Origin of the sequence: Streptomyces longispororuber, assembly GCF_024448165.1 — a bacterium.
Classification (GTDB): Bacteria; Actinomycetota; Actinomycetes; order Streptomycetales; family Streptomycetaceae; genus Streptomyces; species Streptomyces longispororuber_A.
In genome coordinates, this window is record NZ_JAMOLN010000033.1 from 1 (window position 1) to 53,221 (window position 53,221).

Annotated in this window: 57 protein-coding genes and 1 riboswitch; of the genes, 20 read left to right on the forward strand and 37 right to left on the reverse strand. The window is 72.2% G+C overall.

Annotated features, from left to right (window positions below; translation table 11 throughout):
• Positions 1-48 precede the first annotated feature (48 nt).
• Entirely contained in the window at positions 49-846 is a 798-nt protein-coding gene (locus M4J07_RS12195) for an SGNH/GDSL hydrolase family protein (protein ID WP_255970911.1), read from the reverse strand.
• A gap of 132 nt (positions 847-978) precedes the next feature.
• Here M4J07_RS12195 and M4J07_RS12200 point away from each other — a divergent pair, with 132 nt between their 5' ends.
• Entirely contained in the window at positions 979-1,242 is a 264-nt protein-coding gene (locus M4J07_RS12200; RefSeq protein WP_255970913.1) for a holin, read from the forward strand.
• A 2-nt stretch (positions 1,243-1,244) separates the two neighbouring features.
• Here the strand turns inward: M4J07_RS12200 and abc-f are convergent, their stop codons facing one another.
• The 7 genes from abc-f to M4J07_RS12235 form a co-directional block, all read right to left on the reverse strand.
• Entirely contained in the window at positions 1,245-2,873 is a 1,629-nt protein-coding gene (gene abc-f, locus M4J07_RS12205; RefSeq protein WP_255970915.1) for a ribosomal protection-like ABC-F family protein, read from the reverse strand.
• Positions 2,874-2,916: 43 nt separating this feature from the next.
• The gene (locus M4J07_RS12210) at positions 2,917-3,930 is read right to left on the reverse strand and encodes a hemolysin family protein (RefSeq protein ID WP_255970917.1); all 1,014 of its coding nucleotides are present in this window, start codon (positions 3,928-3,930) and stop codon (positions 2,917-2,919) included.
• Complete coding sequence (locus M4J07_RS12215; protein ID WP_255970919.1) at positions 3,927-5,261, reverse strand: hemolysin family protein; 1,335 nt, start codon at positions 5,259-5,261, stop codon at positions 3,927-3,929. The genes M4J07_RS12210 and M4J07_RS12215 overlap by 4 nt, the downstream gene beginning before the upstream one ends.
• 222 nt (positions 5,262-5,483) lie before the next feature.
• On the reverse strand, positions 5,484-5,912 hold the full coding sequence (locus M4J07_RS12220; RefSeq protein WP_255970921.1) for a GNAT family N-acetyltransferase: 429 nt from the start codon (positions 5,910-5,912) through the stop codon (positions 5,484-5,486).
• Between the two features lie 58 nt (positions 5,913-5,970).
• Positions 5,971-6,840: a TIGR03621 family F420-dependent LLM class oxidoreductase gene (locus M4J07_RS12225; RefSeq protein WP_255970923.1), complete on the reverse strand. Its 870-nt coding sequence runs from the start codon at positions 6,838-6,840 to the stop codon at positions 5,971-5,973.
• Positions 6,841-6,907: 67 nt separating this feature from the next.
• Complete coding sequence (locus M4J07_RS12230; protein ID WP_255970925.1) at positions 6,908-9,472, reverse strand: ABC transporter permease; 2,565 nt, start codon at positions 9,470-9,472, stop codon at positions 6,908-6,910.
• Positions 9,473-9,474: 2 nt separating this feature from the next.
• The gene (locus tag M4J07_RS12235; RefSeq protein ID WP_255970927.1) at positions 9,475-10,263 is read right to left on the reverse strand and encodes an ABC transporter ATP-binding protein; all 789 of its coding nucleotides are present in this window, start codon (positions 10,261-10,263) and stop codon (positions 9,475-9,477) included.
• 106 nt (positions 10,264-10,369) lie between these two features.
• Between M4J07_RS12235 and M4J07_RS12240 the strand changes: the two genes are divergently transcribed.
• The gene (locus tag M4J07_RS12240; RefSeq protein WP_255970929.1) at positions 10,370-10,609 is read left to right on the forward strand and encodes a toxin-antitoxin system HicB family antitoxin; all 240 of its coding nucleotides are present in this window, start codon (positions 10,370-10,372) and stop codon (positions 10,607-10,609) included.
• 34 nt (positions 10,610-10,643) lie between these two features.
• Entirely contained in the window at positions 10,644-10,982 is a 339-nt protein-coding gene (locus tag M4J07_RS12245) for a fic family toxin-antitoxin system, toxin component (RefSeq protein WP_255971045.1), read from the forward strand.
• 3 nt (positions 10,983-10,985) lie between these two features.
• Here the strand turns inward: M4J07_RS12245 and M4J07_RS12250 are convergent, their stop codons facing one another.
• The 4 genes from M4J07_RS12250 to bioB form a co-directional block, all read right to left on the reverse strand.
• On the reverse strand, positions 10,986-11,693 hold the full coding sequence (locus tag M4J07_RS12250) for a class I SAM-dependent methyltransferase (RefSeq protein WP_255970931.1): 708 nt from the start codon (positions 11,691-11,693) through the stop codon (positions 10,986-10,988).
• Positions 11,694-11,793: 100 nt separating this feature from the next.
• A complete protein-coding gene (gene bioD / locus M4J07_RS12255) occupies positions 11,794-12,528 on the reverse strand; it encodes a dethiobiotin synthase (protein ID WP_255970933.1) in 735 nt (244 codons plus the stop codon).
• A gap of 6 nt (positions 12,529-12,534) precedes the next feature.
• Complete coding sequence (locus M4J07_RS12260) at positions 12,535-13,812, reverse strand: adenosylmethionine--8-amino-7-oxononanoate transaminase (RefSeq protein ID WP_255970935.1); 1,278 nt, start codon at positions 13,810-13,812, stop codon at positions 12,535-12,537.
• Entirely contained in the window at positions 13,805-14,971 is a 1,167-nt protein-coding gene (bioB, locus tag M4J07_RS12265) for a biotin synthase BioB (protein ID WP_255970937.1), read from the reverse strand. Before bioB ends, M4J07_RS12260 begins: the two co-directional genes overlap by 8 nt.
• 143 nt (positions 14,972-15,114) lie before the next feature.
• Here bioB and M4J07_RS12270 point away from each other — a divergent pair, with 143 nt between their 5' ends.
• Positions 15,115-16,284 carry an 8-amino-7-oxononanoate synthase gene (locus tag M4J07_RS12270; RefSeq protein ID WP_255970939.1) on the forward strand — a complete coding sequence of 390 codons (1,170 nt, stop codon included), beginning with the start codon at positions 15,115-15,117 and terminating at the stop codon, positions 16,282-16,284.
• On the opposite strand, the gene M4J07_RS12275 is transcribed toward M4J07_RS12270, so the two are convergent.
• Together M4J07_RS12275 and M4J07_RS12280 are read right to left on the reverse strand one after the other, a co-directional pair.
• On the reverse strand, positions 16,268-16,501 hold the full coding sequence (locus tag M4J07_RS12275; protein ID WP_255970941.1) for a DUF397 domain-containing protein: 234 nt from the start codon (positions 16,499-16,501) through the stop codon (positions 16,268-16,270). The genes M4J07_RS12270 and M4J07_RS12275 overlap by 17 nt on opposite strands.
• The gene (locus M4J07_RS12280; protein ID WP_255970943.1) at positions 16,498-17,403 is read right to left on the reverse strand and encodes a helix-turn-helix domain-containing protein; all 906 of its coding nucleotides are present in this window, start codon (positions 17,401-17,403) and stop codon (positions 16,498-16,500) included. Before M4J07_RS12280 ends, M4J07_RS12275 begins: the two co-directional genes overlap by 4 nt.
• A 285-nt stretch (positions 17,404-17,688) precedes the next feature.
• Between M4J07_RS12280 and M4J07_RS12285 the strand changes: the two genes are divergently transcribed.
• Complete coding sequence (locus M4J07_RS12285) at positions 17,689-18,147, forward strand: ATP-binding protein (protein WP_255970945.1); 459 nt, start codon at positions 17,689-17,691, stop codon at positions 18,145-18,147.
• A 7-nt stretch (positions 18,148-18,154) separates the two neighbouring features.
• Here the strand turns inward: M4J07_RS12285 and M4J07_RS12290 are convergent, their stop codons facing one another.
• Positions 18,155-19,075, reverse strand: coding sequence for a LysR family transcriptional regulator (locus tag M4J07_RS12290; RefSeq protein WP_255970947.1), 921 nt, complete (start codon positions 19,073-19,075; stop codon positions 18,155-18,157).
• 115 nt (positions 19,076-19,190) lie between these two features.
• Here M4J07_RS12290 and M4J07_RS12295 point away from each other — a divergent pair, with 115 nt between their 5' ends.
• Positions 19,191-19,820 (forward strand): LysE family translocator, encoded by a 630-nt coding sequence (locus M4J07_RS12295; RefSeq protein WP_255970949.1) that lies wholly within the window; start codon positions 19,191-19,193, stop codon positions 19,818-19,820.
• Here M4J07_RS12295 and M4J07_RS12300 read toward each other — a convergent pair.
• From M4J07_RS12300 to M4J07_RS12315, 4 genes are all read right to left on the reverse strand, one after another.
• Positions 19,762-20,277, reverse strand: a complete 516-nt coding sequence (locus M4J07_RS12300) for a DUF6328 family protein (RefSeq protein ID WP_255970951.1) — start codon at positions 20,275-20,277, stop codon at positions 19,762-19,764. The genes M4J07_RS12295 and M4J07_RS12300 overlap by 59 nt on opposite strands.
• Before the next feature lie 126 nt (positions 20,278-20,403).
• Positions 20,404-20,877 (reverse strand): C40 family peptidase, encoded by a 474-nt coding sequence (locus M4J07_RS12305; RefSeq protein ID WP_255970953.1) that lies wholly within the window; start codon positions 20,875-20,877, stop codon positions 20,404-20,406.
• A gap of 3 nt (positions 20,878-20,880) precedes the next feature.
• Positions 20,881-21,058, reverse strand: a riboswitch (cyclic di-AMP (ydaO/yuaA leader).
• 359 nt (positions 21,059-21,417) lie between these two features.
• Positions 21,418-21,726, reverse strand: a complete 309-nt coding sequence (locus tag M4J07_RS12310; protein ID WP_255970955.1) for a hypothetical protein — start codon at positions 21,724-21,726, stop codon at positions 21,418-21,420.
• A 7-nt stretch (positions 21,727-21,733) separates the two neighbouring features.
• Positions 21,734-22,369 carry an ATP-dependent Clp protease proteolytic subunit gene (locus M4J07_RS12315; RefSeq protein ID WP_255970957.1) on the reverse strand — a complete coding sequence of 212 codons (636 nt, stop codon included), beginning with the start codon at positions 22,367-22,369 and terminating at the stop codon, positions 21,734-21,736.
• A gap of 98 nt (positions 22,370-22,467) precedes the next feature.
• Here M4J07_RS12315 and M4J07_RS12320 point away from each other — a divergent pair, with 98 nt between their 5' ends.
• Positions 22,468-22,758, forward strand: a complete 291-nt coding sequence (locus M4J07_RS12320; protein WP_255970959.1) for a type II toxin-antitoxin system Phd/YefM family antitoxin — start codon at positions 22,468-22,470, stop codon at positions 22,756-22,758.
• 98 nt (positions 22,759-22,856) lie between these two features.
• Here M4J07_RS12320 and M4J07_RS12325 read toward each other — a convergent pair whose 3' ends face one another.
• Complete coding sequence (locus M4J07_RS12325) at positions 22,857-23,882, reverse strand: ABC transporter permease (protein ID WP_255970961.1); 1,026 nt, start codon at positions 23,880-23,882, stop codon at positions 22,857-22,859.
• Positions 23,883-23,993: 111 nt separating this feature from the next.
• Between M4J07_RS12325 and M4J07_RS12330 the strand changes: the two genes are divergently transcribed.
• The 8 genes from M4J07_RS12330 to M4J07_RS12365 all read left to right on the forward strand — a co-directional run bounded on the left by M4J07_RS12330 (position 23,994) and on the right by M4J07_RS12365 (position 31,146).
• Positions 23,994-24,620, forward strand: coding sequence for a TetR/AcrR family transcriptional regulator (locus M4J07_RS12330; protein WP_255970963.1), 627 nt, complete (start codon positions 23,994-23,996; stop codon positions 24,618-24,620).
• A 211-nt stretch (positions 24,621-24,831) separates the two neighbouring features.
• Positions 24,832-25,134, forward strand: a complete 303-nt coding sequence (locus tag M4J07_RS12335) for an urease subunit gamma (protein ID WP_255970965.1) — start codon at positions 24,832-24,834, stop codon at positions 25,132-25,134.
• A gap of 15 nt (positions 25,135-25,149) precedes the next feature.
• On the forward strand, positions 25,150-25,461 hold the full coding sequence (locus M4J07_RS12340) for an urease subunit beta (protein WP_255970967.1): 312 nt from the start codon (positions 25,150-25,152) through the stop codon (positions 25,459-25,461).
• On the forward strand, positions 25,454-27,175 hold the full coding sequence (locus tag M4J07_RS12345) for an urease subunit alpha (RefSeq protein WP_255970968.1): 1,722 nt from the start codon (positions 25,454-25,456) through the stop codon (positions 27,173-27,175). The genes M4J07_RS12340 and M4J07_RS12345 overlap by 8 nt, the downstream gene beginning before the upstream one ends.
• Before the next feature lie 16 nt (positions 27,176-27,191).
• A complete protein-coding gene (locus M4J07_RS12350) occupies positions 27,192-27,866 on the forward strand; it encodes an urease accessory protein UreF (protein ID WP_255970970.1) in 675 nt (224 codons plus the stop codon).
• Between the two features lie 60 nt (positions 27,867-27,926).
• Positions 27,927-28,604, forward strand: coding sequence for an urease accessory protein UreG (gene ureG / locus M4J07_RS12355; RefSeq protein ID WP_255970972.1), 678 nt, complete (start codon positions 27,927-27,929; stop codon positions 28,602-28,604).
• Positions 28,568-29,380 carry an urease accessory protein UreD gene (locus M4J07_RS12360; protein WP_255970974.1) on the forward strand — a complete coding sequence of 271 codons (813 nt, stop codon included), beginning with the start codon at positions 28,568-28,570 and terminating at the stop codon, positions 29,378-29,380. The genes ureG and M4J07_RS12360 overlap by 37 nt, the downstream gene beginning before the upstream one ends.
• A 188-nt stretch (positions 29,381-29,568) precedes the next feature.
• Positions 29,569-31,146, forward strand: a complete 1,578-nt coding sequence (locus tag M4J07_RS12365; RefSeq protein ID WP_255970976.1) for an alpha/beta hydrolase — start codon at positions 29,569-29,571, stop codon at positions 31,144-31,146.
• A 43-nt stretch (positions 31,147-31,189) separates the two neighbouring features.
• Here M4J07_RS12365 and M4J07_RS12370 read toward each other — a convergent pair whose 3' ends face one another.
• Positions 31,190-32,224 (reverse strand): NAD-dependent epimerase/dehydratase family protein, encoded by a 1,035-nt coding sequence (locus tag M4J07_RS12370; protein WP_255970978.1) that lies wholly within the window; start codon positions 32,222-32,224, stop codon positions 31,190-31,192.
• Positions 32,225-32,311: 87 nt separating this feature from the next.
• Positions 32,312-33,028, reverse strand: coding sequence for a lysophospholipid acyltransferase family protein (locus M4J07_RS12375; RefSeq protein ID WP_255970979.1), 717 nt, complete (start codon positions 33,026-33,028; stop codon positions 32,312-32,314).
• A gap of 219 nt (positions 33,029-33,247) precedes the next feature.
• On the opposite strand from M4J07_RS12375, the gene M4J07_RS12380 reads away from it, so the two are divergent.
• Positions 33,248-33,634, forward strand: coding sequence for an SSI family serine proteinase inhibitor (locus M4J07_RS12380; protein ID WP_255970981.1), 387 nt, complete (start codon positions 33,248-33,250; stop codon positions 33,632-33,634).
• A gap of 12 nt (positions 33,635-33,646) precedes the next feature.
• On the opposite strand, the gene M4J07_RS12385 is transcribed toward M4J07_RS12380, so the two are convergent.
• The 5 genes from M4J07_RS12385 to M4J07_RS12405 all read right to left on the reverse strand — a co-directional run bounded on the left by M4J07_RS12385 (position 33,647) and on the right by M4J07_RS12405 (position 38,217).
• Positions 33,647-33,805: a hypothetical protein gene (locus M4J07_RS12385; protein WP_188340237.1), complete on the reverse strand. Its 159-nt coding sequence runs from the start codon at positions 33,803-33,805 to the stop codon at positions 33,647-33,649.
• Positions 33,806-33,899: 94 nt separating this feature from the next.
• Positions 33,900-34,853: a cytochrome c oxidase assembly protein gene (locus M4J07_RS12390; RefSeq protein ID WP_255970987.1), complete on the reverse strand. Its 954-nt coding sequence runs from the start codon at positions 34,851-34,853 to the stop codon at positions 33,900-33,902.
• A gap of 172 nt (positions 34,854-35,025) precedes the next feature.
• On the reverse strand, positions 35,026-36,051 hold the full coding sequence (locus tag M4J07_RS12395; RefSeq protein ID WP_255970989.1) for a 6-phosphofructokinase: 1,026 nt from the start codon (positions 36,049-36,051) through the stop codon (positions 35,026-35,028).
• A gap of 159 nt (positions 36,052-36,210) precedes the next feature.
• Positions 36,211-36,942 (reverse strand): type 1 glutamine amidotransferase, encoded by a 732-nt coding sequence (locus M4J07_RS12400; RefSeq protein WP_255970991.1) that lies wholly within the window; start codon positions 36,940-36,942, stop codon positions 36,211-36,213.
• A gap of 36 nt (positions 36,943-36,978) precedes the next feature.
• Complete coding sequence (locus tag M4J07_RS12405; RefSeq protein ID WP_255970993.1) at positions 36,979-38,217, reverse strand: MurT ligase domain-containing protein; 1,239 nt, start codon at positions 38,215-38,217, stop codon at positions 36,979-36,981.
• Between the two features lie 142 nt (positions 38,218-38,359).
• Between M4J07_RS12405 and def the strand changes: the two genes are divergently transcribed.
• Positions 38,360-38,899: a peptide deformylase gene (gene def / locus M4J07_RS12410; RefSeq protein ID WP_255970995.1), complete on the forward strand. Its 540-nt coding sequence runs from the start codon at positions 38,360-38,362 to the stop codon at positions 38,897-38,899.
• A 19-nt stretch (positions 38,900-38,918) separates the two neighbouring features.
• Here def and M4J07_RS12415 read toward each other — a convergent pair whose 3' ends face one another.
• Positions 38,919-39,572: a TetR family transcriptional regulator gene (locus M4J07_RS12415; protein ID WP_255970997.1), complete on the reverse strand. Its 654-nt coding sequence runs from the start codon at positions 39,570-39,572 to the stop codon at positions 38,919-38,921.
• A 163-nt stretch (positions 39,573-39,735) separates the two neighbouring features.
• Between M4J07_RS12415 and M4J07_RS12420 the strand changes: the two genes are divergently transcribed.
• Complete coding sequence (locus tag M4J07_RS12420; protein WP_255970999.1) at positions 39,736-40,962, forward strand: acyl-CoA dehydrogenase family protein; 1,227 nt, start codon at positions 39,736-39,738, stop codon at positions 40,960-40,962.
• A gap of 9 nt (positions 40,963-40,971) precedes the next feature.
• On the opposite strand, the gene M4J07_RS12425 is transcribed toward M4J07_RS12420, so the two are convergent.
• The 6 genes from M4J07_RS12425 to M4J07_RS12450 all read right to left on the reverse strand — a co-directional run bounded on the left by M4J07_RS12425 (position 40,972) and on the right by M4J07_RS12450 (position 48,299).
• Positions 40,972-41,115, reverse strand: coding sequence for a hypothetical protein (locus M4J07_RS12425; protein ID WP_255971001.1), 144 nt, complete (start codon positions 41,113-41,115; stop codon positions 40,972-40,974).
• A 107-nt stretch (positions 41,116-41,222) separates the two neighbouring features.
• Positions 41,223-41,759, reverse strand: coding sequence for a cupin domain-containing protein (locus M4J07_RS12430; RefSeq protein ID WP_255971003.1), 537 nt, complete (start codon positions 41,757-41,759; stop codon positions 41,223-41,225).
• A complete protein-coding gene (locus M4J07_RS12435) occupies positions 41,756-42,976 on the reverse strand; it encodes a cytochrome P450 (RefSeq protein ID WP_255971005.1) in 1,221 nt (406 codons plus the stop codon). The genes M4J07_RS12430 and M4J07_RS12435 overlap by 4 nt, the downstream gene beginning before the upstream one ends.
• Complete coding sequence (locus M4J07_RS12440) at positions 42,973-44,055, reverse strand: type III polyketide synthase (RefSeq protein WP_255971007.1); 1,083 nt, start codon at positions 44,053-44,055, stop codon at positions 42,973-42,975. Before M4J07_RS12440 ends, M4J07_RS12435 begins: the two co-directional genes overlap by 4 nt.
• 138 nt (positions 44,056-44,193) lie before the next feature.
• Positions 44,194-45,492, reverse strand: coding sequence for an SWIM zinc finger family protein (locus tag M4J07_RS12445; protein WP_255971009.1), 1,299 nt, complete (start codon positions 45,490-45,492; stop codon positions 44,194-44,196).
• The gene (locus tag M4J07_RS12450) at positions 45,489-48,299 is read right to left on the reverse strand and encodes a DEAD/DEAH box helicase (RefSeq protein ID WP_255971011.1); all 2,811 of its coding nucleotides are present in this window, start codon (positions 48,297-48,299) and stop codon (positions 45,489-45,491) included. Before M4J07_RS12450 ends, M4J07_RS12445 begins: the two co-directional genes overlap by 4 nt.
• 340 nt (positions 48,300-48,639) lie before the next feature.
• Between M4J07_RS12450 and M4J07_RS12455 the strand changes: the two genes are divergently transcribed.
• Both M4J07_RS12455 and M4J07_RS12460 read left to right on the forward strand, forming a co-directional pair.
• Positions 48,640-49,707 (forward strand): fatty acid desaturase family protein, encoded by a 1,068-nt coding sequence (locus tag M4J07_RS12455; RefSeq protein WP_255971013.1) that lies wholly within the window; start codon positions 48,640-48,642, stop codon positions 49,705-49,707.
• 190 nt (positions 49,708-49,897) lie between these two features.
• On the forward strand, positions 49,898-50,080 hold the full coding sequence (locus tag M4J07_RS12460; RefSeq protein ID WP_255971015.1) for a hypothetical protein: 183 nt from the start codon (positions 49,898-49,900) through the stop codon (positions 50,078-50,080).
• An 84-nt stretch (positions 50,081-50,164) separates the two neighbouring features.
• Here the strand turns inward: M4J07_RS12460 and M4J07_RS12465 are convergent, their stop codons facing one another.
• From M4J07_RS12465 to M4J07_RS12475, 3 genes are all read right to left on the reverse strand, one after another.
• Positions 50,165-51,541 (reverse strand): tannase/feruloyl esterase family alpha/beta hydrolase, encoded by a 1,377-nt coding sequence (locus M4J07_RS12465; protein WP_255971017.1) that lies wholly within the window; start codon positions 51,539-51,541, stop codon positions 50,165-50,167.
• 112 nt (positions 51,542-51,653) lie between these two features.
• Positions 51,654-52,553: a hypothetical protein gene (locus tag M4J07_RS12470; RefSeq protein ID WP_255971019.1), complete on the reverse strand. Its 900-nt coding sequence runs from the start codon at positions 52,551-52,553 to the stop codon at positions 51,654-51,656.
• A gap of 233 nt (positions 52,554-52,786) precedes the next feature.
• Positions 52,787-53,110 carry a hypothetical protein gene (locus M4J07_RS12475; protein ID WP_255971021.1) on the reverse strand — a complete coding sequence of 108 codons (324 nt, stop codon included), beginning with the start codon at positions 53,108-53,110 and terminating at the stop codon, positions 52,787-52,789.
• Between the last annotated feature and the right edge of the window lie 111 nt (positions 53,111-53,221).

Consider the following 53,221-nt stretch of genomic DNA (forward strand, 5'->3'; position numbering starts at 1 on the left):
ACCCTCGCCGCCACACTGCTCTGGCTCCAACCACTTTGAAGACACGACCTAGGGCCTGTCGTCGGTGGGATCGGCGAGGTCGGTGCAGGGCGTCAGCTCGGCCCGCTTCGGCGGCCGCCCGTCACCCGAGGAACGGCCGGTCAGCCGCCGACCGATCCACGGCACGAGATGCTGCTTCGCGAAGCGCGCGTCGGCCACCCGGCGGGTCACCCAGTTCGGCGGGACCGCGGTCGGCAGCGCGGCCCGCCAGTCGGACTCGGCGTCGTACCCGAGCGTCTGCCACACCGCCTCGGCGACCCGGCGATGGCCCTCCGTCGTCAGGTGCAGCCGGTCCACGTCCCACATGCGCTGGTCGCCCAGGGCCGCGGCCCCGTACAGGTCGACGACCACGGCGTCGTGCCGCGCCGCGAGGTCGTCGATGCAGGTGAACAGTTCCTCCATGCGCGGCCGGAACCGCTCCATCACCGGACCGTTGCGCCCCGGGGAACGCATCAGGACCAGCCGCTCGCACGACGGGGCCAGCTTCTCGACGGCCTCCGTGAGCAGATCGCGGACCCGGACCATGTCGCACTTGGGGCGCAGGGTGTCGTTGAGGCCGCCGACGAGGGTCACCACGTCCGCCTTCATGGCGGCGGCGACATCGATCTGCTCGTCGACGATCTGCCCGATGAGCTTGCCGCGCACGGCGAGGTTCGCGTACCGGAAGCCGGGGCTCTGGGCCGCCATCCGGCCGGCCAGTACGTCGGCCCAGCCGCGGTACGAGCCGTCCGGGAGCCGGTCCGACATGCCCTCGGTGAAGGAGTCGCCGACCGCGACGAGGCTGGTGTATTTGGCATTCATCTGCATGGCGCCAGTGATGGTATCCCGGCCGGTCACAGCTCCGTGCGCCGCAGGTCTGGGCAGCGGCCCGGCCCCGCGGTATTCCAGGAGCAGACAGCACAGCGGCACGGCAGCACGAACGAAACGGGGGAGACGACCATGTGGAGCACCGCCTTCTGGAAAGCCACCGCCGAGCGCGCGATCAGGACCTTCGCCCAGGCCCTCGCCGCCGTCCTCGTGGCCGGCGCCACGAACCTGCTCGACGTCGACTGGGTGGCCGCGCTCGGCACCGCGGGCCTCGCGACCCTGCTCGCCGTCCTCACGGCGGTCGGCACGGCCGGGATCGGACCGCACGGCCCCGGCATCCTGGAAGAACCGACCGGGGAGACGGCCCGGGCAGAGCCGGCCCGGCCCGCCGCCTGACGTCAGCCGCCGGCGAGCACCGTCCCGTCGGCGACCCGCACCCGGTCCCCGGCGAACCGCTCCCGCAGCCTGCGGTCGTGCGAGACCACCACGAGCGTGCCCGCGTACCCGGCGAGCGCCTCGTCCAGGTCCTCGACGAGCGCGGGGGAGACGTGGTTGGTCGGCTCGTCCAGGAGCAGCAGATCGGCGGGGCGGGCGACCAGGCGCGCCAGGTCGAGGCGGCGGCGCTGCCCCACGGAGAGGCCGCGCACCGGCACGGACAGGTCCTCCTCGCGGAACAACCCGAGGGCCAGGAGCGTCTCCGCGTGGTCCTCCGGCAGCCCGCCGAGCCCGGCCGCGAACGCGTCGAGCAGCGGCAGTCCGACGCCGTCGTGCGCCACCTCCTGCGGGAGGTAGCCGATGCGCGGCGGCAGCTGGACGCTGCCGCGATCCGGCACGAGCCGCCCCGCGAGGAGCGCCAGCAGCGTCGACTTGCCCGCGCCGTTCGGCCCCGTCACCAGCGTCCGCGAGCCCGGCTCCAGCACCAGCCGGTCCACCGCGAGCCGCTCGCCCACCACGGCGTCCGTCACCTCGACGGGCCGTACGAACGGATGGCCGCCGCCCTCCAGCGCGCCCTCGCCCGCCGTGAACCGCAGCGGGTCAGGCGGCTTCGGCACCGGCTCGGCGCGCAGCCTGCGCAGCCGCTCGCGCGCGGTGCGGACGACGCCCGAGACCTGGCCCTCCACCGACCGCTGGTGCTTGGAGAACTTGGCGAACGAGCTGCTGTCCCGCATCCGCCAGCCGCTGGAGAGCCGGTCCGCCGTCCCCTCGGCGATCCGCTCCTGCCGCTCCACCTCGTCGCGCCACGCCCGGTGCCGCTCCTCCCAGCGGCGGCGCAGCGCCGTCCGCTGCTCCAGGTAGCCGTGCCAGCCGTTGCCGTACCGCGCCACCGAGCGGCGGTCCCCGTCGACCTCGACGATCGCGCCCGCCACCCGGTCGAGGAACACCCGGTCGTGGGTGACGGCGACGACGGTGCCGCGGTGGGCCCGCAGCCGGTCCTCCAGCCAGCCGAGCGCCTGGTCGTCGAGGTGGTTCGTCGGCTCGTCCAGGAGCAGCAGCTCGGGCTGCGGGGCGAGCACACAGGCGAGCGCGAGCCGCGCCGCCTCACCGCCGGAGAGCGAGCCGAGCGTCCGCGTGCGATCCAGCCGGGGCACGCCGAGCCCGTGCAGGGCGGCTTCGAGGCGGGCGTCGGCCCGGTAGCCGTCGCGCGCCTCGAAGGCCGCCACCAGGTCCGCGTACGCGGCGAGCCCGGCCCGGTCCGCCGAGCCGAGCTCCGCCTCCGCGGCCCTGATCCGGCGCTCCAGATCGCGCAGGTCCGCGAGCGCGTCGTCGACGGCGTCCCGCACGGTCGCCTCGGGCGGCAGCCGGAGCGTCTGGGCGAGGTAGCCGGTGCCGCCGTCGGCGACCACGACCGCGGACCCCTCGGCGGGGAGCAGCTCACCGGCCACGATGCGCAGCAGCGTCGACTTGCCCGAACCGTTCTCGCCGATGATCGCCACGTGCTCGCCGGGCCGCACCGTCAGTGAGACCCGGTCGAGCACCGGCCGGTCCGGATATCCGTACGACACGTCCTTCAGGACGAGCTGACTCACGACTGTGCCCCCTGTCGCCTCGGATGTCGCCTCGGATGTCGCCTCAGACGGGTAGCCCGAACAGCTCCCGCAGCACGTCCTCCATGGTCACCAGACCGGCGAGCCGGCCGTCCGAGCCGAGCACCGCGGCCACGTGCGTACGGCTGCCGCGCATCGCGGTCAGGACGTCGTCCAGCGGCGTCGTCTCCCGCACCCGCGCGATGGACCGCATGTCCGGCACCCGGAACGGCAGATCGCGCGGCATCGCGTCCAGCGCGTCCTTCACGTGCAGATAGCCGACGATGCGCCGGCCCTCGTCCACCACGGGGAAGCGGGAGAAGCCGGACTCGGCGGAGAGCCGCTCCAGCTGCTCGGGCGTCACGCCCACGCGCGCGTAGACGACCTTCTCCAGCGGCAGGACGATCTCCTTCACCGGGCGGCGGCCCAGTTCGAGCGCGTCGTGCAGCCGTTCCTGGGCCCGGTCGTCGATCAGCCCGGCGTCCGAGGAGTCCTTGACCATCCGGGCCAGCTCGTCGTCCGAGAACGTCGCCGCGACCTCGTCCTTGACCTCCACACGGAGCAGCTTGAGCAGCGTGTTCGCGAAGGCGTTGATCGTGAAGATCACCGGGCGCAGGGCGCGCGCCAGGGCCACCAGCGGCGGGCCGAGGAGCAGCGCGGAGCGCACCGGCTCGGCGAGCGCGATGTTCTTCGGCACCATCTCGCCGAGCAGCATGTGCAGATACGTCGCCACGGTCAGCGCGATCACGAACGAGATCGGGTGGACCAGGCCGTGCGGCACGCCGACGCCGTCGAAGACCGGCTCCAGCAGGTGGGCGATCGCGGGCTCGGCCACGATGCCGAGGACCAGCGTGCACAGCGTGATGCCGAGCTGCGCGGCGGCGAGCAGCGCGGACACGTGCTGCAGGCCCCACAGGACGCTGCGGGCCCGGCGGTCGCCGTCCTCGGCGTGCGGTTCGATCTGGCTGCGGCGCACCGAGATCAGGGCGAACTCGGCGCCCACGAAGAAGGCGTTGACGACGAGGGTCGCCAGGCCGATCAGGAGCTGGATCGCGGTCATCGGGCCTCCTCCGGGGTGGCGCTGTCGGTCAGCGGGGCGTGCAGCAGGACGCGGGCGGCGCGGTGGCCGTGCGCGTCCACGACGTCGAGCCGCCAGCCGGCGACCTCGACGCTGTCGCCGACGTCCGGGATCCGGCCCAGCTCGGTCGCGACGAGCCCGGCGAGCGTCTCGTAGGGGCCGTCGGGCGCGCGCAGTCCGACGCGGGCCAGCTGGTCGGTGCGGGCGGCGCCGTCCGCCGAGAAGAGGGTGCGGCCCTGCTCGTCGGCGCCGGCCGCGGCGATGTCGGGCGTCTCGTGCGGGTCGTGCTCGTCCCGCACCTCGCCGACGACCTCCTCGACGATGTCCTCCAGGGTGGCGACGCCGGCGGTGCCGCCGTACTCGTCGATGACCACGGCCATCGTGCGCTTGCCGGACAGCCGGTCGAGCAGCCGCTCCACGGTCAGCGACTCGGGGACGAGCAGCGGTTCGCGCAGCAGGTCGGCCACGCCCTTGCGGGGGCGCTGCCGGTCGGGCACGGCGAGCACGTCCTTGATGTGCACGATGCCGACGACCGTGTCGAGGTTGCCGCGGTAGACGGGGAACCGGGAGAGGCCGGTGGCCCGGGTCGCGTTCGCCACGTCCTCGCAGGTCGCCTGCACGTCGAGGGCCATGACCTGGACCCGCGGCGTCATCACGTTCTCCGCGGTCAGGTCGGCCAGGTTCAGGGTCCGGACGAACAGCTCGGCGGTGTCCGCCTCCAGGGCGCCCTCCTTGGCGGAGTGCCGGGCGAGCGCCATGAGCTCCTGCGGGCCGCGCGCGGAGGCCAGCTCCTCGGTCGGCTCGATGCCGAACCGGCGCACGAGACGGTTCGCCGTGTTGTTCAGGTGGGTGATGAACGGGCGGAACGCCGCGCTGAACCAGCGTTGCGGCGTCGCCACCCGCTTGGAGACGGCCAGCGGCGACGAGATCGCCCAGTTCTTCGGCACCAGCTCGCCGACGACCATCAGGAACACGGTCGACAGGGCGGTGCCGATGACCAGGGCGACCGACGACGACGCCGACTCGGGGACGCCGATCGCTTCGAGGGGGCCCGCGATGAGCTTGCCGATGGACGGCTCGGCGAGCATGCCGACGACCAGATTGGTGACGGTGATGCCGAGCTGGGCACCGGACAGCTGGAACGTCAGGTTCCGTACGGCCTTCAGGGCGCTGGACGCGCCGCGCTCACCGCGCTCGACCGCCTGTTCCAGATCGCTGCGCTCGACGGTCGTGAGCGAGAACTCCGCCGCGACGAAGGCGCCGCAGGCCAGCGAGAGAAGCACTGCGACGGCGAGCAGAAGCACTTCGGTCATCGGGTCGTCACCTCCGTCCCATGATCGGCCAGGGGCGGGGCGGACGCGCGCTCGCGGGAGCCGCGCAGGGGGACGGACCGGGTACTGGGGGGCTCGCCCATGGGCGGACGCTCACACCTTTCGCAGATATTTCGAGTGACCCACCCATGGTAAAGGGTCGGCAAAGCGGATTTCCTTACCGGTCCCGTACCCCCACGTCGCCTGGGGGCCACCGGGGTGCGCTCAGTCGTCGAGCAGGTGCTTCACCCAGCGGCTCCACTGCGGCTCGGGCGCGTAACCGGCCGCCTGCCACGCGTGGTGCGCCCGCTCGTTGCGGTCCAGGACCATCGCGTCGCCCCGCCGCCCGCCGAGCGCCACGAACCGCTCCTCGGCGGCCGCGAGCAGCGCGGACCCGATGCCCTGCCGTCGGGCGTCGGGGCGCACCGCGAGCCGGTACAGGTGGCAGCGCCAGCCGTCGAAGCCCGCGACGACCGTGCCGAGCAGCTCGCCGTCGCGCTCGGCGAGCAGCAGGGCCTCGGGATCCCTCGCGACCAGGCGCTCGACGCCCGCCCGGTCGTCGCTGATGCTCGTGCCCTCCGCGGCCGTCTTCCAGAACGCCAGGACGGCGTCGAGATCGGTGGGTGCGGCGGACCGGATACGAAGATCGCTCATGGCCCGATCCCATCACCGGCCGGCCGCCGTCCGCCGCCGAATTCCACATGCCGGACGGTCACCGCCCGCGCAGCTCCTCGATGACCGGCGCGAGGACCTCCATGTGCGGCTCCAGGACCGTGATGTAAGAGAACCCGAACCGCTCCCGCTGCTCGATCAGCCGCCGGGCGATCTGCTCGACGCTGCCGACCAGGACGAGCGGCGAGTCCAGGACGTCCTGCTCGCTGAGGGTCGGCATGCGCTCCAGCCAGGGCCGCGCCGAGGCGGCCGGATCGTCGGTGACGTCCACCAGCTGGACGAGCAGGTTCCGCTCGGCGGGTTCGGCCCGGTCGGCGGCGAACTTCCGGTACGCGGCCACCCGCCCGTCCAGCTCCTCGGCCGACAGCGGGAAGAGGCCGCTGGGCAGCTCGGGGGCCGGGCGGGCGCCGACGAACGCGGCGATGTCGGCGTGCTCGGCGACGATCCGCAGCATCCGGTCCCCGTTCCCGCCGATCAGCAGCGGCGGACGCGCGTCGGGCCCGGACGAGGGCAGCAGCCGCTCCAGTTCCTCCACGGTGTGCAGGAGCCGGTCCACCCGGCTGCCCGCGGTGCCCCACTCGACGCCTGCCTGCTCGAACTCCGCGCGCACGTATCCGGTGCCGAGGCCCAGTTCGAGCCGGCCGCCGGTCAGCGCTACGGCGGTCGCCACCTCGCGGGCGAGCAGCACCGGGTTCCAGAACGCGCAGTTGAGCACGAACGTGCCGAGGCGCGGCCGGGTCGTCGCCTCGGCCGCCGCCACCAGGGCGGGGAACGGCGACGGCATGCCCAGGTGGTCGGCCACGGAGATCACGTCGAAGCCCAGTTCCTCCGCCCTGCGGCACGTGGCGCGCCACGCGTCGCCGGGCGAGGGAGCGATGAGATTGACGCCGAAGCGGAACGGGCGGGTCATGAACTCTCCTCACGTGCGGGCGACTTGGGGCGGCCGGACGGACGGAGTGTCCGGCCGCCCCATCCCATCACTCGTGGGCGATGGCCGCCAGCACGTTCAGCCGCGACGCCCGCAGCGCGGGAAGCAGCGCGGCGGCGAGCCCCACGAGCACCGAGCCGACCACGACCGCCACGATCGTCGACCACGGGATCGCCAGCGCCTCCATGCCCTCCAGGGCGAGGACCTGCTGCGCCGCCACGCCCCACACCAGGCCGAGCGCGAGCCCGAGGACCGCGCCGAACACGGCGATCACCACCGATTCGAGGCGGATCATCCGCCGCAGCTGCCGCCGCGCGAGCCCGATCGCCCGCAGCAGACCGATCTCCCGGGTGCGCTCCACGACCGACAGGGCGAGGGTGTTGACGACGCCCAGGACAGCGATGACGATCGCCAGGCCCAGGAGCGCGTACACCAGGTACAGCAGCACCGCGATCTGGTCGTGGACCAGGGCCTTGTAGTCGGCGAGGTCGCGCACCTGCACCTGTGGATACGGATCGAGGGCCTTCTCCAGCCGCGCCCGCAGGGTGTCGGCGGAGGTGCCGGGCGCCGCGTTCACGTAGACCGCCGAGTCCTGGCCGCCGGGCACGTATGTGACCAAGGTGGAGAGGCCGACGAAGAAGCCGCCGCGCATCCCGAAGTCGTTCGTCTCCTGGTCGGTGAGCGCGCCCACGGTGAGCGACGCCCGCCGCCCGCCGGGGAACTCCACCGGCAGCACGCTGCCCATGCGCACCTCGTGGTCGTCCGCGAACTCCTTCTGCAGCGCGATGTGTCCGGGCGCGAGCGCCTGCGCACTGGTGCCCTGCGCGTACGTGACGTGGGCGACGTCGTCCAGCCGTGCGTCCCACCCGGCGGCGGTCGTCTTCACCCGGTCCCCGTCCGGCAGCCGCACGGCGAGCGCCGTGAACCGCTGGCGCACGACGAGACCGACGCCGTCGGTGTCGTCGATCTTCTCGGTGACCTCCTGAGGGAACGGCACGAAGTTGGCGTTCTGCACGGTGAAGTCGGCGCCGAGCGTCTCGTCGATCTGGTCGTCGAACGACTTGCTCATGGACGCGCTGGCCACCGACATGCCCGCGACCAGCGCGAGCCCCACCATCAGGGCGGCCGCGGTGGCGCCGGTACGACGCGGGTTGCGCAGCGCGTTGCGCTGGCTCATCCGCCCGACCGACCCGAACAGGGCCGGGAACGCGGCGCCCAGGACCCGGATGACGGGACGGACCAGCAGCGGACCCGCGACGACCGTGGCGATCAGCGTCAGCACGATGCCGAGCACGAGCAGGGAACTCGCCGTCGCGGTCCGCGTCGCGGCGGCGCAGCCGAGGAGCGCGGCGGCCCCGGCGGCCGCGAGGAGCCCTCCGACGAGGGCCCGCACCCGCAACGGCCGCCCCACACCGGCGATCTCGGCATCGGCCAGCGCCGCCATGGGGGAGACCCGGGCCGCCCGCCGCGACGGCAGGTAGGCCGCCACGAACGTCACCCCGACCCCGACGACGAAGGCGGCGACGGGCGTGCCCCAACCGACCACCATCTCGGTGGACTTGAGGTTCATCCCGAAGACGCCCATGAGCTTGATGAGCCCCGCCGCGAGCCCGATCCCGAGACCGAGCCCGACCGCGGAACTGACGAACCCGAGCAGCACCGCCTCCGTCAGGACGGACCGCCGCACCTGCCGCCGGTCCGCGCCGAGCGCCCGCAGCAGCCCCAACTCCCTGGTCCGCTGGGCGATCAGCATCGAGAACGTGTTGACGATCAGGAACACCCCGACGAGCACGGCGATGCCGGCGAAGCCCAGCATCACGTACTTGATGATGTCGAGGAATCCGCCCAGGTCCTCCGCGGCCGACTTCGCGTCCTCGTCGGCCGTCTTCAAGTCGTAGGAGGTGCCGAGGACGTGGCCGATGTTCCGCTTGAGCGCGGCGTCGCCGACCCCCGACGCCGCGTCGACCGAGATGCTCGTGGCCCGCCCGGGGCCGCCGAGCAGCCTGCGCTGCGCGGTGTCCGTGTCCAGGAAGACCAGGGCCGCGCCCGGATTCGTGGTACGGAAGGTCGCGATGCCCACGATCTCGACCTTGAACGAGCCGGGCCGGGCCAGGACGGTGAGCGTGTCCCCGACGCGCACGTGCTTCTTGTCCGCGGTGTCGGCGTCGAGGAGTGCCTGACCGTCGCCGCGCGGCGCGTGCCCGGACGTCAGCCGGACCGGACTGCGGTCGGTGGGCGCCCAGTTGGTGGCGATGGTCGGCGCGCCCGTCGTCGGGCCGACCGAGTCGTTGTGCCGGTCGACCACCGTGATGTTCTCGACCTCGGCGTCGATGTGTGTGGCGGCGACTCCGTCGACCCGGTCGATCCGGGAGGCCAGCGACGCGGGCAGTGTCCGCACGTCGCCGGACGGGATCGACTCGTCGAAGTCGTCCTCCTTCGGGCTCACCCGGACGTCCGCCGACGTCGACGCGAAGAGCCGGTCGAAGGTGCGGGCCACGGTGTCCGAGAAGATCAGGCTGCCCGCCACGAACGCCACCGAGAGAACCACGGCGAGGGCCGACAGGACGAGGCGTCCCTTGTGCGCGAGGAAACTCCTGAGCGTCGCCTTCAGCATGGCTACGTCCGCGGCGAGGGGTGGTCGCCGATGGCGCCGCGCACGACGTCGAACCGCTTCATGCGCTCCAGGACCGCCTCCGCGGTCGGCTCCCGCATCTCGTCCACCAGACGCCCGTCGCCGAGGAAGAGGACCAGATCGGCGTGGGCCGCGGCGCCCGGATCGTGCGTCACCATGACCACGGTCTGCCCCAGGTCGTCGACCGCCTCGCGCAGGAAGCCCAGCACCTCCAGACCCGCCCGCGAGTCCAGATTCCCGGTCGGCTCGTCCGCGAAGATCAGCTCTGGCCTGGCCGCCAGGGCCCGCGCGCACGCGACCCGCTGCTGCTGGCCGCCCGACAGCTGGGCCGGCCGGTGCTTCAGCCGGTCCCGCAGCCCCAGCGTGTCGATGACCTGCTCCAGCCACGCCCGGTCCGGCGACTTGCCCGCGATGTCCATCGGCAGCGTGATGTTCTCGGCGGCGTTCAGCGTCGGGATGAGGTTGAAGGACTGGAACATGAAGCCCACGCGGTCACGCCGCAGCCGGGTCAGCTCCCGCTCCTTCAGCCCCGTGATCTCCGTGTCACCCAGCCACACCTGGCCCGCCGACACCGTGTCGAGCCCGGCGAGGCAGTGCATCAGCGTGGATTTCCCCGAGCCCGAGGGCCCCATCACCGCGGTGAACCGTCCCCGGGCGATCTCCACGTCCACCGCGTCGAGCGCGAGGACCTGGGTCTCCCCGGATCCGTACGCCTTGGTCAGACCCCTGGCCCGGGCCGCGACCACACCCGTGACCACATCCGCATCCCCCACCCCAACTCCCTTACGTCGTAAGTCAGTTGTGCATCAGGTCGAAGTCGAGGATAACCGGGAACGGCCCGCCTTGCGGGTGCTAGCGCATCGGCGCTAGCGTGAGGTCATGGCGAAGACCCAGCTGAACGTGCGCGTGGACGAGGACACCGCCCGCGCCGCGAAGGAGCGCGCGCTCGCCCGCGGCATGAGCGTGAACCGGTACATCGAGGAGCTGGTCAGACGGGACGCCGGCGAGCTCGGCCGGACGTTCGTCGACGCGGCCGCCGACTTCATGAAGCAGTACGAGGCGGTCTTCGCGGAAGAGTTCGGTACGGACACGGAAGGCCGGCGCCGCCCCGTTGAGTGAACCGCACATCGACATCGACCTCGCGTGGCTGCTCATGGTCGCCGAGCAGAAGACCCCGGGCGACCCGCAGGTCACCGACTGGGGCGCCCTGGTGGCCGCCGTCTCCCGGCACGCCGCGCAGATATTCGACATCCCGGTCTACGACACCCCGCACGCCCGCGCCGCGGCACTGCTCCAACTCCTCATCCACGTACCGGCGCTGGAGCGCTCGAACGCGATGTACGCCTCCGCGGTGGCCTACGCCTACCTGGTCGCCAGCGGCCTCAAGGTGGTCATCTCCCCGGAGCAGGTGCGGGAGCTGGCCCGGCTGGTCAAGGACGGCGGCGCCACGGTCCACGACATCGAGAAGGAGCTGCGCAAGTGGAGCCGGTGAGCCCTACGGCGTACTGGGCTCCGGCCGTCGCGCGGCCCCGATGACGCAGTACGACGTGGGCAGGCGCACCCCGCGCTCCGGCACCAGCAGCCGCCGGTACGCGCCCAGTTCGAACCCGGCGCCCCGCAGCGCGCCCAGCGCGTCGCGCCCCACGTGACATCCGCCGAAGGCGCGCGGCCACACGGTCCGGTCCAGCGCCGACTGGAACGCCCGCATGCCGCGCCCCGGCGCCTGCCCGTGCTCGAAGAACCGCAGCTCGCCGCCGGGCCGCAGGACCCGCCGCACCTCGCCCAGCGCCCGCTCCACGTCCCGCACGCTGCACAGGACGATGCAGAGCACCACGGCGTCGAACCCCTCGCTCTTCACCGGCAGCGCCTCCGCGGCACCCGGCACCACGTCGACCGGGACGTCCGCCCGCTGCGCCGCGTCGACCGCCAACTGGCGCAGCCCGCGCTCCGGTTCGATGGCGACGACCTCGGACACGGTGCGCGGGTAGTACCCGAAGTTCAGCCCGTTGCCCGCGCCGACCTCCAGCACCCGCCCGGACAGCCCGGCGAGCAACTCGGTCCGCACGGGAGCCATCACCGGCTCGGCGCGCACGCTGAACCGGGCGTAGAACCGGGCGAAGTGCGGATGGTGCACCGCATCCTTGGCCGGGCGCCGTGCGGAGTCCTTACGGGGTGACAGAGGTGACAGGGGACGCCCCACCATGGGAACCCTCCTCAGTGAGACCGACGGTTACCCCGAGTCTTCCCCGCGCACGGCCTCCCGACCGGAAACCACGACGATCGTCGCCGGTCCGATGCGGCGCCTAGGCGACCCCTCGCGCAAATCCCGCACCGTCCCACGCGCCACCGAGCTCCGGCCCCAGCCAGCCCCCGGCCGAGGCCCGAAAACCGGCCACCGCCAGCTCCCCGGCCCCGGCCGGAATCGCACCCAGCAGCGCGGCGCCCGCCACCACGGGCAGATCGGCCACATTGCACCGCTCCGCGAGCCCGGGCTCCCGGGGCCAGCTGCCGATCACCACACCCGCCTGGGCGAGACCCCGCGCGCGCAGCGCCTCCGCCGTCAGCTGGACGGAGTTCAGCGTGCCGAGGCCCGCCCGGGCCACCACGAGCACCGGCGCCCCCAGCAGCCGCGCCGCGTCCGCCAGCGTCGACCCCTCCGCGTCGAGGTGCACGAGCAGCCCGCCCGCACCCTCGACCAGGACCAGGTCGTGCGAGGCGGCCAGCTTCTCGGCGGCCTCGGCGACCTGCGCGGGCCGCACCGGCGCGAGTCCGGCCCGCGCCGCGGCGGTGCCGGGCGCGAGCGGCTCGGGGAACCGGCCCAGTTCGAGGGGCGTCACGGCGTCGCCCGCGAGCCGCACCACCTCGTCCACATCACCGGGCTCGTCCGGCGCGACCCCGGTCTGGGCCGGCTTGAGCACGGCCACCGACCGTCCGGCCCGCACCGCCACGGCGGCGATCGCCGCCGTGGTCACGGTCTTCCCGATCTCGGTGCCGGTCCCGGTGACCACCAGGACCTGCCCGTCACGCGTCGTCCCCACCGCTGTTCACCCCTTCCGGGCGGCGGCGCACACCGCACGCCCGATCCGTGCCAGGTCCTCGTCGCCGGTGATGTACGGCGGCATCGTGTAGACGAGGTCCCGGAACGGGCGCAGCCACACGCCCTCCGCGACCGCGGCCCGGGTCGCCGCCGCCACGTCGACCTCGTGGTCGAGCTGCACGACACCGATCGCGCCGAGCACCCGCACGTCCCGGACCCCCGGGGCGTCCACGGCCGGCGCCAGCCCGTCCCGCAAGCCGGCCTCGATCCGCTTGACCTCCGCCCGCCAGTCCTGTGCGAGCAGCAGGTCGATCGACGCGCAGGCCACCGCGGCGGCCAGCGGATTACCCATGAACGTCGGCCCGTGCGCGAGCACCGGCACCTCGCCACGGGAGATCCCGTCGGCGACCCGGGCCGTGCACAGCGTCGCAGCCATCGTCAGATAGCCGCCGGTCAGCGCCTTCCCGACGCACATCACATCGGGCGTCACCCCGGCGTGCTCGGCGGCGAACAGCGCCCCCGTGCGTCCGAACCCCGTCGCGATCTCGTCGAACACGAGGAGGACGTCGTGCGCGTCGCACGCCTCCCGCAGCACCCGCAGGTACGCGGGGGAGTGGAAGCGCATGCCGCCCGCGCCCTGCACCACCGGCTCCACGACGACCGCGGCCAGCTCGTGCGCATGCCGCGCGACCAGCTCCCGCAGATGCTCCGCGTACCCCTCCTCGTAAGCACCGGGCGGCGCGTCCGCGAAGACCTGCTCCTGGAGGACGCCCGACCACAACTGGTGCATCCCGCCCTCGGGGTCGCACACGGACATCGGCTGCCAGGTGTCCCCGTGGTAGCCGCCGCGCCACGTCAGCATCCGGCGCTTCTCCGGTCGGCCAAGCGAGCGCCAGTACTGCAGGCACATCTTCAGGGCGACCTCGACGGACACCGATCCAGAGTCGGCCAGGAACACGTGCTCGAGACCGTCCGGCGACATGTCGACAAGGCGCTTCGCGAGCCGGACGGCGGGCTCGTGCGTGAGCCCGCCGAACATCACGTGGCTCATCCGGTCCAGCTGGCCGCGGGCCGCCTCGTTCAGCACGGGGTGGTTGTAGCCGTGGATCGCCGACCACCAGGACGACATGCCGTCCACCAGCTCGCCGTGCCCGGCGACGCGCAGCCGTACCCCGGTCGCCGACTCGACGACCAGGGGATCCTGCCGGCCGGGCATGGGCCCGTACGGATGCCAGACGTGCTGCCGGTCGAGCGCGATCAGTTCCTCGACGTGCGGATCAGGCATTGGGGGCGAGATCCGTCCCCGCGCCGCGGCGCCGCACGGCGACGAGATCGGTCCGCGCCTCGGGCGCCTCGGGGGACCCGGAAGGGGACCCGCACACCGAACCCGACTCCGACCCGCACGCAGAGCCGCCCTCCGACGCGCAGCCCGCCGCGTCGGAGCGGTGCTCGGGCAGCGTCACCTGATCGGTGCCCTCCACCTCGAAACCGGCGTCCGCGATCATGTCCAGGTCCGCCCGGCCCGCCTGACCCTCACTGGTCAGGTAGTCGCCCAGGAAGATGGAGTTGGCGATGTGCAGGGCCAGCGGCTGCATCGAGCGCAGGTGCACCTCGCGGCCACCCGCGATCCGCACCTCGACGTCGGGGCAGACGAACCTGACCATGGCCAGAATCCGCAGGCAGCGCTGGGGGGTCAGGTTCCACTCCTTGGCCAGCGGAGTGCCCTCGAACGGGATGAGGAAGTTGACCGGAACCGAGTCCGGGTCCAGCTCACGCAGCCCGAACACCACGTCGACCAGATCGGCGTCGCTCTCGCCCATGCCCGCGATCAGCCCCGAGCAGGCCGACAGCCCGGCCGCGTGCGCCTTCTGCACGGTGTCGACCCGGTCCGCATACGTGTGCGTCGTGGTGATGTCGCCGTACGTGGCCTCGGACGTGTTCAGGTTGTGGTTGTACGCGTCTGCGCCCGCCCCACGCAGCCGCTCCGCCTGCCCGTCGGAGAGCAGCCCCAGACACGCGCACACCTCGACGCCTTCGTTCTGCGACTTGATCGCGTCGATGGTCTGCGCGACCCGGTCGACGTCCTTGTCCGTCGGGCCGCGCCCGCTCGCCACCAGACACACCCGCTTGGCGCCGCCCGCGACACCGGCGGCCGCGGCCTTCGACGCGTCGTCCGGCTTGAGCCAGGTGTACTTGAGGATCTCCGCCTTCGAACCGAGCCGCTGCGAGCAGTACGAGCAGTCCTCCGGGCACAGACCCGACTTGAGGTTCACCAGATAGTTGAGCTTCACCCGGCGCCCGAACCACTGGCGACGCACCTTGCCGGCCGCGGCCACCACGTCGAGCAGTTCGTCGTCCGTCGTCGCCAGCACGGCGAGCGCCTCTTCACGGCTCGGCAGTTCGCGCCGAAGCCCCTTGTCCACCAGCGTGTTCAGCAGGTCCATGGCGTCAGATCCTTGCCTATGGACACGCCCTCGCGAAAGGAGACTTCGTACAAAGGACGGCGTTCGACGTGTGGGTATTGCCACACCATGACCTTGTGGCGGCCCGGCTAGGGTCTGTGCGTTACCTACAAACCGAGGGAGTCATGGCCACAGCCCACACCCGTGCGTTCGGCTGGCTCGACGAGCAGCGCGACGCCCGCGAGTCCGCCGGACTCGTGCGCACCCTGCGCCCGCGCCCCGCCGACTCCCCGCTGCTCGATCTCGCGAGCAACGACTACCTGGGCCTGGCCCGGCACCCCGAGGTCGTCGAGGCCGCCGCCGAGGCCGCACGGACGTGGGGCGGCGGTGCGACCGGGTCGCGTCTGGTCACCGGCACCACGCAGCTGCACACCCGGCTGGAGCGGGAACTGGCTGAGTTCTGCGGCGCCGAGTCAGCGCTCGTGCTGTCGTCCGGCTACGCGGCGAACCTGGCCGCCGTCACCGCGCTCGCCCCGCACGGCTCGCTGATCGTGTCCGACGCGGGCAACCACGCCTCCCTGATCGACGGCTGCCGGCTCGCCCGCGGCACCACGCAGGTCGTGCCGCACGCGGACCCCGACGCCGTCCGCAAGGCGCTCGGCACCCATGACGGACCGGCCGTCGTCGTCTCCGACACGGTCTTCTCGGTGGACGGCGACCAGGCGCCACTGGGTGAACTCGCCTACGTGGCAAGGGAGTTCGGGGCCGGACTGATCGTCGACGACGCGCACGGCCTGGGTGTGCTCGGCACCGGCGGACGCGGCGCCCCGCACGCGGCGGGTCTCGCGGGCGCGGCCGACACCGTCGTCACCGTCACTCTGTCCAAGTCCTTCGGGAGCCAGGGCGGCGCGGTCCTCGGTCCGGCGGCCGTCATCGACCACCTCGTCAACGCGGCCCGTACGTTCATCTTCGACACCGGCCTCGCCCCGGCCGCCGCCGGAGCGGCGCTGGGCGCCCTGCGGCTGCTGCGCGGCGAACCCGAGCGGGCCGCGCGGGCCCGTGAGGTCGCGGCGACGCTGCACCGGCTGCTCACTGCGGCGGGCCTGTCGGCCGTGCGCCCCGATGCCGCGGTGGTCTCCGTGCGGGCCCCCTCGCCGGACGCGGCCGTGGGCTGGGCCGCGCGGTGCCGGGCGAACGGGCTGTCGGTGGGCTGCTTCCGTCCGCCGTCCGTGCCGGACGGCATCTCGCGGCTGCGGCTGACCGCCCGTGCCGACCTCACCGACGAACAACTCGGTGAGGCCGTACGGGTGATCAGCCGCACCGCTCCGGACGGAGCGGTCACCGCAGGGAGCTGACGAAGCCTTCCCAGGCGGTGGAGTGGAACAGCAGGGCGGGCCCCGCGGTGTTCTTCGAGTCACGGACGGCGAGCAGACCGGCGACGTGCCCCGAGCTCAAGGGGGCCGTCTCGACACAGTTGTTGGCGCCGGTGCTGCGGCTGCTGCGCCGCCACGCCGCGCCGCTCAGCGCGGTGCTGCATGGAACGGATGGAACGGGCCGAGGCAGTGCATTCATGGTGCCTCCTCACGCGTCACCGGGGCGCGACGGGGCGTCGGCGTCCTCGTCCACCCGGTGAGCTGTGCGATGAATTCCAATGATTTCTCGGGCGAAAGTGCATGGAGCGCAAGAGCGTCGAAGGCGTCTGTGTACGCCTTGAGGTCTTCTTTCCGCTCGAGGTAGAGGCTACTCGTCAAATGGTCGAGAACAACCACATCCAGATCAGTTGTGTTCGGAAATGAGAACACAACGAAAGGACCTGTGAGTCCGATGTGGCCACCGGCGGAGAACGGAAGCACCTGAATCCGGACATGCGGCATCTCGGCCGCCTCGGCCAAATGTGCCAACTGCCTTTGCCGGACGCCTGGTCCGCCCACGTCGCGCCGCAGCACCGCCTCGTCGAGGACCACGCTGAGCTGCAGCGGAGGGTCGGCCTGCAGCACGCTCTGGCGTGCCAGGCGCACTTCCACGAGCGCCTCGATATGCCGTTCCGACATTCCGTCCAGTACCGAACGCGTCACCGCTCGCGCGTATTCGGGCGTCTGCAACAGACCGGGCACCACGCTCGTCTCCAGTGTGCGGATCTGACACGCCTGCGACTCCAGACTGATGAAATCTCGGTACGAGGGCGGCAAAAGCCCCCGATACGCATGCCACCAGTGATGCCCGCCGGCGTCCTCCGCGCCCGCCAAGGCGACCACCAGCTCGCGCAGTTGGGGATCCTGGGTGTCGAACGCGTCGAGCAGCAGCAGGACGTCCGACGGCTTCACGCCACTGCGCCCTGTCTCGATCCGGCTCACCTTCGACTGATGCCAGCCGACGAGCCGGGCTGCCTCACCACTGGTGAGCCCGGCCTGGACGCGCAGCGCGCGCAGTTCGGAACCGAGCTTGCGGCGGCGGACCGCGGGACCGTACTTCATTTCTGACTCCTCGGGCGCCTCAGGCCTCGGACCGGGCTCCTTCCCGACCCGCACGGGGTAGCTCCTGAGCAGACGGTAGAGGAACCGGCGTGCGCTCGCCCAAATACGGTCTACCGTCGCAGAGTTCACCGCTTCGAGCGACAGATATATGCATATCTTGAGGGATCGGCACCAATGAAGGGTGTCCAAGTGGCAGTCTGGCGCGAAGCAGTAGTCGGGGGCCGCGCGTGAAGCGATCCGCCGCAGGCGGACAACCGGCCCCGGCGGGAAAGGGACGACGTCGCCATGGCAGACCACCAGGAAGCATCCGTCACGCTGCCGAGCGACCCCGCCTCGGTCTCCGCCGCCCGTACCTACGTCACCCATGTGCTGGCGGAGTGGGGCATGCCGGGCGACACCGACACCGCGGACGTCGTCCGTCTCATCGTCTCCGAACTCGCGACGAACGCCGTGCAGCACACCCTCGGCCAGTCACCCACCTTCACCGTCGACGTGGAGCTGGAACGCGACGAGCAGCTCCGCATCGGCGTCACCGACAGCCATCCCCGCTACCCCAAGCGGCTGCCCGCCGCCGTCCAGCAGGACAACGGCCGGGGCATGGTCATCATCCGCTGCCTCACCGCGGAGTGCGGCGGCAGACTCTCGGTCGCCCCGACAGCCGAGGGCGGCAAGACCGTGTGGATCGCACTGCCCTGGATCGCCCGCCTCAATGGCGACAACGGCCGCGCGGCGCCCGCCTGTTGACGTCCCGTCACCCGCCGGCCCGGCCGAACGTCCCGCGCACCAGCGCCCGGAAGCTGTCCACGGCCGGGTTCGTCTCGTCCGACCGGTGCACCAGGGAGATCGTGCGCCGCAGGTTCCCGGGCGCCAACGGCCGTACGCCGACCGGCGTCGCCGACGTCCGCGCCACCATCTCCGGCACCACCGCCACCCCGAGACCGGCACTCACCAGCGCGCACACCAGCGCGTAGCCCGGCGTCTCCACCAGGACCGACGGGGTCGCCCCGGCCCTCGCCAGCGCCGACTCCACGCCCTGGCGCGGCGGATGCGTCGGCGCCATGCTGATCAGCGGCTGCCCCGCGAGGTCACCGAGCGGCAGCCGGGCCGTGCCCGCCGTTCCCGCGGTGAGCGCATGCCCGGGCGCCGTCACCAGCACCAGCTCCTCGACGAGCACGGGCTCCTGGACCACGGACGCGGGCACCGGCACCGGGTCCGCCGGGTCGTAGGCGTGGGTGAGCGCGACGTCCACCGCGCCGTCGGCCACGGCCGCGATCCCGAGCGGCGGCTCGTACCCCGCGACGGCCAGCTCCACCTCCGGGTGCGCCCGGCGGAACGCCGTGAGCGCGGGCGGCAGCAGATGCATCCCCGCCGTGGTGAACGTCCCGACCCGCAACCGCCCGCCCGACAGTCCGGCCACCCGTGCCAGTTCGTGCCGGGCCCGGTCCATCTCGTCGAGCACCCGGCGGGCCGCCGCCACCAGGACCTCGCCCGCCCCCGTCAGCCGGGCGCCCCGGTGATGCCGCACGAGCAGGGCTGCCCCGGCCTCCCGCTCCAGCTTCGCCAGCTGCTGCGACAGGGCGGGCACCGTGAACCCCAGCCGCTGCGCGGCCCGGGTGATCGAACCGGCCTCGGAGACCGCCACCAGCGCGGCGAGCCGCGTCGGGTCGTACATGTCGGCCTCCGGCCACCGGCCGACGCGGGATCGGCAAAGGGTTAAGCAACGCTTCAGGCAGACTCAGAATATTCCACATACCTGCTGAAGGCCGGGTTCGGGCAGGCTGGCGTCCATGGACGCTCAACTGGTCGCCTTCACGGGCGTCGCCGCGGGCATGGTGGCGCTGCCGGGCGCCGACTTCACCGTCGTCGTACGCAACTCCCTCGTCTCGCGCCGCGCCGGGGTCGCCTGCGCGCTCGGGGTCGCCGGGGGACTCCTCGTCCACACCGCGCTCGCCGTCGCCGGCGTCGCGGCCGTCCTCACCGCGGTGCCCACGCTCTTCCACGCACTGCAACTCGCCGGCGGCGCCTATGTGCTGTACCTGGGGGTGCGCACGCTGCAGTCGGCGCTGCGACCGCTGGGGGAGCGGACCGAGGCCGCCGTCGACGCGGCCCGGGCCCCGGCGGGCGGCGCGCTGCGCCAGGGCTTCCTGACGAACACGCTCAACCCGAAGGCGCCGATCACCTTCCTGAGCGTGCTGCCGCAGTTCGTGCCCGCGGGCAGTCCGGCCCTGCCGCGGACGGCCGTGCTGTCGGCCGTCGTCGTGGCGCTCGCCCTGCTCTGGTTCCCGACCGTGGCCCTGCTCGTGGACCGGCTCGGCCGGTGGCTGCGCAGGCCGCGCACCGCTCGCGCCGTGGAGGGCGTCACCGGGAGCGCCCTGGTCCTGCTGGCTCTCGTTCTTCTGCTGGAGCCGCTCGTGTGACGAGCGAGCGCCGCAGCAGCCGGGGCAGCACCGCCCACAGCCCCGCACACACGACGAACGTGCCCGCACCCGCCGCGATGCCGCTGCCCCGGCCGACCGTCACATCGACCACCAGCAGCACCGAACCGGTCAGCGCGAGCACCAGCGCCGCCATCCCGTAGCCGGCCAGCCGCGACGAGATCTGCACCAGTTCCCGCTTCGCGCCCATCTGGAACAGCACGCGGTGCACGGCGGCGGGCGCCATGAGCAGGGCGGCCGCAAGGACCGCGAGCAGCAGCGTCGTCACGTACGTGGCGCGCTGCACGGAGTCCAGGGACGGGAAGCGCGGCGTGAACGCGAGCGTCAACAAGAAGGCGAACAGGAACTGGACCCCGGTCTGCGTGACCCGGAGTTCCTGCAGCAGCTCACCGAAGTTCCGGTCCGCCCGTTCCAGGGGCGTCTCGTTGCGCTCCTTCATGCCGCCCGGGTATCCAGCCGGGACGATCCCAACCGGGGCCGCTCGGCGGCACACGGGGGCCGCATGGGGACGGGCCTGGCGCCCGGCCCGTCCCCACGGGCGGTTCCGCGGCAGCGGCGGTGCGGATCAGCGCACCCGGCCGTACCAGACGCTCTTCGTCCAGATCTTCTGCAGTCGCACCACGTCCCCGGTCTTCGGGGAGTGCCAGATCCGCCCCTTACCGGCGTAGATCCCGACGTGGTAGACGCTCCGGCCCGAGTGGAAGAACACCAGGTCACCGCGCTTGCGGCTGTGTACGGAGACATGACGGGTCTTGTTGTACTGCTGCGCGGCGGTACGGGGCAGCTTCTTGCCCGCCCGCTTGAACGAGTAGAGCGTCAGGCCCGAGCAGTCGAACCGGTGCGGCCCTGTGGCGCCCCACTTGTACGGCGATCCCTTCTTGGAGGCCGCGACCTGGAGTGCCTTGGTCGCGGACGTGGCCGCCGATGCCTCGGCCGCGGCGCCGGGGACCATGAGCCCGGCTCCCGCGACGGCGAGGGTCAGGGCCGAAGCGGTTCCGGCCCGGGTCAGCAGCGAGGGGACACGATTGAGCGCAGTCATGCGCAACCCTTCGTCAGCCGCCTGCGAAGGATGACCTGTCGGGTTCGGGCCGGCGAAGATGCCCGGCCGCTCACGGCGGCTTCACCCCAAGGACCACTCGGAACGGCTGCTCCGGTGGCCCGTCGTGCTTGGGTCCTCCACTCCTGCCGATCCACTTCTGTCGACCTGGCATCCGGGCGGCGGCAGGACTCGGCGTCCGCACGGACCGCCCCGCCGCGGCGGCGGGGGCTTGTCGTCGGAAGGGATCTTCACGCACGGACGTCGAGAAAACCGAGCTGAACCGGCGGTAAGTGAGGCTCCTCACGCTTGACCCGTTCAGGTGGACAGTGCGGCTTTAGGTCCACGGCCGCGATGCCCGACGACGCTCGTACCAGCGGCGGAACATCAAATTCCGGTGGTCGAGTACAGCCGTGACGCAACTCCGGCGGGCTTCATGGAGGATGAACGTCTACGCCGTTCGGGGGTACACCATCTGGGCCGTTTCGATCCCGGCGCAGACAGTTCGGTCGTCGCGCGAGCACACCTCGACTCTCGCGGACCTCAACTGACCACTTCTGGCGGCAAAGTGACCCTCTGTGTCCGCCTCTCTCCGTCAAGGACGCGCAAAGCCCGTGCGAGGGTTGTCGCGTGCACCTGGTGCTCGCCGCGCTGGTGCATCAGCGTCAGGGCGTCCCGCAGGGCCGTCGCCCGGCTGACGAGCGCCTGCGCGGCCCGCAGGCCCCGGTAGGTGTCGTCGCCCCGCGCCGGATTGATTCGCGCGATCAGATCGACCACGGCCAGATAGCTGTCCACGAGCTCGCACTCGGCGCGGGTCAGTGCGGGCAGGGGAGGCGGTTCAGGTGGGTACATCGGCGTCTCACCTCGTGCCCGGCGCGCTCGCCGACGTCTTGCGGTTCTGCAGGACGTGGTCCACCAGGCCGTACTCCAGGGCCTGCTGGGCGGTCAGCACCGTGTCCCGCTCGATGTCGTCGCTGATCTGCGCCCGGGACCTGGCGGAGTGCCGGGCGAGCAGCTCCTCCAACTGCTCGCGCATGCGCACCATCTCGCGCGCGTAGATCTCCAGATCGGTCGGCTGCCCCTGCGCCGGCTCCGGCAGCGCGGGCTGGTCGAGCACCACCCGCGACCCGGGCAGCATCATCCGCTTGCCCGGCGCGCCCGCCGCGAGCAGCACCGCGGAGACCGAGGCGGCCTGCCCCAGACACGTCGTCTCCACCTCGCAGCTGACGTACTGCATCGTGTCGTAGATCGCCGTCATCGCACTGAACGAGCCGCCGGGGGAGTTGATGTACAGCGAGATGTCCTGGTCGGGCGCCAGGTACTCGAGGTGCATGAACTGCGCCATCACGTCGTTGGCCGACGTGTCGTCGATCGGGGTGCCGAGGAAGACGATCCGCTCCTCCAGCAGCTTCGAGTACGGATCGAGGGTGCGCTGCCCCGACGAGGTGCGCTCGGTGAACTCGGGCAGGACGTAACGGCCGGACGGACGGGTCATGGTGCTCGCGCCTCCAGTGCTCATGACGGTGCCCGGGCTGACCGGGAAGCCGTCCCTGTAAAAAATGTACAGGACGTACATGACGTACGATGGCGAGCATGGCCTATGAGATTCCGGTGACGCAAGCCAGGGCTGAGCTCGCCGAATTGATCAATCGCGTGGTGTACGGCGGCGAGCGCGTGGTCGTCACCCGGCACGGCAAGCCCCTCGTCGCCCTCGTCTCGGCCGCTGACCTGGAACGACTGGAGTCGCTCGGGGAGTCTGCGGGCGAGACGGTCGAGGAGCCGGTGATCAGTTCCGTGTCCAGGATCGGCGGCCTGACGTCCGCTCCGGGCGAACGGCAGCGGTTCGGCATCGCCGCCGAGCACCGCGGCCCCGAGGTCCGCTGACGGTCCCTCACCCGGTTTTTCACGCGGAAGCACGCAAAAGACCGTGCACCCCCGTCCGCTACAGCGGGGGTGCACGGTCGGTCCGGGCGCGGGAGTCGTCAGCCCACGGGCTGCGGGGTCCGCTCCGGCGCGCGGGCGGGCTCGGGGCGCGTCCGGCGCCCGCGCAGGCCACCGAGCAGGACGGCCGTGAGGCCGAGTGCCACCCAGACGGCGAGGGTCAGCGCGGGTGCCGCGGCCCGCGCCCCGTCGAAGTAGGCGACCGAGCGCAGCAGTGAGCCCCCGGCGCCGGGCGGCAGCAACTGGCCGAGGAATCCGACCGGTTCGGGCAGCAACTGGGGAGCGGAGGCCATCCCGGAGAACGGGTTGCCGAGGAGCACCATCAGGAGCGCGCCCACGCCGATGCCCGCCGGGCCGAGCAGCGCCGCGAGTCCGGCGACCGTCGCTCCCACGGCGAGCGACGTGAGGCCGAGGACCCCGGCCTCCGCCCACCAGTCGCCGGTCAGTGCCCCGAGCCAGCTGTGTGCCAGGGCGGCCACCACGACGCCGACCACCGCGGACGCGGCGAGCAGCGCGCCCACCGCCCGCACCCCGCGCAGCCGCAGCAGCGTGACGATCGAACCGCCCGCGATGCCCGCGATCGCCAGCGGCAGCGCGCTCGAACCCAGCACGGCGCCCCGGGGATCCGCGGCCGGCGCCGGCACGACGTCCACCGTCCGCACCTGCACCGCGTCCGGCGCCTGCGCCGTCACGGCCTGCTGCAGCAGCTGCGCCACGACCGGACCCGCCGCCGACGCCGTCAGCAGCGTCGGTCCGCCGGGTCCGGCCACCACCGCTCCGTATACGGTCCGGTCCTCGATCGCGGCCCGCGCGGCCGCCTCGTCCGCGTACCGGTGGAGCTCGAACGCCCCTTCCTTCGCACGCAGTTGGCGCTCCACGGGCGCGGCGGCGGAGGCGGGTCCCGCGACGCCGAGCGGCAGGTCGCGCGGCGCCGTCCGGGCGGCGGGCCAGGCGAAGGCCCAGAGGGCCAGCGCCGACAGCAGCGGGACGAGCAGCGCCACGACCAGCATGTTGCGGCCGTGCCGGGGTGCGGCCGGGGTGCGGGGAGTGGCGGGCGGGGCGGACATGGGGTCCTCCGAGGAGCTAAAAAGAAGGATCGTTCGTTTTGTGGAATGGCCTCACTGTCACGCTGTCGCGGAATCTTGTCAAGAAGGAATGTTCGTTTTATTTTGAGGACCATGGCCCGCGTATCGCAGCAGCACCTCGACGCCCGCCGCCGCCAGATCATGGACGGCGCCGCGCTCCGCTTCGCCCGGAACGGCTTCCACGCCACCTCGATGCAGGACGTCCTCAAGGAGGTGGACCTGTCCGCGGGTGCGGTCTACCGGTACTTCCGCGGCAAGGACGAGCTGATCCAGGCCATCGTCACGGAGGTGCTCGATGACGTCAGGGCGGCGTTCGAGGCCGTCGGCAAGGAGCCGTCGCCCCCGCCGCCGCACGAACTCGTGGGGACGGTGCTCGGCCAGATGCTCCGGTCGAGACCGGTGCTCCAGGTCGACGGGGTCTCCTACTTCCCCCGTCTGATGGTGCAGGTGTGGACCGAGACGCTGCGCAACGAGAGGCTCGCGACCGTGCTCCACGAGGGGTACGCCAAGGTCCGGGACGCCTGGGTCGAGATCGTGAAGGGGTACCAGGAGGCCGGGATGATGCGCGCCGACCTGGACCCGGACGCGGTCGCCCGCACGATGATCGCGGCCGTCCAGGGATTCGCGGCCCAGCAGGCGCTCTTCGGGGAACTCCCGGTCGAGACGCTCCAGGTCGGACTGCGTGGCCTGATGAGCATGGGGGATCCTGCCGGGTCTTGATCGGGTCAGCGCACGGCAATGCAGCGGTCAAGCATCGGTTAACGTCGTTGAAACTCCGCCCAACTACCCTGCGCCCCACGCCATCAGGGGTTTTTGTAGCCGGGGTGCACAAGATCATGTGCACTCGTTGTGTGTTACATCTATATCCGTCGCGGTGGCCGCGGCAGCCGGGCCCCGCACGGCCCGGGTCGAAGGACTGTGAGGTGGGACCGTGCAACTGACCCCGCACGAGCAGGAGAGACTGCTCATCCATGTGGCCGCCGACGTGGCCGAGAAGCGCCGGGCCCGGGGTCTTCGGCTCAACCACCCCGAGGCGATCGCGCTGCTCACCACGCACATCCTCGAAGGCGCGCGCGACGGCCGCACCGTCGCCGAACTCATGGCCTCCGGACGCAAGGTGCTCACCCGCGACGACGTCATGGAGGGCATCCCCGAGATGATCCACGACGTCCAGGTCGAGGCGACCTTCCCGGACGGCACCAAGCTCGTCACCGTCCACGAGCCGATCGTCTGACGGGGGAGCGACAGCATGATTCCCGGAGAGATCCTCTTCGCCGACGACCCGGTCGTGTACAACGAGGGCCGCGACGTCATACGTATGACGGTGCTCAACGCCGCCGACCGCCCCATCCAGGTCGGCTCCCACTACCACTTCGCCGAGGCCAACCCCGGCCTCGACCTCGACCGTGCCGCCGCCCGCGGCCGCCGGCTCAACATCGCCGCGGGCACCGCCGTCCGCTTCGAACCCGGCATCCCCGTCGACGTCGAACTCGTCCCCCTCGCGGGCAACCGCGTCGTCGTCGGCCTGCGCGGCGAGACCGGAGGTGCCCTCGATGCCTGAGCTGTCCCGCGCCGTCTACGCCGACCTGTTCGGCCCCACCACCGGCGACCGCGTCCGGCTCGCCGACACCGACCTGCTCGTCGAGATCGAGGAGGACCGCTCCGGCGGCCCCGGACTCTCCGGCGACGAGGCCGTGTTCGGCGGTGGCAAGGTCATCCGCGAGTCCATGGGCCAGTCCCGCGCCACGCGCGCCGAGGGCACCCCGGACACCGTCATCACCGGTGCCCTGATCCTCGACCACTGGGGCGTCGTCAAGGCCGACGTCGGCATCCGCGACGGCCGGATCACCGGCATCGGCAAGGCCGGCAACCCCGACACCATGGACGGCGTCCACCCCGACCTCGTCATCGGACCGGAGACCGAGGTCCTCGCGGGCAACGGGAAGATCCTCACCGCGGGCGGCATCGACACCCACATCCACTTCATCTCGCCGACCATCGTCGACGAGGCGCTCGCCTCCGGCGTGACCACCCTGGTGGGCGGCGGCACGGGCCCCGCCGAGGGCACCAAGGCGACCACCATCACCCCCGGCTCCTGGCACCTCGCCCGGATGTTCGCGGCGATGGAGAACAGCCCCGTCAACATCGGCTTCCTCGGCAAGGGCAACACCATGTCGAAGCCGTCCATGCGCGACCAACTGCGCGCGGGCGTCTGCGGATTCAAGATCCACGAGGACTGGGGCGCCACCCCCGCCGTGATCTCCGCCTGCCTCGACGTGTGCGAGGAGTCCGGCGCCCAGCTGGCCGTGCACACCGACACGCTGAACGAGGCCGGCTTCGTCCAGGACACCTTCGACGCCGTCGGCGGCCGCACCTTGCACGCCTTCCACGTCGAGGGCGCGGGCGGCGGCCACGCCCCCGACATGATCACCGCCGTGCAGCTGCCCAACATGCTGCCCAGCTCCACCAACCCGACCCGGCCGCACACCGTCAACACCGTCGAGGAGCACCTCGACATGCTGATGGTCTGCCACCACCTCAACCCCGCCGTCCCCGAGGACCTCGCCTTCGCCGAGTCCCGCATCCGGCCCACCACCATCGCGGCCGAGGACATCCTGCACGACATGGGCGCCATCTCGATCATGTCGTCGGACTCCCAGGCCATGGGCCGGATCGGCGAGGTCATCATGCGGACCTGGCAGACCGCCCACGTGATGAAGCGCCGCCGCGGCCTCCTGCCGGGCGACGTCCGCGCCGACAACGCCCGGGCCCGCCGCTACGTCGCCAAGTACACGATCAACGCGGCGATCGCCCAGGGCATCGAGCACGAGGTCGGCTCCGTCGAGACCGGCAAGCTCGCCGACCTGGTGCTGTGGGATCCGAAGTTCTTCGGCGTGAAACCGCAGGTCGTCCTCAAGGGCGGGCAGATCGCGTACGCGCAGATGGGCGACGCCAACGCCTCGATCCCCACCCCGCAGCCCGTCCTGCCGCGCCCCATGTTCGGTGCGTACGGGAAGGCGCCCGCCGCCAACTCCCTCAACTTCGTGACGGAGACGGCGATCGAGGACGGACTCGCGGACCGCCTCGGGCTCGACCGGGCCTTCGTGCCGATCCGGTCGACCCGCGGCCGCGGCAAGGCCGACATGGTCAACAACGACACACTGCCGCGCGTCGAGGTCGCCCCCGACTCGTTCGCGGTGACCATCGACGGCGAGCTCGTCGAACCCGCCCCCGCCGCCGAACTGCCGCTCGCCCAGCGGTACTTCCTGTTCTGATCGGCGTACGAGTCCCATGACGCGCGCAGCACTGCTCGTCCTGGCCGACGGCCGCTTCCCCGCCGGAGGGCACGCCCACTCCGGCGGGGCGGAGGCCGCGGTCAAGGCCGGGCGCATCACCGGCGCGGCCGGCCTGGAGGAGTTCTGCCGGGGCCGTCTGCACACCAGCGGCGCCGTGTCGGCCGCCCTCGCCGCCGCCGCGGCGCTCGGTGTCGACCCCGTCGCCCTCGACGGGGCGGCCGACGCCCGCACCCCTTCCGCCGCCCTGCGCGTGGCCGCGCGCAAGCTCGGGCGGCAGCTGATGCGGGCCGCCCGTACCACCTGGCCGCACCCCGAACTCGACGCCCTGGCGCGGCAGTTCCCCAAGGGGGCGCACCAGCCCGTCGTGCTCGGCCTGGCCGCCCGCGCGGCCGGGCTCGGCCCCGAGGACGCCGCGTACTGCTCCGCGTACGAAGGCGTCAGCGGACCCGCGACCGCCGTCGTGCGCCTGCTGAGCCTCGACCCGTTCGACGCGACCGGCGTGCTCGCGCGGCTCGCGCCCGAGGTCGACCTGGTCGTGCGGGACGCCGTGGACGCGGCGAGACGGGCCGTCGACCTCGGGGTCGACGCGCTGCCCGCCGGATCCGCGCCGCTGCTGGAGATCGGCGCGGAGGCGCACGCCGCCTGGCCCGTGCGGCTGTTCGCGTCCTAGGCCCGAGCCGGTCAGGACCGAGCGACACCCACACCCCAACGACACTGGAGCCGTAGAACCATGCACCTCGACCACTCCCACGACGGCCCCGCCGCCGTCTCCGCCGACGCCCACCGCCCCGACGGCACCCGCCGCGCCCTGCGCATCGGCCTCGGCGGCCCCGTCGGGTCCGGCAAGACCGCGACCGTCGCCGCGCTCTGCCGCGCCCTGCGCGACCAGCTCTCCCTCGCCGTCGTCACGAACGACATCTACACCCGCGAGGACGCCGAGTTCCTGCTCCGCGAAGCCGTCCTGCCGCCCGAGCGGATCACCGCCGTGGAGACCGGCGCCTGCCCGCACACCGCGATCCGCGACGACATCTCCGCCAACCTCGAAGCGGTGGAGGACCTGGAGGACGACCTCGGACCGCTCGACCTGATCCTTGTCGAGTCCGGCGGCGACAACCTCACCGCCACCTTCTCCAAGGGCCTCGTCGACGCACAGGTCTTTGTGATCGACGTCGCGGGCGGCGACGACATCCCGCGCAAGGGCGGCCCCGGCGTCACCACCGCCGACCTGCTCGTCGTCAACAAGACCGACCTCGCCCCGTACGTCGGCTCCGACCTCGCCCGGATGGCCGCCGACGCCAAGGAGCAGCGCGGCGATCTCCCGGTCGTGCTCCAGTCGCTGCGCTCGGAGGCCGGCGTCGGCGAGGTCGCGGCATGGGTGCGCGCGCGGCTCGCCGCGTGGACGGCGTGACGGTGACCGGAGCGCCGGCGGGCGTCCGGTCCAGCGCGCGGATCGCGGCCCGCGGCGACGGCCGGGGCGGCACCGCGCTGCCCGTCCTGGAGAGCGAGGGGTCGTTCGCGCTCCGCCGCACCCGCGCCGTGGCCGCCGCCGAAGCCCGGGTCATGCTCGTCGGCGCCATGAGCGGCCCGCTCGGCGGCGACCACTTCACCGTCGAGGCGCACGCCGACGAGGGCGCCCGCCTGCACGTCGGCTCGGTCGCCGCCACCCTCGCCCTGCCCGGACAGGCCAAGGGCGAGGCCCGCTACGACGTCCGGCTCACCGTCGCGGACGGTGCCCGACTCGACTGGCTGCCCGAGCAGTTGATCTCCGCGGGCGGCAGCGAGCTGCGCGTCACCACCCGTGCCGACCTCGCCCCGGGCGCCCGCCTCGTGCTGCGCGAGGAGCAGGTGCTCGGCCGGACGGGGGAGGAGCCGGGCAGGCTCACCAGCAGGCTGACCGTCCACCACGCCGGACGCCCGCTGCTCGACCAGGAACTCGCCTGCGGCCCCGGCGCCCCCGGCGGCTGGGACGGCCCTGCCGTACTGGCCGGACACCGGGCCCTCGGACAACTCGTCGTGGTCCGGCCGGAGTTCGGCACCGACCGGCCGGCCGCCGCCGTCCTCGACGAGGCCGGGACCGCCGCGCTCACGCCCCTCGCGGGCCCCGCCGTGCTGGTCACGGCGGTCGCCCCGGACGCGCTCCGGCTGCGCCGGACGCTCGACGCGGCGCTGCTCCGACTGGCCTGACCGCTCACCGGGACGAGTTATACCGTTTATCGGATTGGTAAAGAACGTCTGTCATCTCTGTTGTCAGGGACCCCCCACAGGACAGGATCCGCGTACCGATCGTCAACACGATCGAAGTAACGCTCGAATCGACGTGCGGGAGGCCTCACTTGAGACGGACTCGACAGACGAGTCGCGGCAGCCGGAAGGTGGTGATCGGTTCCGCGGGCGCGTTCGCCGCGGCGGCGCTGATAGCGGGAGCGGTCGCCGCCCCCGCCGCCAACGCCGAGCCGCAGAAGAACGGCAGCAGCACCCAGAACCGTGAGGCCAGGGGTGCGGCCGTCGCCGCGGCCAAGGCGGCCAAGGCGGGCATCGACTGGAAGGACTGCCCCGCGGACTGGGGCCTCGCCAAGCCCATCCAGTGCGGCTGGGTCACCGTGCCGCTGGACTACGCGAAGCCGTACGGCAAGCAGATCAAGCTCGCCGTCGACCGCATCGGCAACACCGGCACCAAGGACGAGCGCCAGGGCGCCCTCGTCTACAACCCGGGCGGCCCCGGCGGTTCCGGCATGCGCTTCCCGACCCGGGTGACCGGGAAGAACCCGCTGTGGGCGAAGACCTCGAAGGCGTACGACTTCGTCGGCTTCGACCCGCGCGGCGTCGGCCACTCCGCGCCGATCTCCTGCATCGACCCGCAGGAGTTCGTCAAGGCGCCCAAGGCCGACCCGGTCCCCGACACCGAGGCGGACAAGCTCGCCCAGCGCAAGCTCGCCAAGGAGTACGCGGACGGCTGCTACGAGCGCAGCGGCGAGATGCTGCCGCAGATGACGACGCCGAACACGGCACGTGACCTCGACGTCATCCGCGCCGCCCTCGGCGAGAAGAAGCTCAACTACCTGGGCGTCTCCTACGGCACCTACCTGGGCGCCGTCTACGGCACGCTGTTCCCGGGCCACGTCCGCCGCATGATCGTGGACAGTGTCGTCAACCCGGCGAAGGACAACATCTGGTACCAGGCCAACCTGAACCAGGACATCGCCTTCGAGGGCCGCTGGAAGGACTGGCAGGACTGGGTCGCCAAGAACGACGCGACCTTCCACCTCGGTGACACCCGTGCCAAGGTCCAGCAGCAGTGGGAGACCCTGCGTGCCGCCGCGAAGAAGAGCCCCATCGGCGGGGTCGTCGGCCCGGCCGAGCTGATCTCCTTCTTCCAGAGCGCGCCGTACTACGACTCCGCGTGGGTGCCCACCGCCCAGGTGTGGAGCGACTACGTCGCCGGCGACACCCAGGCGCTCGTCGACGCCGCCTCCCCCGACATGTCGGACACCGCGGGCAACGCGTCCTCGGAGAACGGCAACGCGGTCTACACCGCGGTCGAGTGCGCCGACGCCAAGTGGCCCACCAGCTGGTCGAAGTGGGACAAGGACAACACCGAGCTCCACAAGAAGTACCCGTTCATGACGTGGGCCAACGCATGGATGAACCTGCCGTGCGCCACGTGGAAGACCAAGCAGCAGACGCCGGTCGACGTGAAGACCGGCAAGGGCCTGCCGTCGGTCCTCATCGTGCAGTCCACGCGTGACGCCGCCACCCCGTACGAGGGCGCCGTCGAGCTGCACAAGCGCTTCAAGGGCTCCCGTCTGATCACCGAGAAGGACGCGGGCTCGCACGGTGTCACCGGTCTGACCAACCCCTGCATCAACGACCGGGTCGACACGTACCTGCTCACGGGCAAGGTCGACAGCAAGGACGTGACGTGCGCTCCGCACGCCACGCCCAAGCCGTGACCTCCGCTCCCTGAGCACGAGCCGGGCCCTCATCGGGCCCGGCTCACCTCTGTGCGGCGAGCCAGGCGTCCTCCGCCGCGTAGTCGAAGAGCCCGGTCGTGTACGACGCGACCATCTTCGGGAAGCCGTCCACCCAGTCCTCCTCCCGCAGCCGCCCGGCCAGCCAGTCGACCGTCTCCGGCAGCGCGTCGGCGTACGTGGTCACCGGCTTGTACCCCAGCTCCCGCTCCGCGGCGGACATGTCGAAGAGGAAGGGGTGCGGCAGCGACCACGGGGTGTCCCCGACGGTCGGGACCGGCGGCGGCCCGTCCACGAGCACCGTCTCCGTCTCCACCCCCATCAGGGCGTCGATCATCGTGCCGATCTCTGCGACGGTGGGGCAGTCCGGGTCGGCGCCGTTCAGCACCCGCGAACCCGGTCGCGCCGCGGCCAGCCGGACCAGCTCCGCCAGGTTGGCGACGCTCGCCGGGTTGAAGCGGCTCTCGCCGTTGTAGGCGAGCACGCGCGTGCGGCGGCCGTCCAGGTTCCGCTTCACGAAATACAGCTCGCGCGGCGTGCGGCAGTACCTCCCGTGCACCGCGGACGCCCGCACCAGCGTCGTGGGCAGCGTCTCGCCCAGCGCCAGCAGGTCCTGTTCCAGCTGGATCTTGCGCGTCCCGTACGTCGTGTCGCCCGGCCCCACCGTCCGGTGCGTCTCCGCCACCGGACCCGGGTACCGAGGCCAGCCGTCCGGCTCGCCCTGCGTGTCGAAACTGCGGCCCTGCTCGTCCTCGTAGACCGCGCCGCTGGAGATCACGACCGCCGAACCCATCCGGTCGGCGAGCTTCGTGAGCTGCTGCCCGTGCGCTCTGGTGAACGCCACCATGTCGACGACCAGGTCGACCCCGTCACCGACCAGGGTCGCGAGCGCCGCGTCGTCCTCCCGGTCGAGCCGCGCCGTGCGCACCTCGTCGGACCAGCCCGCGTCCCGCCGGCCACCGAGCGAGGCCGCGGTCACCTCCCAGCCGTCCTCCGCCAGGGCGCGCACCGACGCCCGCCCGATCTGTCCTGCCGCACCGATCACCAAAGCCGTCTTCATGCCCGGACGGTACGTCGGTCCCCGGCCGCTGCCCACCGGATTCTGCTCAGCGCAGAGCCCGGAACCCCGCCGGTCGCGGACGGCGCCTCAGCTCAGCGGCATCCGGGGGAACCGCCGCGCCTTCGCCTCCTCGGCCTCCGCCTTCACGAGGGCCGCGTACTTGTCGACGTACTCCTGCCCGGACAGCTCCAGGATCGCGTACATGATCTCGTCCGTCACGGCCCGCAGGATCGCCTTCTCGTCGTCCATCCCCGCGTACCGCGAGAAGTCCATCGCCTTGCCGAACCGGATCGTCACCCGGCGCATGCTGGGGATCTTCTGACCCGGCGGCTGCGCCTCGAACGTGCCGATCATCGCGCACGGGACCACCGGCACCTGCGCCTTCAGGGTCATCGCCGCGACCCCGACCTTGCCCTTGTAGAGGCGACCGTCGTGCGAGCGGGTGCCCTCCGGGTAGATGCCGAGCAGCTCGCCCCTGCGCAGCACGCCGAGCCCCTCGCGGATCGCGGCCTGCCCCGCCTCCTTGCCCGACCGGTCGACCGGGATCTGGCCCGCGCTGCGGAAGAAGGCCGCCGTCAGACGTCCCTTGACGCCCGGACCGGTGAAGTACTCCGCCTTGGCGAGGAACGTGATCCGCCGCTTGATGATGGCCGGCATGAGGAAGTGGTCCGAGAACGACAGGTGATTGCCCGCGACGATCGCGGCGCCGGACTCGGGGATGTGCTCAAGGCCCTCGATCCGCGGCCGGAACATCAGCCGCAGCAGCGGCCCGAGGATCACGTACTTGAGCAGTCGGTAGAACATTGCCGTCGCCTTCCCCCATGAAGTCTGTGAACCGAGTCAATGCGAAGTTCTCGGTCCGTGGACCCGGTGCGTGCGTGCGCACAGTAGTCAATCGCCCGGCCCGGCGCGAGAGCCCGATCGGGCCTTGTCCGGCGCCCGGTCGGCGCGTCCGCTTGGCAAGGCCGGACACGGGCGGTGCGCTGTTGCCACCCTGACGTCCCAGCCCCGGAGGCCCTCCGCATGCGTCCCCTCCACGTCGCCGCAGCCGCGCTCCTGTCCCTCGCCGCGGCCGCCCCCGCCCAGGCCGCCACCGAGCCCGCACCGCCCCGCGGCCTGTTCCTCACCGTGTCCGGCGACGACAACACCTGGATCCGAGGGGTGCTGCTGCGCTGCGAGCCCGAGCCCGCGGGCCACCACCCGTACGCCGCCGAGGCGTGCGCCGCGCTCGACGAGGCGGGCGGCGACCTCGACGAGCTGCGGGGAGAGCCGCGGACGTGCACCAAGGAGTTCAACCCGGTCACCGTCTCGGCCACGGGCACGCACCGCGGCAGGATGACCGGCTGGCACAGGACGTTCCCGAACGCCTGCGCCCTGGACGCCGCGACCGGCCACGTCTTCCGGTTCTGAGCCCGGCAGGCGTCACGCGCTGCGCGACGCCACCATCGCCACGGTGATCAGACCGAGCACGACCCAGCCGAACCACAGCCAGCCGTTGCTCCCGAGCGCCACCGTGTAGGCGGTCACGGCCACCAGACCGCCGACGGTGAACGCACCCATCGTCTTCGTGGATCCGGGCATCACACACCCTCCTCCCGGCAGCCGGACGGCGTACGGTGTGCGGCGCCCGAGCCGCGGCCAGAAGGCCATAGTCACCCGTGATCGGGCGGCGGCGCTACTGTCCGCGCGCGTTCAGGGAGGCCAGATAGGCGTTGTAAGCCGCCAGCTCCTGGTCGCCGTCCCGGTCCGCGGCGCGGTCCTTGCGGCGCGCCTGCCGGTCGTCCGACTTCTTCCACTGGAAGAGCAGGGCCAGCAGCACCAGCACCGACGGCACCTCACTGAACGCCCACGCGATGCCGCCGGCCGCCGTCTGGTCGGCCATCGGATCGATGCCCAGGGAGGCCGGCGGGTTCTCGAACGTCCCGACCATCGTGGTGCTCGCCATCATCAGGGCGATGCCGAAGAACGCGTGGAACGGCATGCCCGCGAACAGCTCCAGCATGCGCATCACGTAGCCGGGGCGGTGCGGACCCGGGTCGACGCCCATGATGGGCCAGAAGAACACCAGACCCACGGCCAGGAAGTGCACCATCATCCCGATGTGCCCGACCTTCGATCCCATGAGGAAGTCGAACAGCGGCGTGAAGTACAGCGCGTACAGGCTCGCGATGAACAGCGGGATCGTGAACGCCGGGTGCGTGATGATCCGCATGTAGCGGCTGTGCAGCAGCATCAGGAGCAGCTCGCGCGGCCCCTTGCGGCCCCGCTGCGCCGACACCGGCAACGCGCGCAGCGCCAGCGTGATGGGCGCGCCCATGAGCAGCAGGATCGGCGACAGCATGCTGATGATCATGTGCTGCACCATGTGCACGCTGAACATGACCATTCCGTAGTCGTTCAGCTTGGTGCACATCACCAGGCCGATGCTGAGCACGCCCACGACGAACGAGATCGTCCGGGCCACCGGCCACGCGTCACCGCGCCGCGCGAGCCGCACGACACCCCATCCGTACAGGGCCAGCGCGAGGAGGCAGCCGACAAGGAAGAAGGGGTCGGCCGACCAGCCCAGGCCACGCCCCAGCGTGAACGGCGGCAGATCCATGTTCATGCCGTGCCCGCTGTGATCCATCCGCCGGCTCCTGTTGCTCGTTTCGTACGGATTGTGCGCCACCAGAGTAGAACTGCCCCCGGCCGCGCTTTCGGCCGGGGGCAGTTCTCCACAAAGAGAAACTAAAAAGTGGTGGGGCTCCACCGCGTGACGAGAGTCAGACGCGTGCTGAGGGTCGGACGCGTGCCGAGGGTCAGAGCACGCACTCCGCTTCGGCGTACCGCTCCTCGGGCACCGTCTTCAGGGTCTCGACGGCCTCGGCGAGCGACACCATCACGATGTCGGTGCCGCGCAGCGCCGTCATCCGGCCGAACTCGCCGCGGTGCACGGCCTCCACGGCGTGCCAGCCGAACCGCGTCGCGAGCACCCGGTCGTACGCCGTCGGCGTCCCGCCGCGCTGCACGTGACCCAGGATCACCGGCCGGGCCTCCTTGCCGAGCCGCTGCTCCAGCTCGATGGAGAGCTGCCGCGCGATCCCGGCGAACCGCTCGTGGCCGTAGACGTCCTTGCCGCCCTCGTCGAACTCCATCGACCCGGCAAGGGGCTTGGCGCCCTCGGCGGCGACGACGATCGCGAACTTCTTGCCCGCCGCGAACCGCTCGCCGACCTTCGCGGCCAGCTCCTCGATGGCGAAGGGACGCTCAGGGACGACGATGGCGTGCGCACCCGCGGCCATGCCCGAGTGCAGCGCGATCCAGCCGGTGTGCCGGCCCATGACCTCGACGATCAGGACGCGCTGGTGGGACTCGGCGGTGGTCTTCAGCCGGTCGAGGGCCTCGGTCGCCACGCCCACGGCGGTGTCGAAGCCGAACGTCACGTCCGTGACGGCGATGTCGTTGTCGATCGTCTTCGGGACGCCGACGATCGGCAGCCCGTTGTCGGACAGCAGACGGGCCGCCTTGAGCGTGCCCTCACCGCCGATCGGGATGATCGCGTCGAGACCGAGATCGGCGACGTGCCCCCTGGCCCGCTCGACACCGTCCCGGAGATGTGCGGGCTGCACGCGCGAGGAGCCGAGGATGGTTCCGCCGCGGGCGAGGATGCCGCTCACCGCGTCCAGGTCCAGCTTGCGGTAGTCGCACTCGAGCAGGCCCTTCCACCCGTCGTGGAAGCCGATGACCTCGTCGCCGTGGTCGACGACTGCACGGTGCACGACTGAACGGATCACGGCATTGAGACCGGGACAGTCGCCGCCGGAGGTGAGGACACCAATACGCATAAGCCCGGAATACCTTTGCAAACGTGGGCCGATGACCGGACCACGTCGTCCGGCTGGATCCCCCGTACCCTATCGGCGCACAGGGGCCCTCCCGTAAGGGCCGTCCGCCAGCTGGACACTCCCGCTCATATGGGCGCGGGAGCGCCCCGAAGGGGGACCTCAGGCGGGCTGCGCCGTAGCAGCAGCAATCCGCTCGTTGCGCAGCGCCTCGTACCACCGGTCGTCCACCGGCGGCATCGCGTTCACGTCGAGCGCCAGCTTCAGCAGCAGGTCGGCGATCAGCGGGTTGCGCGCCAGCACGGGCCCGTGCATGTACGTGCCGAACACCGTGTCGTTGAAGGCGCCTTCGGTGCCGTCCCCCGTCCCGTTGCCCTTGCCGAGTCGGGTGCGGGCGAACGGGCGGGCCGACGGGCCCAGGTGCGTGACGCCCTGGTGGTTCTCGAACCCGGTCAGCGGCGGCAGCCCCAACTGCGGGTCGATGTCGGCCAGTACGTCACCGACGCACCGCTCGCCCTCGCCGCGTGTGGAGACCACGTCGAGCAGCCCGAGGCCGGGCTCGCGCTCGCCGAGGTCGTTGATGAACTCGTGGCCGAGGATCTGGTACCCGGCGCACACGGAGAACACGATCGCGCCGTTGCCGACGGCGCGCTGCAGGCCGCCGTCCCGGCGCAGCCGCTCCGCCGCGAGCCGCTGGGGCCGGTCCTCGCCGCCGCCGATCAGGTAGATGTCGCCGGACGTGGGCACCGGCTGGTCGCTGCGCACGTCGTAGCGCTCGACCTGGAGGCGGCGCTGGCGGGCACGGCGCTCCACCACCAGAGCGTTGCCCTGGTCGCCGTAGGTGCTCAGCAGGTCGGGGTAGACCCACACCAGACGCAGGCTGCTGTCACTCATGCTCATGATCCTTAGCTCGTTCTCGTCTGGATCGGGTCAGTTGCCCACGCGGCGGCGGACGTCCTGGAAGGCCGTGTAGTTGGCGATCAGCTCGATCCGCCCGGGCGGGGAGACCTGCACCGCCTCGTCGATCGACTCGCAGACGCGGAACTCCAGGCCCGCGACCTCCAGCCGTACCGCGAGGTCGAGCTTGCGGTCGCCGATCACGCAGATCGGGTGCCCGGCGAGCCGGGTGTAGTCGACGTCCCACAGCCAGGAGGTGTCGGTGCCGTCGGCACCCCGCGCGTTCACCGAAAGGATCACCGGCGTCGGCGGCGGGTCGATCAGAGTGAACGTTTCGAGCCAGCCCGCCGGGTTCTTCGCGAGCAGCAGCCGCACGTCCCGGTTCAGGAACTGCACGACGTCGTAACGGCCGGCCACCGCCTGCACCTGGTACATGCGCTCCAGGGCGACCTGCGGCGGCACGCCGAAGCAGGCGGCGACGGCGGCGGAGGTCGCCGCGTTCGCCTTGTTGGCACGGCCCGGGAGCTGGAGGTGGATCGGCCAGGCGGCGCCGTGCGGGTCGAGCACGTAGTCGCCCTGCAGCGCCCAGCTCGCGGTCGGGCGGCGGAAGCCGCACTCGCCGCAGAACCAGTCGTCGCCGGGGCGCTGCATCACGCCGCCGCACGCCGGGCAGGACCAGGCGTCGTCCTTCCACTCCTGGCCGGCGGCGACCCACACCACGTTCGGCGAGGAGGAGGCCGCCCACACCACCAGCGGGTCGTCCGCGTTCGCGATCACGATGGCCTTCGAGCCGGCGAGGCCCTCGCGCCACTTCTCCGCGAGCATGCGGGTCTCGGCGGCGCGGTCGAGCTGGTCGCGCGAGAGGTTGAGCAGCGCGATCGCCTTGGGGGACGTGTCACGGGCGACGCCCGCGAGGTACTTCTCGTCGACCTCGATGACACCGAACCGGGAGTCCGAGCCGCCCGCGAGGGCGGAGGTGATTCCGGCGGGCATGTTCGCGCCCAGCGCGTTCGACACGACGGGGCCGCTGGCGCGCAGGGCCTCGGCGATCAGCCGCGTGGTCGTCGTCTTGCCGTTCGTCGCCGAGACGAGCACGACGTCCAGGTGCTGGGCGAGCCGTCCGAGCAGCTCGGGGTCGAGCTTGAGCGCGACCTTGCCGCCGATCACCGACCCGCTGCCGCGGCCCGCCGCCCGCGACACCGCGGCCGCGGCCTTGCCGGCCGTGACGGCCAGCTTGGCCCGCGGAGTCATCGACTCCGAGTTGCCTGACATCTTCTTGGGTCCTCCTTGCGTACGGCGCCGCGCCTGCCCCCGGCATCGCTTTCCGGCCTCAGCCTATCGAGATCCTCTGACAAGCCCGAACTGCGGCACCACCAGCGGATCGGGGCACTGTACGGACCGTACCCTTACGGCCATGCGACACGGCTCGATCCCGGGCGCCTCAGGGCGCGTACGACCCCTGACCCTGCTCGGCGAAGCCGTGCTGCACCAACCCTGTGCGCAGGTCACGGACTTCGGTCCGTCGCTCGCGCGCCTCGTGGAGGACATGTTCGCGACGATGTACGCGGCCCAGGGCGTCGGTCTCGCCGCGAACCAGGTCGGGGAGTCCCTGCGGGTCTTCGTCTACGACTGCGAGGACGACGAGGACGTCCGGCACGTGGGCCACGTCGTGAACCCGCGGCTGGTCGAGGCGGACGGCGTCGTGATCCGTGGGCCCGAGGGCTGCTTGTCGCTGCCAGGGCTGGAGGCGGGCACGCCGCGCTTCGACCACGCGCGCGTGGAGGGCCAGGACGTGCACGGCGACCCGGTGACGATCCACGGCACGGGCTGGTTCGCGCGCTGCCTGCAGCACGAGTGCGACCACCTGGAGGGCCGCACGTACACGGACCGGGTCACGGGGTGGCGGCGTCGGCGGGTGCTGCGCCAGGCGGCGCGGGCGCCCTGGGGCCGGTAGGGGCGGCGGAGGGGGTCCCTCAGAAGCCGGGGCCGCCCACCTTGTCGCCCGCGGCGGCGAGACGCCCCCACAGCAGGTCGGCGAGACCCCGCACCAACTCGGGACGGGTGCAGGGCCGTTCCCCGAGCCACCAGTCGCCCGCGGCGTGCATCATACCGACGATCCCGTGGCCCCACACCCGTGCGAGCTGCTGGCTCCCGGGGCCGAGGTCGACGCGCTCCTCGATGACCTCGGCCAGTTCCTCGCCCATCCGCCGCAGCAGCGGGGCCGAGTGGCGGCCGACGTCGAACCCGGAGTCGCCGGGCGAGCCCTCCGCCGGATGCATCAGGAACCGGTAGACCTGCGGCCTGGCCTCGATCGCCGCGAGGTAGGTGTCCAGCGTGGCCTCGACCCGCTCGCGGCGCTCCGCCGGGGCGTCGAGCGCGGCGCGCAGGGAGGCGAGCAGGGCGTCCGTGTGGCGGGTGGCGAGGGCCGCGTACAGTCCGCCCTTGTCGCCGAAGTGCCGGTAGAGGATCGGCTTGGTGATGCCGGCCTCGGCCGCGATGGCGTTCATCGAGGCGCCCGGGCCGTCCCGGAGCACCACGCGGTCGGCCGCCTCGAGCAGCTCACGTCGTCGGCGCTCGGCGGCGGACTGCTGCTCCGCGCGCTGATCGGTCCGCTGTGTGGTCTCCATGAGGATCTCCCCGCCCGTGCGATGGCTTGACGCACGCGAAAGGTAACACCCGACGGCTGTGCGGTATCGAACGCGTACTCGGAGGTTGACAGAGGCTACTGACCAGTAACAGACTCTCGTTACCGCAAGTAACATATGCAGTGTACGCAGCCCTGGAGGGGTCATGGCCGAGTTCACGATGGATCTCAACGACGAGCAGAAGGAAGTCCGTGACTGGCTTCACGGCTTCGCCGCCGATGTGATCCGCCCCGCGGCCGCCGAGTGGGACGAGCGCGAGGAGACCCCGTGGCCGGTCATCCAGGAGGCCGCCAAGCTCGGAATCTACTCCCTCGACTTCTATGCGCAGCAGTTCTTCGACCCTTCCGGTCTCGGCATTCCCATGGCCATGGAGGAGCTCTTCTGGGGTGACGCGGGCATCGCGCTGTCGATCGTCGGCACCGGTCTGGCCGCGGTCGGCGTCCTCGCCAACGGGACCGAGGAGCAGATCGGCACCTGGATCCCGCAGATGTACGGCGACGTGAACGACGTGAAGGTGGCCGCTTTCTGCTCCTCGGAGCCGGACGCGGGATCCGACGTCGCCGCCATGCGCACGCGTGCCGTCTACGACGAGGCCAAGGACGAGTGGGTCCTGAACGGCACCAAGACCTGGGCGACGAACGGCGGCATCGCCAACGTCCACGTGGTGGTCGCTTCCGTGGACCCCGAGCTCGGCTCCAAGGGCCACGCCTCCTTCATCGTGCCGCCGAGCACCCCGGGCCTGTCCCAGGGCCAGAAGTTCAAGAAGCACGGCATCCGCGCCTCGCACACCGCCGAGGTCGTCCTCGAGGACGTGCGGGTGCCCGGCTCCTGCCTGCTCGGCGGCAAGGACAAGCTCGACGAGCGCATCGCCCGCGCGCGTGAGAAGGCCGCCAAGGGCGGCGAGCGCGTGAAGAACGCCGCCATGGCGACCTTCGAGGCGTCCCGCCCGGCCGTCGGCGCGATGGCGGTGGGCACGGCCCGCGCCGCGTACGAGGAGGCCCTGGAGTACGCGAAGACGCGCGAGCAGTTCGGCCGCCCGATCATCGACAACCAGGGCGTGGCCTTCCAGCTGGCCGACATGCGCACCCAGATCGACGCCGCCCGCCTCCTGGTGTGGCGCGCCTCCTGGATGGCGACCACCGGCAAGAAGTTCGAGAACGCCGAGGGCTCCATGTCCAAGCTGTTCGCGAGCGAGACCGCCAAGAAGGTCACCGCCCAGGCGATCCAGATCCTGGGCGGCAACGGCTACACGCGGGAGTACCCCGTGGAGCGCATGCACCGCGACGCGGCGATCTACACGATCTTCGAGGGCACGAGCGAGATCCAGCGACTGGTCATCGCCCGCACCCTCTCGGGCATGCCGATCCGCTAGCCGTGGGCCTCAGCAGTCGACCAGGGCCCCGCACGAGACGTTCACCGTCGCGGACGTCATCGTGCGGGCCTGGTCCGAGGCCACGAACGCGGCGACGTCGCCCACCTCGGCGAGCGTCGCCGCGCGGCCGAGAAGCGTCGGCTCCGTGAGCATCCCGGTGAGCTCCTTGCGGCCTTCGAAGTCCGGGGAAGGCTCTCCGGGATCCCGCCCGTCCTCAGGGTCACCACCCGGATCCCCTGGGCTCCGAGCTCGCACGCCCCCTAGGGGTGGCCGTGCCGCAGCGGGGTCAGCTGCTCGATGTCGTAGCGGGCCCGCAGCTCCTCGATGGCCGCGTGGTCCGGCGGCCCGTCCGTCGCGAGGATGTCGAGGAGTTCGTCGAAGTAGCGCTCGTGGTCCGGCGGGGGCGAGGCCTGGAAGAACATCTTGGCCGGGGCGCCCGTCGGGTTGGCGAAGGCGTGCGGGCAGCCGGGCGGCACGACGATCACGGTTCCCGGGCCGGCCCGCACCACCTCGTTGCCCGAAGGGGACCGCCAGCGCTGCCAGTTGTCGGGCGTCCGCACCCGCGGCTCGAAGGCGAGGACGTCCAGCTCGCCTTCGAGGACGTAGAACAACTCCTCGCTCCGGGTGTGCACATGGGCGCCGACGTCGAACCCCGGCGGCACCACGACCTCGAAGCTGGACGCGATGCGCGAATGGTCGCCGGTGACCTTGAAGGTGACCTGTTGGGCCGCCGTCTGCACCGTACGGCCGTGCCCCGGCGGCACCAGCAGACCCTCGGTCGGCGTCAGCGCGGTCATCCCGCCGCCGACCACGTCACCGGCAGACCCTCCGGCCCACGGATCAACGCGCCCTTGCGGAACGGCACCTCCTCGGCCGGAACGGCCAGACGCAGCCCGGGGAACCGGTCGAGCAACGCGTCCACCAGGAGCTCCGACTCCAGCCGCGCCAGCATGCCGCCGACGCAGTAGTGCGGGCCGAAACCGAAGGAGACGTGCGGGTTCGGCGTCCGGTCGAAGTCGATGCGGTCGGGATCCGGGAACACGTCGGGGTCGCGGTTGGCCGCCAGATAGGACACGTAGACCGGGTCGCCCTCACTGATGCGCACGCCCGCGACGTCGACGTCCTCCAGGGCGATGCGGGACAGTCCGACGGCGCTGCGGTGCGGGATGTAGCGCAGCAGTTCGTCGATGGCCTGCGGGCGCAGGTCCGGCTCGGCGCGCAGCCGCCGCACGAGGTCCGGGCGGGTCAGCAGGATGTACACCATGTTCCCGCAGTTGTTGGTGACGGCCTCGCCGCCGATCTGGACCAGGACCGCGAGACCGACCGCCTCGTCCTCCGTCAGCTCACCCGCGCCGACCGCCGTGCCCAACAAGGAGGTGACGTCCTCACCGGTGCCGTCGTCCCGCGCGCGGATCAGGCGCGCGAAGTAGGCCGACATCTCGTTCTTGGCGCGTTCGCTGATCTCCGCGCCGTGCGCCGACGACAGGATCAGCTGCGTCCAGGTGTGCATCAGCTGCCGGTCGGCCGCGGGCACTCCCATCAGCTCGCAGATCACCGCGATGGGGAAGGGCGCGAGGAGGCGCTCCGTGAGGTCGGCCGGCGGGCCGTCGTGCAGCACACCGGTCACCAGCTCGTCGAGCATCCCCTGCGCGCGCGTGCGCAGCCGCTCGACGCCGCGCGCCGTGAACGCCGCGGTGACCGCGCGGCGCAGCCGCGTGTGGTCGGGCGGGTCCGCGAACCCTACGGCGCCCGCCTGCGGGATGAAGTGCGGGGCCAGCCGCGTGACCTGACGGCCGACGACGGCCTCCCGGCTGAACCGCGAGTCGTTCGTGACGGTGCGCACGTCGTCGTAGCGCGTCACCAGCCACGCCCAGCCCTCCCCGTTGGGCAGCTGGATCCGGGTCACCGGGCCCTCGGCCATCAGCCGGGACAGGACCGGGTCGAAGTCGACGCCGTGGAGGTCCAGGGCGGGCCAGGGGCGGACCGGCGGCCGGGTGGTGGTGTCCTCCGTCATACGGCGGCCTCCGCGAGCTCCGGGGCGTCGTCGGGGCAGTGCCAGCGGCCCAGGGACATCTCGGCCGTGATGCCGGGGCCGAAACCGGCGAGCAGGCCCCGCGCCGTGTGCGGCGCGCCGCCCTCGTCGAAGAGCCGGCGCAGTGCGTCGAGGACGACGGCGCTCGCGATGTTCCCGTACTCCGTGAGCGTCGCCCGGCTGAACCGGAAGGCGTCCGGCGGGACTTGGAGGAACTTGCTGAGGTCGTCCAGGATGCGCGGGCCGCCCGCGTGGATGATGTAGAAGTCCAGCTCCGACGCGTTCCAGCCGTGCTGACCCGCCAGTTCCTTGAGCGCAGGCGCGAGGGGTTCCATGGTGGTCGGCACCCGCTTGTCCAGCATGAAGTGGAATCCCGTGGGGCGGACGTCGTACGCGATCCAGTCCTCGGTCTTCGGGATGAGGTACGAGCCGTTGCGCTCCAGCGCGATGCCCGTGCCGCCCCGGCCGCGCACCACGGCGGCGGCGACGCCGTCCCCGAAGAGGCCGTTCGACAGCAGCGAGCCGATCCCCAGATCGGTCGGCTGGTAGCACAGCGAGCAGAACTCGCAGGCCACGATCAGTGCGTTCGCCTCGGGGTAGGCGGTGCAGAAGTCGTGCGCCCGGTTCACCGCGGCCCCGCCCGCGGCGCAGCCCAGCTGGGCTATCGGTATCTGCCGGGTGTCGCTGGAGAAGTCCATCTCGTTGATCAGCCAGGCCGTCAGCGACGGCATCATGAAGCCCGTGCACGACACGTAGATGATCACGTCGATGTCCTGGGTGCGGAGCTCCGCGTCGTCGAGCGCGCGCCGCACCACGGCCGGCACCCGGGCCTTCGCCTCCGCCGCGTAGAGCGCGTTGCGTTCGTCGAACCCCGGGTGCTTCAGCGTCTCCTCGATCGGCTGCACGAGGTGCCGGGTGCGCACCCCCGTGTTCTCGATCAGGCGCAGTGCCAGCGGGAGTTGGGGGTGGTCGGCATGTCGGGAACGTGCGAGAGCGAGAGTCTCCTCCATGGTGATGACATGTTCCGGAACGGAGACAGCGGGTCTGCACAAAGTCGCCATGAGCCTGCGCCTTCTGGTCGCCCCCCGGCTGAAGGTGCCTCCCTTGATGAAGGGAGGTTCACCCACGATCACCCGCCGCGCGCCGTTCGTCCCGTCGGACTACTCCATGCCGGTCGTGCGGCGGGCACCTTCGCGCCGCTACTCCTCGCCCGTTCCCAACGCTGTGGCCAGCGCTGACGCGGGATCCGACGCAGCGGGGCCCGCCGGCGCCCAGCGGCCCCGCTCCTTGCGGTAGGGCCACCAGCGCCCGTCGCGGCCCAGGCGCAGCTGGGCGTCCGTGCCCGGGGCGGTCCAGCGGCCGCGGGTGGCCCTGAGGGCGGGCCGCTCGTCCGCGTCCCAGGCCGCCTCCAGCGCCGCACGCGCGCGTGCGGCGGATTCCGCGTCCGGGATCCACTCCTCCTCCAGGACGCGGAGCGCGGCGACGCCCCCGTGCTCCCAGGCGCGCGCGGCCAGGGCCAGGCCCTCCCGGTCCCGGCCCGAGCCCTGGGCGAGCCGTGCCGCGACCTTCCGGTCCGGTGCCGCCGCGGCCAGCCGGGCGGCGTCCTGCGAGGTGGTCAACTCCGGCCAGGGAGAGCGCTGTTCGTGGCCCGGGGCGAGCGCGTCCGTGAGGAGCCGGTGGGCCTCGGCGGCCGCCTGCGCCCCGAGGAAGCCCAGGGCGGCCACGTCGGTCCCCGCGGGCGCGGGCTTCTCCGTGTCCAGCGACGGCGGCTCCCCGGGCTCCGCCGGCGGCCCGGGAGGAGCCGGCAGCGGGGGCAGCACGACCGCGGACGCGTACGCCTCCGCCGCGTCCATGCCCTCGGCCGTCCGGGACGGCGCGGCCGGTTCGGCACGGGCGGCGCTGCGTACCTGCAGCTCGTCCAGGAGAGCCCGCTCGCCGCGCCCGCGCAGCAGGAGCAGCACGAACGGGTCCTGGTCCAGGAGACGGGCCAGCTGATAGCTCAGGGCCGCCGTGTGTGCGCAGTGGTCCCAGGCGTCGCAGTCGCACGACGGTTCCAGGTCACCGATGCCCGGCAGGAGTTCCACCCCGGCCGCCGCCGCGTCCTCCACCAGGTGCGGGGGCATGTCCCGGTCCAGGAGCGCCGCGATGTGGCCGGCCCGCTCGGCGGCCATGCCGAGGAAGCGGTCCCAGTCGTCCTCGTCGAGCCGCTGCAGCAGCACGTCGGAACGGTGCTGGACGCCGCCCCGGTCCTGAACCACCGCGGTGATCCGGCCGGGCCGCACCGACACCGCGCCGACCGCCCCGGACCGGGCCAGCCTGCGGCCCGCCTTGAGCTGCGCCAGATCGAGCGCCGTGTCCTCCAGCGCCTTCAGCCAGGCCTGGCCCCACCAGGTCCGGGCGAAGCCCCGGCCCTGGGCGGGCGGCAGCGCGGCGAACGTGCGTTCCTGCGCGTCGTCGCCCTCGAAGGGCGCCTCGTGCTCGTCGTACAGGTCACTCATCGGGCGCCCCCTCGCAGCTCGACCAGATCGGCCAGATCGGCATCGCTCAGTTCCGTCAGGGCCGCCTCGCCCGCCCCGAGGACGGCGTCCGCCAGTTCCCGCTTGCGGACCAGCATCTCCGCGATGCGGTCCTCGATCGTGCCCTCCGCGATCAGCCGGTGCACCTGCACGGGCCGGGTCTGCCCGATCCGGTACGCGCGGTCGGTGGCCTGCGCCTCGACCGCCGGGTTCCACCAGCGGTCGTAGTGGACGACGTGCTCCGCGCGCGTGAGGTTGAGACCGGTGCCCGCCGCCTTCAGGGAGAGCAGGAAGACCGGCACCGCACCGTCCTGGAACCGCTGCACCATGGCCTCGCGCTCCGCCACCGGGGTCCCTCCGTGCAGGAACTGCGTGGGTACGCCCCGGGCCGCCAGGTGCCGCTCCACCAGGCGGGCCATCTGCACGTACTGGGTGAAGACCAGCACGCTCGCGTCCTCGGCCAGGATGGTGTCCAGGAGCTCGTCGAGCAGCTCCAGCTTTCCCGAGCGGCCGCCGATGCGCGGCTTGTCCTCCTTGAGGTACTGCGCGGGGTGGTTGCAGATCTGCTTGAGGGCCGTGAGCAGCTTGACGATGAGGCCTCGCCGCTCGAAACCGTCCGCTCCGGAGATCTCCGCCAGCGTCTCGCGCACCACGGCTTCGTAGAGGCCGGTCTGCTCCTTGGTGAGCGACACCGCCCGGTCGGTCTCGGTCTTGGGCGGCAGTTCGGGTGCGATCCCGGGGTCCGACTTGCGGCGCCGCAGCAGGAAGGGCTTCACGAGCCGTGCCAGCCGGTCCGCCGCGGCCGGGTCCTTGCCGCCCTCCACGGCCTGGGCGTAGCGCGTCCGGAACGTGCCGAGCCGGCCCAGCAGGCCGGGCGTGGTCCAGTCGAGGATCGCCCACAGCTCGGACAGGTTGTTCTCCACCGGGGTGCCGGTGAGCGCCACGCGCGCGCGGGCGCCGATGGTGCGCAGTTCCCTGGCCGTCGCCGAGTACGGGTTCTTCACGTGCTGCGCCTCGTCGGTGACCACCAGACCCCAGGCGACGGCTGCCAGTTGGGCCGCGTCCAGGCGCATCGTGCCGTACGTGGTGAGGACGAACTCCCCGTCGGCCAGGTCGACCAGGGAGCGGCGTCCGCCGTGGAAGCGGCGCACCGGGGTGCCCGGGGCGAACTTCTCGATCTCGCGCTGCCAGTTGCCCATCAGCGACGTCGGGCAGACCACGAGGGTGGGCCCCGCGGTCTCCGGTGCGGTCTGCCGGTGCAGGTGGAGCGAGATCAGCGTGATCGTCTTGCCGAGGCCCATGTCGTCGGCGAGGCAGGCGCCCAGTCCGAGGGACGTCATCCGGGCCAGCCAGTTCAGGCCCCGCAGCTGGTAGTCGCGCAGTTCGGCGGCGAGTGCGGCCGGCTGGCCGACCGGCTCCATGCCCTCCGGGTCCGCGAGGCGGTCCCGCAGCCCCGTCAGCCAGCCACTGGGACGGACCTCGACCTGGCGGCCGTCGACCTCCGTGGAGCCCGTCAGAACGGCGCTGAGCGCGTCGACCGGGGTGAGCTTGCGGTCCTGGTGGGCGCGGGCGCGCCGGGCCTCGCCGGGATCGACGAGCACCCACTGGTCGCGCAGCCGCACCACCGGCCGGTTCGACTCGGCGAGCCGGTCCAGCTCCGCGCGGCTCAACTCCTGGTCACCGAGGGCGAACGACCAGTCGAACGCCAGCAGTGCGTCGGCCGACAGGAACGACGGCGCGTCCGACGAGGCCCGGTCGGGCCCCTCGTCCTCCGGCGGTCCGATCACCGCGCGGGCCGTCAGCTTGCGGGCCAGCTCCCTGGGCCAGTGCACCTCGACGCCGGCCGCGGACAGCAGCCGCGCGCCCTCCCCGAGCAGCTCGGTGACCTCCTCGTCCGCCAGCTCGATGGCGTCCGGGACGCTCGCCGAGAGCAGGGGCGTCAGCGGCGCCCACGCGCGCGCCGCCCGCCGCAGCGCGAGGAGGGCGTCCATGCGGGCACGGGCGCCGAAGGCCCGGGCCGCGTCGCCCGGGTCGCCCGCGCCCGCCCACACCTCCGCCGCGTCCGCGACCAGGGCGGGATCGCTGACGCTGTGCATCTGCAGGACGGCGCGGAACGGCAGCCGGGTCTCGTCTTCGGTGGCCTGGGCAAGACCGGGCACCTCCACGCGCAGCGAGACGCGGACGCCTGCGTCGTGCCCCGCCGCGACGTCACCCGCCCACGGACGCAGCTCGGGCACGCGCTGCGGAGCCCGGGCCGCGAACGCCGGGGTGCCCGTGGCGAGCGCGGCGGCGGGGGAGCGCGGCAGGGTGTCGGCCACGGCGTCGAGGAAGGCGCGCAGCAGTGGCTCGGGCGCGTGCAGCCGCAGCGGTGTGTGCCCCTCCAGGGGTGCGGCGTGCGCCTCGGGCGGCATCGCGGCGGCCAGCTCGCGCACCCGCTCCAGGTCCTCGGCGCGCAGCGGTCCCGCCCGCCACGCGTCGTGGTCCTGGCCGCTCACGCCGGGCAGCAGCAGCCCGCGCGCGGCGAGTTGGAGCGCGAGCAGCGCGGCGGCGCCCCAGAAGGCCGTCGTCGGGTCGGCGTGCGCGGCGGCCCGCGCGCGCGTGAGCACCGGCAACGCCGCACGCACCGGCACGGCGACCGCCGGGACGGTCACGAGCTCGACACCGTCCTCGCCGGGCAGGGCCAGCGCCAGGTCGACGCGGGCGCCCGCCTGGAGGAGAGGCGGTTCGCCGCCTTCGGGGCGCCAGAAGGTGACGGTCGAGGTGCGGGCCGGGTCGCCGGGTGTGAACACGGCGCAGCACCGTGCGAGTTCGGACGTCTCTGACGGGGTGGGTGCGGGATGCGTGTGCTCGGAGATGGCAGCTTCCTCGTATTCATCAAACTTGACTACTCGCCCTGGAGGCGCCGAGAGTACACCGCCCGACCTGCCGGACGGACTCCTTCAAGTCGTGATCCGAATCACCCCACCCCTAAGGGTGTAGCTAACCCCCCACCCGGAGCGGGGGAGCCCCCTTCCGTAGTCGGGTGGTGGCGCCATGGTCCGCCAAGGTCCCTGATCCATACGTTCTTTGAGGTCGGGCGACGCGTAGCCCGTCGCTTCGCTCCCGCCCACCACAGACCGGAGAACCGTCATGTCCTTGGCCGTCGGAGCCGCCCCGGACCGCACCGCAGACGCCGCCGCACGGCCGTCCCCGCCCGAGACGGGCAGCGAGTTCACCCCGCTCCTGAAGGCCGTCAAGGGGCAGGGGCTGCTCGACCGCCGAAACGGCTGGTACGCCCGCACCATCGCCGTCAACGCCCTCGCCCTGGCCGGCGTCGTCACCGGCATGGCCCTCATCGGCGGCTCGTGGTGGGTGCTCGCCCTCGCCCCCGTCCTGGCGGTCCTGTGCGCGCGCACGGCGTTCATCGGCCACGACGCGGGCCACGCCCAGATCACCGCCGACCGCGCCACCAGCCGGCTGATCGGACTGATCCACGGAAACCTGCTGCTGGGCATGAGTTACGCGTGGTGGAACGACAAGCACAACCGTCACCACGCCAACCCGAACCACATCGAGAAGGACCCCGACGTCGCCGCCGACGTCCTGGTCTTCACCAGCAAGCAGGCCGCCACCCGCTCCGGCTTCCGCGGCTGGCTCACCCGCCACCAGGCCTGGCTCTTCTTCCCGCTCACCCTGCTGGAGGGCCTCGCCCTGAAGGTGTCCGGGTTCCGGGACCTGCGGCGCCAGTCGGGGCGCGAGCGCGCCGTGGAGGCCGCCTTCCTCGTCGCCCACGTCGTCGGCTACCTCGCCCTGCTCCTGACCACCATGCCGCTGGGGCACGCCCTCGCCTTCGCCGCGATCCACCAGGCCCTGTTCGGACTGCACCTCGGGATGGCGTTCGCCCCCAACCACAAGGGCATGGAGATGCCCGACCCGGACGGCGAGAAGTGGGGCCACCTGCGCCGCCAGGTCCTCACCTCGCGCAACATCAAGGGCGGCGCCCTGACCGACTGGTTCCTCGGCGGCCTCAACTACCAGATCGAGCACCACCTCTTCCCGAGCATGCCCCGCCCGCACCTGCGGCTCGCGCAGCCCATGGTGAAGGAGCACTGCCGCACCCTGGGCATCCCCTTCACGGAGACCGGGCTCGTCGACTCCTACCGCCAGGCGCTGCGGCACATGTATGAAGTGGGAGAGCCCCTGCGGGCCGACATCTGAGGCGCCCGCCGGTGGTGGTACTCCGCACCAGAGGTATCTCGAGGGCGCGGGATCAGGGTCTTGGGCACGGGATCAGGGTCTTATCAGGGTCGCGCGCAGGAACCGTGGACCCCGCGGGCCCGTTTCCCACTAAAGAGGCGGGCCCGCCCCACACAGCCGAGGGCGAGCCGCCCCGAAGGAGGCCACACACATGTCGAGGAACGCGAAGATCGCCGCGGGAGGCGTGGCGGCCGGACTCATCCTGCTGATCTGGCTGCCCTGGTGGGCGGCCCTGCTCATCGTGCTGGGCGCGCCCACCGCGGCGTACCTGATGCTCGACCCCTCGCAGCGGCGCAGGCTCCGCCGCGTCACCCGCAAGGAACTGGGACGCTAGCGCGGGCGACACGGGCGACACGGGCGACACGGGCGACACGGGCGACACGGGCGGCCGGGCAGGCGCCGTCGGTGTGCACGGGGCCTAGGACGTCCTGACCGAGCAGGAGTTGATCACGTCACCGCCCGCGGGCCGCTCGACGGTGTGGTCCGCGGGCGGTCGCGTGCCGTCCTCGACCCAGCGGGTGAGCACCCCGAAGGCGTCCCGGTAGCACGGCAGGATCGGCCGCAGCCGGTCCGGATAGGTGTCGTACAGGCCGTCGGTGTGCGTGCCGTCCTGGACCGTGTACGTCCGGTGCAGGCCGCCGCGCCCCTGGGCGGCAGTCATGCGTGCGTACACGTCCGCGTCCGCCGCGATGGGCAGCAGGGTGTCCAGATCGCCCTGGAGCGTGAGCAGCGGCCTGCCGATCCGCCCGGTCAGGGCCACGCGCTCGACGGCCCGGTGCACCGACGCGGGGCGGGCGGCGTAGTCGTAGGCCGCGTCCGACGCGCACGGGGCGAGCATCTCGTCGACCGTCGAACCGGCCGACGTACCGGGACAGTTCCGGTCGTACGCCGGGTCGAACTCGGCGCGGTACACCTTCTGCGTGAGACCCCAGTACGCCTTCTGGTGGTACGGCCACAGGAACTCCGAGCCACGGGCGAAACCGGCCGCGTACATGGCGTCGGCGTCGGCCCGGCCCTGGCCGAGCGCCACCGCCGTCGGCAAGGAGGTGAGCAGGTTCGGGCCGTCCGCCGTCCACAGGACGCCCTCCCAGTCGACGCCGCCGTCGTACAGCTCCGGATGGTTCTCCAACTGCCAGCGCGTGAGGTACCCGGCATTGGAGATGCCCGTCATGTACGTGTGCCGTGGCGCCTTCCCGTAGCGGGCGGCGACCGCCTTCCGGGCGGCACGGGTGAGCTGGGTGGTGCGGGTGTTCCACTCGGCGACGGCGTCCCCGGGGCGGGTGCCGTCGCGGTAGAAGTCCGGCCCCGTGTTGCCCTTGTCCGTGGCCGCGTACGCGTAACCCTGGGCGAGGACCCGGTCGGAGATCGCCGTGTCGGTCGCGTACTGCTTCCGGTTGCCCGGCGACGCGGTCACCACCAGGCCGCCGTTCCAGTGGTCGGGAAGGCGGATCACGAACTGGGAGTCGTGGTTCCAGCCGTGGGTGGTGTTCGTGCGGGAGCCGTCACGGAAGTAGCCGTCGATCTGCAGGCCCGGCACACCGGACGGGTTCCGGGTGCCCTTGGCCGTGAGGCCGGCCTGGTCGGCCAGGTCCGTGTACGGGGTGCCGGTGAGGCCCGACGTCGTCAGGTCGTCCAGACAGGCGCGCTGCTGGAACGCGGCGCCCGGCACGCGCGCGTGCTCCTGACGCGCGCACGGCGGTGCGGCCCCGTCCGCCGCACCGGCCGACTGTGGCCCAGAAGCGGCCAGGGCCACCAGCAGGGTGGCCAACAGGGGAACGGTTCTGGGCGTGCGCATGGAGCGGCCTCCTTCAGGCGGGGAGAAGAGGCCTCATCGTGGGGCGGGAAACCGCGCGTACCTATGGGTTGGAGCCACATGGGACATCAACGCCCTATGTGGCAAGGGTCGTTCAGGCAGGGCGGACGGCCATCTTGTCGAGCGCTTCCAGGAGGCCCGGCAGCTCGGCCCCCCTGCCGACCGGCAGCACCTCGCCCGGCTCCTCGTCCAGCAGGATGAAGGCGATGTCGTCGGTCCGGGCCACCATCGACCATCCGGGCCCGTCCGCGCGGAGCGTGCGGGCGTCGCCCGAGGCGAACGCGGACCGCACCCGCCCCAGCGGCGGAGGCGTGTCCACGTAGGCACGCACTTCGGCCAGGACGCGCTGGATGCCTTCGTGGGAGTCGGGCGCGTCGGAGCCGGCCGCGTCGTCGGCGTCCGCGGCACCGTCGGACGCGGCCGCCTCGGCTGCCGCGTCCACCGCGTCCGCCTCAGTGGGTGCGTCGGCAGCCGTATCCGTGGCGAACTGGGAGTCGTCGAGCTGCTCGCGCCACACGGCCCACTGGAGCGCTATCTCGTCCGCTCCCAGGCGCCGCTGGGCCGGGCCCCACGTCGCCGTGTCGGGCGGCGTGAGGGGCGGCAGGTCCTCGGCGTCGGGGTCGGACGCGGGGTCGTGCGGCGCCGGAACGCCCGGTGCGGACACGGCGAGCGCCAGCGGCCAGCCCGGCAGCGCGCAGACCATGCTGTCCTCGTCGGGCGAGAGCTCGTACTCCATGCCGCAGTCCCAGGACGCGATGGCGACCGCGACGAGCGACACGTCGTCGACGACCACGGTCCAGCGCGCGCCCTCGCCGTCCTGCCCCAGCACCAGGCCGTAGCCGTCGGCCAGCGGTGCGAGGCCCAGGGCCGCGCACGCCTCCGGGTAGTCGTCACCCAGCACGCTGGGGAACTTCGCGGGCGTGAGCAGCACCGCCGTCAGTACGTACAGCGCGTCGTCGTCCTTGGCGGCGACAGCGTCGTCCGTCCCGGCCATGCCAGCCTCCCCTGAGCTACGTTCCGTCGGCGTGACCTTAGTCAGTCGCGGACGATGTCGTACAGGGGCGATGACCAGGAAAATCAGCCGCCGTCACGGTCGCGGGTCCGGGCTGTGGACACGATGTCGACGACTCGTGCGCACTTTGTGTGCCTCGCGCTCCGTGGTGCCTTCGCGCGGTGCGACGCGTCCGCCGTCGACGTGTGCCGACGTGTGCCGACGTGTGCGGACGGTCAGGCGGCCGGCAGGCCGAGGAGGCTCCGGGCGACGACCCGCGGCGACTCGTCCCGCTCCCGTGCGAGCGCGATGAGCGCCCGGCACGCCAACTCGTTCACCCCGAAGACGAGTGCCCCCGGCTCCACCCAGCCCGCGGCTTCCTCGATGCGCTCCTGGTCGTCCTCGACGCACGCCGCCACGTAGGCGGCGGCCGCCTCGAAGAGGTTGTGCGGACGCCGCTCCGCACCCTGCGTCCGCCGGGTCTCCTGTACGGGACGCTCTTCGCGCCGAGCGGTCCTCCTGCGCCAGGTGCTCCAAGACTTGCGGACTCTGCCGAGCATGCGCGCCACCGTCCCCCTGCTGGTCGCCACCGGCCGTCTCGACCGGACAACTCACCTTGTGTGTCGTGGAGTTGAAGCCATGGTGACAGAGGAGTGCCGGGGCTTCCCACA

What these genes read in the sequence shown, in the direction of transcription:
- M4J07_RS12200 (WP_255970913.1), top strand. Translation starts at nt 979, where the DNA reads ATGTGGAGCACCGCCTTCTGGAAAGCCACCGCCGAGCGCGCGATCAGG.
- M4J07_RS12380 (WP_255970981.1), top strand. Translation starts at nt 33,248, where the DNA reads ATGCGTCCCCTCCACGTCGCCGCAGCCGCGCTCCTGTCCCTCGCCGCG.
- M4J07_RS12270 (WP_255970939.1), top strand. Translation starts at nt 15,115, where the DNA reads ATGGCCACAGCCCACACCCGTGCGTTCGGCTGGCTCGACGAGCAGCGC.
- M4J07_RS12275 (WP_255970941.1), bottom strand. Translation starts at nt 16,501, where the DNA reads ATGAATGCACTGCCTCGGCCCGTTCCATCCGTTCCATGCAGCACCGCG.
- M4J07_RS12260 (WP_255970935.1), bottom strand. Translation starts at nt 13,812, where the DNA reads ATGCCTGATCCGCACGTCGAGGAACTGATCGCGCTCGACCGGCAGCAC.
- M4J07_RS12225 (WP_255970923.1), bottom strand. Translation starts at nt 6,840, where the DNA reads ATGACCCGCCCGTTCCGCTTCGGCGTCAATCTCATCGCTCCCTCGCCC.
- M4J07_RS12300 (WP_255970951.1), bottom strand. Translation starts at nt 20,277, where the DNA reads ATGAAGGAGCGCAACGAGACGCCCCTGGAACGGGCGGACCGGAACTTC.
- M4J07_RS12340 (WP_255970967.1), top strand. Translation starts at nt 25,150, where the DNA reads ATGATTCCCGGAGAGATCCTCTTCGCCGACGACCCGGTCGTGTACAAC.
- M4J07_RS12285 (WP_255970945.1), top strand. Translation starts at nt 17,689, where the DNA reads ATGGCAGACCACCAGGAAGCATCCGTCACGCTGCCGAGCGACCCCGCC.
- M4J07_RS12215 (WP_255970919.1), bottom strand. Translation starts at nt 5,261, where the DNA reads ATGACCGAAGTGCTTCTGCTCGCCGTCGCAGTGCTTCTCTCGCTGGCC.
- M4J07_RS12230 (WP_255970925.1), bottom strand. Translation starts at nt 9,472, where the DNA reads ATGCTGAAGGCGACGCTCAGGAGTTTCCTCGCGCACAAGGGACGCCTC.
- M4J07_RS12240 (WP_255970929.1), top strand. Translation starts at nt 10,370, where the DNA reads ATGGCGAAGACCCAGCTGAACGTGCGCGTGGACGAGGACACCGCCCGC.
- M4J07_RS12290 (WP_255970947.1), bottom strand. Translation starts at nt 19,075, where the DNA reads ATGTACGACCCGACGCGGCTCGCCGCGCTGGTGGCGGTCTCCGAGGCC.
- def (WP_255970995.1), top strand. Translation starts at nt 38,360, where the DNA reads ATGCGACACGGCTCGATCCCGGGCGCCTCAGGGCGCGTACGACCCCTG.
- M4J07_RS12375 (WP_255970979.1), bottom strand. Translation starts at nt 33,028, where the DNA reads ATGTTCTACCGACTGCTCAAGTACGTGATCCTCGGGCCGCTGCTGCGG.
- M4J07_RS12250 (WP_255970931.1), bottom strand. Translation starts at nt 11,693, where the DNA reads ATGGTGGGGCGTCCCCTGTCACCTCTGTCACCCCGTAAGGACTCCGCA.
- M4J07_RS12470 (WP_255971019.1), bottom strand. Translation starts at nt 52,553, where the DNA reads ATGGCCGGGACGGACGACGCTGTCGCCGCCAAGGACGACGACGCGCTG.
- M4J07_RS12400 (WP_255970991.1), bottom strand. Translation starts at nt 36,942, where the DNA reads ATGAGTGACAGCAGCCTGCGTCTGGTGTGGGTCTACCCCGACCTGCTG.
- M4J07_RS12330 (WP_255970963.1), top strand. Translation starts at nt 23,994, where the DNA reads ATGGCCCGCGTATCGCAGCAGCACCTCGACGCCCGCCGCCGCCAGATC.
- M4J07_RS12310 (WP_255970955.1), bottom strand. Translation starts at nt 21,726, where the DNA reads ATGTACCCACCTGAACCGCCTCCCCTGCCCGCACTGACCCGCGCCGAG.
- M4J07_RS12370 (WP_255970978.1), bottom strand. Translation starts at nt 32,224, where the DNA reads ATGAAGACGGCTTTGGTGATCGGTGCGGCAGGACAGATCGGGCGGGCG.
- M4J07_RS12295 (WP_255970949.1), top strand. Translation starts at nt 19,191, where the DNA reads ATGGACGCTCAACTGGTCGCCTTCACGGGCGTCGCCGCGGGCATGGTG.
- M4J07_RS12325 (WP_255970961.1), bottom strand. Translation starts at nt 23,882, where the DNA reads ATGTCCGCCCCGCCCGCCACTCCCCGCACCCCGGCCGCACCCCGGCAC.
- M4J07_RS12345 (WP_255970968.1), top strand. Translation starts at nt 25,454, where the DNA reads ATGCCTGAGCTGTCCCGCGCCGTCTACGCCGACCTGTTCGGCCCCACC.
- M4J07_RS12445 (WP_255971009.1), bottom strand. Translation starts at nt 45,492, where the DNA reads ATGAGTGACCTGTACGACGAGCACGAGGCGCCCTTCGAGGGCGACGAC.
- M4J07_RS12280 (WP_255970943.1), bottom strand. Translation starts at nt 17,403, where the DNA reads ATGAAGTACGGTCCCGCGGTCCGCCGCCGCAAGCTCGGTTCCGAACTG.
- M4J07_RS12420 (WP_255970999.1), top strand. Translation starts at nt 39,736, where the DNA reads ATGGCCGAGTTCACGATGGATCTCAACGACGAGCAGAAGGAAGTCCGT.
- M4J07_RS12245 (WP_255971045.1), top strand. Translation starts at nt 10,644, where the DNA reads ATGGTCGCCGAGCAGAAGACCCCGGGCGACCCGCAGGTCACCGACTGG.
- M4J07_RS12195 (WP_255970911.1), bottom strand. Translation starts at nt 846, where the DNA reads ATGCAGATGAATGCCAAATACACCAGCCTCGTCGCGGTCGGCGACTCC.
- M4J07_RS12220 (WP_255970921.1), bottom strand. Translation starts at nt 5,912, where the DNA reads ATGAGCGATCTTCGTATCCGGTCCGCCGCACCCACCGATCTCGACGCC.
- M4J07_RS12430 (WP_255971003.1), bottom strand. Translation starts at nt 41,759, where the DNA reads ATGACCGCGCTGACGCCGACCGAGGGTCTGCTGGTGCCGCCGGGGCAC.
- M4J07_RS12465 (WP_255971017.1), bottom strand. Translation starts at nt 51,541, where the DNA reads ATGCGCACGCCCAGAACCGTTCCCCTGTTGGCCACCCTGCTGGTGGCC.
- bioB (WP_255970937.1), bottom strand. Translation starts at nt 14,971, where the DNA reads ATGGACCTGCTGAACACGCTGGTGGACAAGGGGCTTCGGCGCGAACTG.
- M4J07_RS12305 (WP_255970953.1), bottom strand. Translation starts at nt 20,877, where the DNA reads ATGACTGCGCTCAATCGTGTCCCCTCGCTGCTGACCCGGGCCGGAACC.
- M4J07_RS12385 (WP_188340237.1), bottom strand. Translation starts at nt 33,805, where the DNA reads ATGCCCGGATCCACGAAGACGATGGGTGCGTTCACCGTCGGCGGTCTG.
- M4J07_RS12320 (WP_255970959.1), top strand. Translation starts at nt 22,468, where the DNA reads ATGGCCTATGAGATTCCGGTGACGCAAGCCAGGGCTGAGCTCGCCGAA.
- M4J07_RS12395 (WP_255970989.1), bottom strand. Translation starts at nt 36,051, where the DNA reads ATGCGTATTGGTGTCCTCACCTCCGGCGGCGACTGTCCCGGTCTCAAT.
- M4J07_RS12440 (WP_255971007.1), bottom strand. Translation starts at nt 44,055, where the DNA reads ATGGCGACTTTGTGCAGACCCGCTGTCTCCGTTCCGGAACATGTCATC.
- M4J07_RS12210 (WP_255970917.1), bottom strand. Translation starts at nt 3,930, where the DNA reads ATGACCGCGATCCAGCTCCTGATCGGCCTGGCGACCCTCGTCGTCAAC.
- ureG (WP_255970972.1), top strand. Translation starts at nt 27,927, where the DNA reads ATGCACCTCGACCACTCCCACGACGGCCCCGCCGCCGTCTCCGCCGAC.
- M4J07_RS12455 (WP_255971013.1), top strand. Translation starts at nt 48,640, where the DNA reads ATGTCCTTGGCCGTCGGAGCCGCCCCGGACCGCACCGCAGACGCCGCC.
- M4J07_RS12350 (WP_255970970.1), top strand. Translation starts at nt 27,192, where the DNA reads ATGACGCGCGCAGCACTGCTCGTCCTGGCCGACGGCCGCTTCCCCGCC.
- M4J07_RS12435 (WP_255971005.1), bottom strand. Translation starts at nt 42,976, where the DNA reads ATGACGGAGGACACCACCACCCGGCCGCCGGTCCGCCCCTGGCCCGCC.
- M4J07_RS12425 (WP_255971001.1), bottom strand. Translation starts at nt 41,115, where the DNA reads ATGCTCACGGAGCCGACGCTTCTCGGCCGCGCGGCGACGCTCGCCGAG.
- M4J07_RS12415 (WP_255970997.1), bottom strand. Translation starts at nt 39,572, where the DNA reads ATGGAGACCACACAGCGGACCGATCAGCGCGCGGAGCAGCAGTCCGCC.
- M4J07_RS12475 (WP_255971021.1), bottom strand. Translation starts at nt 53,110, where the DNA reads ATGCTCGGCAGAGTCCGCAAGTCTTGGAGCACCTGGCGCAGGAGGACC.
- M4J07_RS12460 (WP_255971015.1), top strand. Translation starts at nt 49,898, where the DNA reads ATGTCGAGGAACGCGAAGATCGCCGCGGGAGGCGTGGCGGCCGGACTC.
- M4J07_RS12315 (WP_255970957.1), bottom strand. Translation starts at nt 22,369, where the DNA reads ATGACCCGTCCGTCCGGCCGTTACGTCCTGCCCGAGTTCACCGAGCGC.
- M4J07_RS12390 (WP_255970987.1), bottom strand. Translation starts at nt 34,853, where the DNA reads ATGGATCACAGCGGGCACGGCATGAACATGGATCTGCCGCCGTTCACG.
- M4J07_RS12360 (WP_255970974.1), top strand. Translation starts at nt 28,568, where the DNA reads ATGGGTGCGCGCGCGGCTCGCCGCGTGGACGGCGTGACGGTGACCGGA.
- M4J07_RS12405 (WP_255970993.1), bottom strand. Translation starts at nt 38,217, where the DNA reads ATGTCAGGCAACTCGGAGTCGATGACTCCGCGGGCCAAGCTGGCCGTC.